The 43,659-nt window shown below is 64.1% G+C and carries 59 protein-coding genes; 40 read left to right on the plus strand and 19 right to left on the minus strand.

Going from position 1 to position 43,659, the window contains the following annotated elements; translation table 11 throughout:
- From KHO33_RS38230 to KHO33_RS38280, 11 genes are all read right to left on the minus strand, one after another.
- On the minus strand, positions 1–469 hold a 469-nt coding region (locus tag KHO33_RS38230), incomplete at its 3' end, for an Eco29kI family restriction endonuclease (RefSeq protein ID WP_200567922.1).
- Entirely contained in the window at positions 466–1,686 is a 1,221-nt protein-coding gene (locus KHO33_RS38235; RefSeq protein WP_200567921.1) for a DNA cytosine methyltransferase, read from the minus strand. The genes KHO33_RS38235 and KHO33_RS38230, both read right to left, overlap by 4 nt.
- Entirely contained in the window at positions 1,673–2,191 is a 519-nt protein-coding gene (locus KHO33_RS38240; RefSeq protein ID WP_236074812.1) for a very short patch repair endonuclease, read from the minus strand. The genes KHO33_RS38235 and KHO33_RS38240 overlap by 14 nt, the downstream gene beginning before the upstream one ends.
- A gap of 145 nt (positions 2,192–2,336) precedes the next feature.
- The gene (locus KHO33_RS38245) at positions 2,337–2,573 is read right to left on the minus strand and encodes a hypothetical protein (RefSeq protein ID WP_200567920.1); all 237 of its coding nucleotides are present in this window, start codon (positions 2,571–2,573) and stop codon (positions 2,337–2,339) included.
- Positions 2,574–2,808: 235 nt separating this feature from the next.
- Positions 2,809–3,456, minus strand: a complete 648-nt coding sequence (locus tag KHO33_RS38250; protein WP_200567919.1) for a hypothetical protein — start codon at positions 3,454–3,456, stop codon at positions 2,809–2,811.
- Between the two features lie 11 nt (positions 3,457–3,467).
- Positions 3,468–3,605, minus strand: a complete 138-nt coding sequence (locus tag KHO33_RS38255; protein WP_200567918.1) for a hypothetical protein — start codon at positions 3,603–3,605, stop codon at positions 3,468–3,470.
- 420 nt (positions 3,606–4,025) lie between these two features.
- Positions 4,026–5,144, minus strand: a complete 1,119-nt coding sequence (locus KHO33_RS38260) for a hypothetical protein (RefSeq protein ID WP_200567917.1) — start codon at positions 5,142–5,144, stop codon at positions 4,026–4,028.
- Complete coding sequence (locus tag KHO33_RS38265) at positions 5,134–6,030, minus strand: YqaJ viral recombinase family nuclease (protein ID WP_200567916.1); 897 nt, start codon at positions 6,028–6,030, stop codon at positions 5,134–5,136. The genes KHO33_RS38260 and KHO33_RS38265 overlap by 11 nt, the downstream gene beginning before the upstream one ends.
- 237 nt (positions 6,031–6,267) lie before the next feature.
- On the minus strand, positions 6,268–6,744 hold the full coding sequence (locus KHO33_RS38270) for a hypothetical protein (RefSeq protein WP_200567915.1): 477 nt from the start codon (positions 6,742–6,744) through the stop codon (positions 6,268–6,270).
- 2 nt (positions 6,745–6,746) lie between these two features.
- Positions 6,747–7,475, minus strand: coding sequence for a hypothetical protein (locus KHO33_RS38275; RefSeq protein ID WP_200567914.1), 729 nt, complete (start codon positions 7,473–7,475; stop codon positions 6,747–6,749).
- 95 nt (positions 7,476–7,570) lie between these two features.
- Positions 7,571–7,891 (minus strand): DNA-directed RNA polymerase subunit alpha C-terminal domain-containing protein, encoded by a 321-nt coding sequence (locus KHO33_RS38280; protein ID WP_200567913.1) that lies wholly within the window; start codon positions 7,889–7,891, stop codon positions 7,571–7,573.
- Positions 7,892–8,549: 658 nt separating this feature from the next.
- Here KHO33_RS38280 and KHO33_RS38285 point away from each other — a divergent pair.
- From KHO33_RS38285 to KHO33_RS38340, 12 genes are all read left to right on the plus strand, one after another.
- The gene (locus tag KHO33_RS38285) at positions 8,550–8,825 is read left to right on the plus strand and encodes a hypothetical protein (protein ID WP_200567912.1); all 276 of its coding nucleotides are present in this window, start codon (positions 8,550–8,552) and stop codon (positions 8,823–8,825) included.
- A 33-nt stretch (positions 8,826–8,858) separates the two neighbouring features.
- Positions 8,859–9,398, plus strand: a complete 540-nt coding sequence (locus KHO33_RS38290; protein WP_200567911.1) for a hypothetical protein — start codon at positions 8,859–8,861, stop codon at positions 9,396–9,398.
- Positions 9,399–9,489: 91 nt separating this feature from the next.
- Positions 9,490–9,744, plus strand: a complete 255-nt coding sequence (locus tag KHO33_RS38295) for a hypothetical protein (protein WP_200567910.1) — start codon at positions 9,490–9,492, stop codon at positions 9,742–9,744.
- Entirely contained in the window at positions 9,704–10,336 is a 633-nt protein-coding gene (locus tag KHO33_RS38300; RefSeq protein ID WP_200567909.1) for a hypothetical protein, read from the plus strand. The genes KHO33_RS38295 and KHO33_RS38300 overlap by 41 nt, the downstream gene beginning before the upstream one ends.
- Complete coding sequence (locus KHO33_RS38305) at positions 10,333–10,818, plus strand: RusA family crossover junction endodeoxyribonuclease (protein ID WP_200567908.1); 486 nt, start codon at positions 10,333–10,335, stop codon at positions 10,816–10,818. The genes KHO33_RS38300 and KHO33_RS38305 overlap by 4 nt, the downstream gene beginning before the upstream one ends.
- A gap of 5 nt (positions 10,819–10,823) precedes the next feature.
- On the plus strand, positions 10,824–11,057 hold the full coding sequence (locus KHO33_RS38310; RefSeq protein WP_200567907.1) for a hypothetical protein: 234 nt from the start codon (positions 10,824–10,826) through the stop codon (positions 11,055–11,057).
- 32 nt (positions 11,058–11,089) lie between these two features.
- Entirely contained in the window at positions 11,090–11,314 is a 225-nt protein-coding gene (locus tag KHO33_RS38315; RefSeq protein WP_200567906.1) for a hypothetical protein, read from the plus strand.
- Positions 11,315–11,661: 347 nt separating this feature from the next.
- Positions 11,662–11,964 carry a hypothetical protein gene (locus KHO33_RS38320; protein WP_200567905.1) on the plus strand — a complete coding sequence of 101 codons (303 nt, stop codon included), beginning with the start codon at positions 11,662–11,664 and terminating at the stop codon, positions 11,962–11,964.
- Between the two features lie 64 nt (positions 11,965–12,028).
- A complete protein-coding gene (locus KHO33_RS38325) occupies positions 12,029–12,328 on the plus strand; it encodes a hypothetical protein (RefSeq protein ID WP_200567904.1) in 300 nt (99 codons plus the stop codon).
- Positions 12,329–13,128: 800 nt separating this feature from the next.
- Positions 13,129–13,749: a hypothetical protein gene (locus KHO33_RS38330; protein WP_200567903.1), complete on the plus strand. Its 621-nt coding sequence runs from the start codon at positions 13,129–13,131 to the stop codon at positions 13,747–13,749.
- 21 nt (positions 13,750–13,770) lie between these two features.
- Positions 13,771–14,070, plus strand: a complete 300-nt coding sequence (locus tag KHO33_RS38335) for a hypothetical protein (RefSeq protein WP_200567902.1) — start codon at positions 13,771–13,773, stop codon at positions 14,068–14,070.
- A gap of 2 nt (positions 14,071–14,072) precedes the next feature.
- Complete coding sequence (locus KHO33_RS38340) at positions 14,073–15,344, plus strand: site-specific DNA-methyltransferase (RefSeq protein WP_200567901.1); 1,272 nt, start codon at positions 14,073–14,075, stop codon at positions 15,342–15,344.
- Here KHO33_RS38340 and KHO33_RS38345 read toward each other — a convergent pair.
- Positions 15,317–15,616, minus strand: coding sequence for a hypothetical protein (locus tag KHO33_RS38345; RefSeq protein ID WP_200567925.1), 300 nt, complete (start codon positions 15,614–15,616; stop codon positions 15,317–15,319). The genes KHO33_RS38340 and KHO33_RS38345 overlap by 28 nt on opposite strands.
- A 263-nt stretch (positions 15,617–15,879) precedes the next feature.
- On the opposite strand from KHO33_RS38345, the gene KHO33_RS38350 reads away from it, so the two are divergent.
- Entirely contained in the window at positions 15,880–16,278 is a 399-nt protein-coding gene (locus KHO33_RS38350; protein WP_200567900.1) for a hypothetical protein, read from the plus strand.
- Complete coding sequence (terL, locus tag KHO33_RS38355) at positions 16,214–17,743, plus strand: phage terminase large subunit (RefSeq protein WP_200567899.1); 1,530 nt, start codon at positions 16,214–16,216, stop codon at positions 17,741–17,743. Before KHO33_RS38350 ends, terL begins: the two co-directional genes overlap by 65 nt.
- 15 nt (positions 17,744–17,758) lie before the next feature.
- Here terL and KHO33_RS38360 read toward each other — a convergent pair whose 3' ends face one another.
- A complete protein-coding gene (locus tag KHO33_RS38360; RefSeq protein ID WP_200567898.1) occupies positions 17,759–17,971 on the minus strand; it encodes a hypothetical protein in 213 nt (70 codons plus the stop codon).
- Between the two features lie 169 nt (positions 17,972–18,140).
- Here KHO33_RS38360 and KHO33_RS38365 point away from each other — a divergent pair, with 169 nt between their 5' ends.
- Both KHO33_RS38365 and KHO33_RS38370 read left to right on the plus strand, forming a co-directional pair.
- A complete protein-coding gene (locus tag KHO33_RS38365) occupies positions 18,141–19,595 on the plus strand; it encodes a DUF1073 domain-containing protein (RefSeq protein WP_236074814.1) in 1,455 nt (484 codons plus the stop codon).
- A complete protein-coding gene (locus tag KHO33_RS38370) occupies positions 19,586–20,431 on the plus strand; it encodes a phage head morphogenesis protein (protein WP_200567897.1) in 846 nt (281 codons plus the stop codon). The genes KHO33_RS38365 and KHO33_RS38370 overlap by 10 nt, the downstream gene beginning before the upstream one ends.
- Here the strand turns inward: KHO33_RS38370 and KHO33_RS38375 are convergent.
- Positions 20,419–20,682, minus strand: coding sequence for a DUF3563 family protein (locus KHO33_RS38375; protein WP_200567896.1), 264 nt, complete (start codon positions 20,680–20,682; stop codon positions 20,419–20,421). The genes KHO33_RS38370 and KHO33_RS38375 overlap by 13 nt on opposite strands.
- A gap of 336 nt (positions 20,683–21,018) precedes the next feature.
- Here KHO33_RS38375 and KHO33_RS38380 point away from each other — a divergent pair, with 336 nt between their 5' ends.
- The 13 genes from KHO33_RS38380 (at position 21,019) to KHO33_RS38440 (ending at position 31,653) form a co-directional block, all read left to right on the plus strand.
- Positions 21,019–22,713 carry a DUF2213 domain-containing protein gene (locus KHO33_RS38380; RefSeq protein WP_200567895.1) on the plus strand — a complete coding sequence of 565 codons (1,695 nt, stop codon included), beginning with the start codon at positions 21,019–21,021 and terminating at the stop codon, positions 22,711–22,713.
- A 16-nt stretch (positions 22,714–22,729) separates the two neighbouring features.
- Entirely contained in the window at positions 22,730–23,260 is a 531-nt protein-coding gene (locus tag KHO33_RS38385; protein WP_200567894.1) for a structural cement protein Gp24, read from the plus strand.
- Positions 23,261–23,374: 114 nt separating this feature from the next.
- Positions 23,375–24,409: a type 2 periplasmic-binding domain-containing protein gene (locus KHO33_RS38390; protein ID WP_200567893.1), complete on the plus strand. Its 1,035-nt coding sequence runs from the start codon at positions 23,375–23,377 to the stop codon at positions 24,407–24,409.
- A 112-nt stretch (positions 24,410–24,521) separates the two neighbouring features.
- Positions 24,522–24,875, plus strand: a complete 354-nt coding sequence (locus KHO33_RS38395; RefSeq protein ID WP_200567892.1) for a hypothetical protein — start codon at positions 24,522–24,524, stop codon at positions 24,873–24,875.
- 4 nt (positions 24,876–24,879) lie between these two features.
- Positions 24,880–25,320: a DUF4054 domain-containing protein gene (locus KHO33_RS38400; RefSeq protein WP_200567891.1), complete on the plus strand. Its 441-nt coding sequence runs from the start codon at positions 24,880–24,882 to the stop codon at positions 25,318–25,320.
- A gap of 21 nt (positions 25,321–25,341) precedes the next feature.
- Entirely contained in the window at positions 25,342–25,926 is a 585-nt protein-coding gene (locus KHO33_RS38405; protein ID WP_200567890.1) for a hypothetical protein, read from the plus strand.
- 83 nt (positions 25,927–26,009) lie between these two features.
- A complete protein-coding gene (locus KHO33_RS38410) occupies positions 26,010–26,327 on the plus strand; it encodes a hypothetical protein (RefSeq protein ID WP_200567889.1) in 318 nt (105 codons plus the stop codon).
- Between the two features lie 15 nt (positions 26,328–26,342).
- On the plus strand, positions 26,343–26,873 hold the full coding sequence (locus KHO33_RS38415) for a phage neck terminator protein (protein ID WP_200567888.1): 531 nt from the start codon (positions 26,343–26,345) through the stop codon (positions 26,871–26,873).
- A 72-nt stretch (positions 26,874–26,945) separates the two neighbouring features.
- On the plus strand, positions 26,946–28,421 hold the full coding sequence (locus KHO33_RS38420; RefSeq protein WP_200567887.1) for a DUF3383 domain-containing protein: 1,476 nt from the start codon (positions 26,946–26,948) through the stop codon (positions 28,419–28,421).
- Between the two features lie 30 nt (positions 28,422–28,451).
- Positions 28,452–28,886 (plus strand): phage tail fiber protein, encoded by a 435-nt coding sequence (locus KHO33_RS38425; protein WP_200567886.1) that lies wholly within the window; start codon positions 28,452–28,454, stop codon positions 28,884–28,886.
- 22 nt (positions 28,887–28,908) lie between these two features.
- Positions 28,909–29,292 carry a hypothetical protein gene (locus tag KHO33_RS38430; RefSeq protein WP_200567885.1) on the plus strand — a complete coding sequence of 128 codons (384 nt, stop codon included), beginning with the start codon at positions 28,909–28,911 and terminating at the stop codon, positions 29,290–29,292.
- Positions 29,292–29,516 carry a hypothetical protein gene (locus KHO33_RS38435; protein WP_200567884.1) on the plus strand — a complete coding sequence of 75 codons (225 nt, stop codon included), beginning with the start codon at positions 29,292–29,294 and terminating at the stop codon, positions 29,514–29,516. Before KHO33_RS38430 ends, KHO33_RS38435 begins: the two co-directional genes overlap by 1 nt.
- A gap of 4 nt (positions 29,517–29,520) precedes the next feature.
- On the plus strand, positions 29,521–31,653 hold the full coding sequence (locus KHO33_RS38440; RefSeq protein ID WP_200567883.1) for a phage tail tip lysozyme: 2,133 nt from the start codon (positions 29,521–29,523) through the stop codon (positions 31,651–31,653).
- A gap of 12 nt (positions 31,654–31,665) precedes the next feature.
- On the opposite strand, the gene KHO33_RS38445 is transcribed toward KHO33_RS38440, so the two are convergent.
- Entirely contained in the window at positions 31,666–31,941 is a 276-nt protein-coding gene (locus tag KHO33_RS38445) for a putative hemolysin (protein WP_200567882.1), read from the minus strand.
- Positions 31,942–32,028: 87 nt separating this feature from the next.
- Here KHO33_RS38445 and KHO33_RS38450 point away from each other — a divergent pair, with 87 nt between their 5' ends.
- The 4 genes from KHO33_RS38450 to KHO33_RS38465 are packed head-to-tail and all read left to right on the plus strand — an operon-like array spanning position 32,029 to position 34,752.
- Positions 32,029–32,787, plus strand: coding sequence for a phage baseplate protein (locus tag KHO33_RS38450; RefSeq protein WP_200567881.1), 759 nt, complete (start codon positions 32,029–32,031; stop codon positions 32,785–32,787).
- Positions 32,788–32,817: 30 nt separating this feature from the next.
- The gene (locus tag KHO33_RS38455) at positions 32,818–33,117 is read left to right on the plus strand and encodes a phage baseplate plug family protein (protein ID WP_200567880.1); all 300 of its coding nucleotides are present in this window, start codon (positions 32,818–32,820) and stop codon (positions 33,115–33,117) included.
- A gap of 23 nt (positions 33,118–33,140) precedes the next feature.
- Positions 33,141–33,989 (plus strand): baseplate hub protein, encoded by an 849-nt coding sequence (locus KHO33_RS38460; RefSeq protein ID WP_211629283.1) that lies wholly within the window; start codon positions 33,141–33,143, stop codon positions 33,987–33,989.
- Complete coding sequence (locus KHO33_RS38465) at positions 33,973–34,752, plus strand: oxidoreductase (protein WP_234480867.1); 780 nt, start codon at positions 33,973–33,975, stop codon at positions 34,750–34,752. Before KHO33_RS38460 ends, KHO33_RS38465 begins: the two co-directional genes overlap by 17 nt.
- A 15-nt stretch (positions 34,753–34,767) precedes the next feature.
- On the opposite strand, the gene KHO33_RS38470 is transcribed toward KHO33_RS38465, so the two are convergent.
- A complete protein-coding gene (locus KHO33_RS38470) occupies positions 34,768–35,070 on the minus strand; it encodes a restriction endonuclease (RefSeq protein ID WP_200567878.1) in 303 nt (100 codons plus the stop codon).
- Positions 34,992–36,404 carry a restriction endonuclease gene (locus KHO33_RS38475; RefSeq protein ID WP_200567877.1) on the minus strand — a complete coding sequence of 471 codons (1,413 nt, stop codon included), beginning with the start codon at positions 36,402–36,404 and terminating at the stop codon, positions 34,992–34,994. The genes KHO33_RS38470 and KHO33_RS38475 overlap by 79 nt, the downstream gene beginning before the upstream one ends.
- Before the next feature lie 120 nt (positions 36,405–36,524).
- Between KHO33_RS38475 and KHO33_RS38480 the strand changes: the two genes are divergently transcribed.
- The 7 genes from KHO33_RS38480 to KHO33_RS38510 all read left to right on the plus strand — a co-directional run bounded on the left by KHO33_RS38480 (position 36,525) and on the right by KHO33_RS38510 (position 42,814).
- Positions 36,525–36,875, plus strand: a complete 351-nt coding sequence (locus KHO33_RS38480) for a hypothetical protein (protein ID WP_200567876.1) — start codon at positions 36,525–36,527, stop codon at positions 36,873–36,875.
- 33 nt (positions 36,876–36,908) lie between these two features.
- The gene (locus tag KHO33_RS38485; protein WP_200567875.1) at positions 36,909–38,105 is read left to right on the plus strand and encodes a baseplate J/gp47 family protein; all 1,197 of its coding nucleotides are present in this window, start codon (positions 36,909–36,911) and stop codon (positions 38,103–38,105) included.
- Positions 38,102–38,785, plus strand: a complete 684-nt coding sequence (locus KHO33_RS38490; RefSeq protein ID WP_200567874.1) for a DUF2612 domain-containing protein — start codon at positions 38,102–38,104, stop codon at positions 38,783–38,785. Before KHO33_RS38485 ends, KHO33_RS38490 begins: the two co-directional genes overlap by 4 nt.
- A gap of 208 nt (positions 38,786–38,993) precedes the next feature.
- Entirely contained in the window at positions 38,994–39,968 is a 975-nt protein-coding gene (locus KHO33_RS38495; protein WP_200567873.1) for a hypothetical protein, read from the plus strand.
- Positions 39,925–40,359, plus strand: coding sequence for a hypothetical protein (locus KHO33_RS38500; RefSeq protein WP_200567872.1), 435 nt, complete (start codon positions 39,925–39,927; stop codon positions 40,357–40,359). Before KHO33_RS38495 ends, KHO33_RS38500 begins: the two co-directional genes overlap by 44 nt.
- Before the next feature lie 8 nt (positions 40,360–40,367).
- Positions 40,368–42,275, plus strand: a complete 1,908-nt coding sequence (locus tag KHO33_RS38505) for a hypothetical protein (RefSeq protein WP_200567871.1) — start codon at positions 40,368–40,370, stop codon at positions 42,273–42,275.
- 5 nt (positions 42,276–42,280) lie between these two features.
- A complete protein-coding gene (locus tag KHO33_RS38510) occupies positions 42,281–42,814 on the plus strand; it encodes a DUF4376 domain-containing protein (protein ID WP_200567870.1) in 534 nt (177 codons plus the stop codon).
- Positions 42,815–42,905: 91 nt separating this feature from the next.
- Here KHO33_RS38510 and KHO33_RS38515 read toward each other — a convergent pair whose 3' ends face one another.
- Both KHO33_RS38515 and KHO33_RS38520 read right to left on the minus strand, forming a co-directional pair.
- On the minus strand, positions 42,906–43,064 hold the full coding sequence (locus tag KHO33_RS38515) for a hypothetical protein (RefSeq protein WP_200567869.1): 159 nt from the start codon (positions 43,062–43,064) through the stop codon (positions 42,906–42,908).
- Positions 43,065–43,084: 20 nt separating this feature from the next.
- Positions 43,085–43,324, minus strand: coding sequence for a hypothetical protein (locus KHO33_RS38520; RefSeq protein ID WP_200567868.1), 240 nt, complete (start codon positions 43,322–43,324; stop codon positions 43,085–43,087).
- Positions 43,325–43,659: the final 335 nt, after the last annotated feature.

The following is a 43,659-nucleotide window of genomic DNA, read 5'->3' on the forward strand; positions in this document are numbered from 1 at the left end:
TGCCATGCATAGCCCATCGCAGAAGGACAAACGAGTGTCCGTGGCGCGAAACTGCGCATAATCCCAAGATCGTCATAATCGTGCTCATGCAAATATTTGCATGATCGCAAAAGTCGTTGATGTCCAGGTTGGATGCCAGCTCGACGCTTTCGGCGTGCTCGCGCAACCGGTCGTAGAGGGCGCGACTGCGCACCTCGCCAACGCCCCCTCCCTTGCGCGCGCCTTTCGGAACGGCCTTGCCGACGTAGATCGGCGCCTGAAACAGTCCGTCGCGATTGCGCGCGGACAGCGGCCCATAAGGCGAGAAATCTCCGGTGTAGTAGATGGCGTAGATACCCACGCCAAAAAATTGCTTCAACTCGCTCAAGGGCTGCGGCTTTTGTTCGAGCATCGCCTCGGCAACGCTAGCACCGAGATTCTTCTTGTCGAGCGGGTTGAAGGGGATGATGTTTCCGTTCGATCCCGTCATGCAGCCCCTCGCTGGCTTTCCCGAGCACGCGCCAGTGCTTCGAGCTGTACAGTCGCCAAGCGCTCCGCGACACTGCGTGCCACTGCATGACCCAAGGCGACTGGTACGGCGTTGCCGAGCTGCCGCATCGTCTCCGTCCAGGACCCGTGGAAAACGAATCCGTCCGGGAAGGTCTGCACCCGCGCGGACTCGCGAATCGAGAAATACCTGACCGAGCCGTCAGTGTTGACCAGCATGTTCTCTCCGCCGGGCACACCATGATCACCAGCCTTCAACGTCTTCGCCGGCAAGTCCAGCGGGCTCCCTGTGTGGCCCGGATACACTCGCGCGCCTGGTTGAAAGCGGTGGTCCGAGTAGTGGCTCGCCGTGCGCGACAACGGGCTGGGGAGGCCGGCGATGGCGTCCCGGACAGTTCGCCAAGGCAGTTCGTCGGCAAGCGGCAACGACGAAGCCAAGCGCCTCACGCGGGATTCCAGGCTCGCCGGCATCGTCGGTCGGCTGCGGCGCGACACCGCATGGCGCTCCCAATACTCGCCCGTGACCCACTGATCATGAAGCAACCGGTCATAACTGTGCGTCGGACGTGGGAAGCTCCAATCAACGCCGAGGTCGGAGCGGAAGCCCACAATGAACACCCGCTCGCGTTTTTGGGGCACTCCGTAGTCGGCCGCATTCACAAGCGTCGGGACGACGTTGTAGGTCAGCTTCTTCCCTTTTTGCCGGCCGCTCGTGCGCTCGACCTGAAGGCGAAGCAAGTGATCAAACCATTCTTCATTCCGACGTCGAGGAACTTCCGGAAACTCCAATTGCAGAAGAATGTATTGGTAGTAGTTCGCAAACGTAGAGCGGGTGAGCCCCTTCACATTCTCGACAATGAACGCCTTCGGCCGCAGCTTGCGTACGATGTCAACGGTCGCCGGGAACATGTCGCGCGTGTCGTCGTGCGCCTGATGCTTGCCGCCCATGGAGAACGGCTGGCAGGGCGGGCCGCCCGCCAGGAGGTCAATGTCTTGCTCAATCGTCGACCAGTCGAACTTGCGAACATCACCCTCGTGCAGTGGCCAGTCCGCGACAAGCGGAAAGCCGCGCCGCTGATTCTCGCGAATCGTGTCACAGGCCCACCTATCCCACTCCACAACGGCCAGCGGCTTGAATCCAGCCAGGCCGACTCCCATCGCGAGCCCGCCCGCTCCCGCGTAAAGCTCAACAGCTTTCAATGTTGTTCTCCGTGTCGTCCAAGAAAGCCCTGATGCGCGGCATCAACGTCGCTTCGTCCTTCACTTCACATTCCCAAACGATCAAAATATTCCAACCGAGCTCAGTCAATTTCCGCTCGACGACCACGTCCCGTGCAGCATTGGCATCGAGCTTCGGCTGCCAAAAGTCCAACCGAGTCTTCGGCATCCGCGCGAGGCGACAGCCCGTGTGCCGATGCCAGAAGCATCCGTGAACGAATATGCACTTCTTCCTACGAGCGAATGCCAGGTCGGGGCATCCCGGCAAGTCCTTCACATGCAGACGGTATCGATATCCCATGCCATGGACTAGGCGCCGTACGGTCAGCTCGGGCTTGGTGTCCTTCGCCCTGATCCGCCCCATCCGTTCGCTTCTCTCTTGCGGATTCAGGGTGTCCATAATCCACCAAGCATGAGCACACGCAACAGCACGCCGTAATTGTAACTTGCCCGATAAGTGACAGGAGGAAATGTCGATATCGCTCACGGCCGCATCGGGGCGGCCGCGACCTGTAACTTCAGTTCTCCGCTCGCGCCGAGACGCACCGGCAGGCATCAGACGTTCCTATAGTTGCCCCCAACGAGAAAGCCCGGCGACCGGCACGGGGCCTTTTTGTCGCTGGCGCGGGCCGTCATTGCTGCGGACGGCGCGGGGCAAAGTGCCGGCGCTCCCATTCCCTGAGGGATGCCGGGAGAATCACGCTGCGGCGCGGGCTGACCGCTGTTTCCACCGGCGTCTCGCCGCGCTTGCGCATGCGATAGTAAATGTACTTGCTGATGCCATACCGCTCGCAGAACTGCTGGATCGTGAGCGGGACATTGAGCGCCGCCGTTCGCGGGCGTGTGGGTGTTGCCTGGGTCGTATTCATGATCGTCCCTCCCAACATGCCTTACCAGTTCGCGGGGTCGCGACACGCGGCCTCGCCCCAAGTGCAGACCCCGCACATCCCGGTGTCAACCACGACCCGGCCCTGATGCACGCCCGTAACACACGGCACGTTTCCGCACACATCGCACGCGCGGCCCCAATCCGGCACCCATGCATCGACCTGCTGATAATCATCGCCGTCCGGCCAGACGATGTCCGGCATGGCGGGCGGCGGATCAGGCGCAGGAAACTTCGCGCGCTTCCTCGCGTTCCTCGCAGCCATGATGTGCTCCGCTGAAGAAATGAATGTCCGCCATGTGCGCCGGGGGCGGCAGCGCGTCAGGCGCGGCCAGCACGGTCTGCATCAATGATTCGAAGGCCCAGGGCCGCACCATTGTGCTGACCGGCTCACGGGCGGGATGGGCAGGCCATGCAGGTGCAACGATGGCATCGTGCCGCGATGCGGAGTGGGGTGCCAGCCGCGTCACGACCTCATCGCACAGGCCGTACGCATCGGCGATGCCTGCGAGCGAGCGCGGCCATTCGTGAACGGGCTGCCCGTCGTGCATGTGCTGGAGCGCGCGCAGCATCCCATGGTTGCGCTGCAGCACCGCTGCCAGTACGCGCTGATCGGTCGATCCGTACCGGTAGATATCTTCGATCAGCGCATGCAGGTTTTTATGCTCCATCGTCGGGCAGTACAGCGCGTCCGGGATGATCGCGCCGACCGCGCAGGCACCGCCGTGACCGTCACGGTACAGGCACTGGTTTGGATCGGCCTCGGTGCATCGCCGAGCCTGGCTGAGCAGGTGACGCGCGATGTGATCGAACATCGCCTGGTCATCCATCGCTATCAATTCGTTAAGGGTGGGAAAATGACTCATGATCAATTCTCCTAAAAGAAATTGCGAATCTTGTACGCGACGACACCGAGGCACGCCAGAATCAGCGTGCTGATGAACGCATAGGCCAGCACGATCCGGGAAATGGGCGGCAGGCGTCGCAGGCCGGCCCGGCTGCCGGGTTTATCCATCGCAGCGTGTCTCATTGTATGGAGTACTGATCGTAATCGTCGCTTCCTCGCCTGCCATGCGCGCACCGTGGCGCGCGTTTATCCATGCCTGCCGTGTCGAGCCTCGTCTAGCCCCGCCTGACCGCGCCAGTCCGCTCACGGCCACGCCTGCCTTGAGTTGCCCCGCCGAGCCCCGTCCTGCCTCGCCCGGCCGTGCCGAGCCATCCCCGGCCCCGCCTAACCTTGCCCGGTCCAGCCTGCCGTGTGGCGCGTACGCAGGAGAGAGACCCCGCGCGATGCATACGCGCCCCTTCACCTTCGCGCGGAGGGCTACTGCTCTATGCCTGCCGTGCCGTGCCGTGCCGCACCGCGCCTTGCCATGCCATGCCGCGCCTCGCCGCGCCACACTTCGCCGCGCCAATCCGTGCCATGTCAAACGGGTCAATCGTTAAACCTTGCAGCACGCGTGTGTCCGGCTTCAGTCAGTTCCTTGCGGTGCTGACTGTCCGCTACATGACGGATCAAATCACATGCATCGTTCAATTCATCCAGCGTCGCCGCCTGCTCGATCTTCGTCATCACATCCGCGAAGCTAAATACGGGTGCCCCGGCATTATCGCCTTGCGTCGGAGCTTCAGCCGTAGTCGGCGCGGGCGCGGCAGCCTGCTGCCGGTCCACGTCCGTTACGTTTTCCGCTGCGCGGGCCTTGCGTGACTTCATGCGCGCCTTGATGGTGTCGGTGCGCGAACGCGAGGCCGCTGGCTGCGTAACCGATGCCGCTGGCGTGTCACCCATCTCAAACCATTCGGACGGTGCGCTCATGCCATCGCGTAGCGAGTTGTAGATCTTCTTCAGCGACAGCGCCATCGCCGGCGTGAGCGCGGACATGTGCCGCTGGATGCGCCGCTCGATCGCCTCCTTCGTGACGCCATACTCGCCGAAGCGCTCCAGCATCTGCGCGACCAGTTCGTCAGTAACCTCAATCTTCGCGGCGAGCGCTATCTCACACTGCCTCACTGCGGTTTCGATCACATCACCGTCGATCAGCGCAAGGATACAGGCCCGCTTGCGGCGCGCGCCGTTGTTTGCGATTGCTTCATAAATGTCACGTTCGTCCTTCAGCAGGTACCCGCCGGTCTTCGTGTCGCGCCAGTGACGAACCGCGAATGTGCGGACATCGCGATAGTTTGTCTCGTAGTCCCAGGCATAGGCCAGGCACTCGGATACGCCATCGCGGCGCGACAGTTCCTTGACACCGGCCTCCATGTTGCCCCAGCGCTTGGCGAGCGTTTCAGCCAGCCGGATCGACGGCCCGCTGATATCGGTGCCACCGCGCGAGTACTGATAGGTGGCTTCTTCGGCCAGCGTCGCGCGCATGCAGTCCTGCAGGATGCGATCCATCGCGCGACGCGGATCGCGAGGGTAGGCGCGGGCCATCACCAGCGCCGCCTGCACCTCGGCGACACCCTTCTGCATTTCCACCGCTACCACCGCGCCGCTCACCGGGTGGTCCTCGCCGGTATCGAACGGGTTAGCCGTTACAACGTCGTCATTCATCATCGTGCCCCTTCGGTTTGACGTATCTGAAATCGATGTAATCGATCGGCGCGACCTCGTACCCCTTGCGATGGACCAGCCTGCGCCGGTACTCGCCGCCGTTCGGCAAACAACCAATCGCCGCTGGACCCAGCCCGTACAGGATGTGCGCGCGGGCACCGTCGCCGACGGCCTGATAGGCTTTCACCTGTTCATCGGCTTCGACGCGCACGTTGTGCCAATCCATCATCGACGGATCGAGCGCGACCGTTTCGCCGTTCGTGCCGGGATAAAGATGACGCAATATCGCGATCGTGCCTGGCCGCGTATAATCAATCTCAGGCGGTTCACGCCTCTGCACGCGTTCCCAGAATTCACGCTCTGCATCGATCAGCATGGATTCGACTTCGGCGTCACGCCGGATGATATAGCGCATCAGCCGGTTGCCGCCGACCAGCGCCCCGATGTGCCACTCGGGATAGTCGAACACCACAGCGTAATGAAGCGCCTGAAGAAAATAAGGTTCAGGCACTTCGTCACTACCGGCTGGTCCCCAGGCGCCGAAGCGGAACACCAGCGAATCAACGTTCTTGATCTCAACACCAATTCGCGCGCCTTCGATGAGCCGGTCGGGGTTGGCGATCATCCATGAATACTTCGGATGCCGACGCATCGCACTATGCCGGCGCAGTTTCACCGAAAAGCGTTCGGCGTACACGTTCGCGATGGCATCTTCCAGCGCTCGCCCCATCTGCATGCGCTCGTTGTCCTCCCGCTCCAGCGGCGCTTCGCCTACCTTGTCCCAGTAGAGTTCGATGGGCGCGACGAACGGATGCAAGCCGCAGACAATTCCGGCATCACTACCGCCGATACCGGTACGCCGCGCCTGGAGCCATGCTTCCCGATCCATCCTGTTTTCTCCCTGACACCTGTCCTGCTACTACCCGTGCCTGCCGTGCCGTACCACTCCGCGCCATACCTAGCCTGTCATGGCCCAACCTGACCAGTCCAGTCCTAGCCTGCCGTGCCATGTCTGTCCCTGCCTTTTCGAACCACTCCCCACCGGGCCAAGCCTCACCAGCCCGCGCCTGCCGGGCCATGCCGCGCACCGCCATGACATTTCACACCGCGCCACGCCTCACCTGCCTCAAGCCGCCAGCGCCTGCGGCACGTGCGATTCGACCTCGACCACGCCGTGCAGAAGCGCCTCAACCTCGCTTTCCAGCCCCAGCACGCGCGCGATCCCACGCGCACGCTCCAATAAACCACGCACCAGAACAAATTCGGCCAGCAGCGCGGCGCGGGCTTCATCTTTCGAATCGCGCAGTTGCACCGTCGAGACATAGCCGTGACGCGTGCGCGGGTCGCTGACGTAGGCCGGCGCCCGGTACGTCGCCTGTTTCGTCTGGATCACGATGCGCACACTGCGGATCAGGTGGCGCGCCTGTTCGAGCCGGTACTGCTGGCCCGCAACCGCGTCATCCCATTCGAAACAGGCATGCAGCGGCGAGCGCACGCGCCTGGCGTCACGCACCACAATCCCGGCATCGAGTGTATTGTCGTGCTTGTCGTGCAGCCATTGCAGATGCGCGGCGATCCGCTCATGTTCCTCATGTGGGTTCATGATCAGGCCGCCTTGATGCCGCGCCGGCGCAGTTCGACGGTGAACCACGCAAGCAGTTCCTCGGTCTCGGTGTCATACGCCACCGGATTTTTCATCGCAGCAACCTGTGCCTTGCGGCCACCGGTTTTCATGATGCGGTTGAAGTCCGCATCCGGTTCGGCCAGCACCTCGAACTGACCATAGGACCCCGAACCTTTTTGCGGCCTCCAGTCGCCACAACCCATCATTAGGCCGGCCGCGTGCAGCAAGTTCACGACCGACTGCGCACGAAGCTGCGGACGCATGAAGGTGATCTCCGCAATCGTCGCCCATTCGGGTACGATGACACGCGTGCGGATGTCAGGCGTGCGGCCCGGGTCGGCCATCCGCACCACCGACAGGAAAATCATCGGCGTGCCATAGACCGGCAGCAGCGCGCCAGGAATGAACGTCAGCCGACCGATCTGGCTTCGTGACGTGCCTTTCGCTTCCAACGCCGCGTCGCGCATCGCGCCCTTGAGCGCGGTGGTCGGGATCGCGAGCAGCGTCGGCGCCCGGTCGTCCGGGATCATGTGCGCAGCCGCGAGGAATTCGTCCGCCGGATTATGTTTCAAACTTTGCTGACGGTCAGCCGCGGTCTTGCGCGGCGACGGCAGCAGCAGTTCATGTCTCGCCTTTTCGCTTAATTTGTTCAAAATCAGCGGGGTCCGCCCCTTGATATACACCGTCGCGACGCCGTACTCGACGTTCATGATTTCAATCTCGACCGGTACCTCGTCCTTCTTCGCTCGCGTTGCCATGATGGTCTCTCCTGGAGATTGACCTGCCGCCCGATGACGGCTGCGGGTCAGGGGTTAGCCACGCCCGATTCAGGGCGGTGGCTTGTCGATTCCGGCTGCATGCGCAGGCGCCGGGCATCGTCATCAGTCAGTTCATCTCGCGGCTCGCGCAGCGCGAGGCCGCAGACGGTCAGGACCTCGCGCACTTCGGCGAGCGTGCCGGGACCGACACCCTTCATGAGCAGCAGTTGCGCCGAAGTAATACGCACGAGGTCGGCCACCCGCATGAACCCTTCGGTCTTCAGCAAATTGCGCGTGCGCGGGGTCAGCGCGAGCGTGTCAAGACGGGTGTTCAATCCATACGCGTATTTCGTTCTGGCAATGCTCATCGCGCGCTCCAGTGTCACGGGCCAACGAACCTCATCACCCGCCACCGCTGGCGCGTTTTTTCAGGCACAACATGTCACCCACCGCGATATGGCATCGCAGTGCAGTTAATCCAGTTTTATTGCAGCGGGTAATCCGGAAATGAAGAATAAAAATGTCGAACGAGTTACGAGAATAGTCCGGGATGCATGCATTTCAAGTACGTCGTCAAGGTCGGCAAGACGCGTCCCTTATTCAATGCTGCACCGCGATTTGAATTATCCTGTCACCATCAGATAGTGACAGGATAATTTATTATTCAGACCAGAAAATCGCCTGCTTTCCCTTGTCAAAAGGACATTCTTGATTTTGATTGCCCATGCATCGATGTCCTATCAGATAGGACATTTGCACAATTTGCAATGTGCGAGTGCGGCATGAAAAACCCAGGGTTTCCACCTATAAAATAGGGCTCGACACGGGTCAAACCCCTTAAAAATAGTTATTCACAGCCCATCCGGCCCTTTGCAACGCTATACAACTCTATGCGCGCCTATGCAACTCCATGCAACTGAAATGATTAAAAAACAGGCGGTAAACCGGATAATCCAGCGGGTTGAATAAGGACGCATTAATCGACTATGGTTAATTTCCGGCTGCGTACGACAGGGAGAGAAAACCATGATCCGAACATCCACTCCCGAACCCGGCAACGCTGAAGCGCGATACAGCCGTAATGTCCATCCACGGCGAGTCCTGACGCTGGCGGATTACGAACGGGCCGCGCGCGTGGCATTGCGCGACGCCGACGCGATACACGCACGCCTGACCCGGCAGCTTCTCGAACTGCGCGCGCTGGAAGGTCGAGGACACGCCTTGCTGCGTGACGCGTCTGGCGCGTCACCGCACGACGTGCTGATGTCAATCAGCGCGGCGCTGCGGGCAGAACAGAAGTAGGAACGCACATTCACGACAGTGGCATTCCACGCCATGAGCCGCATCCGCACCGTCAAACCCGCACTGTTCAAGCATGAGGCGCTATTCGACGCCGAACGCGAAACCGGGTTGCCGCTGCGGGTCGCGTTCATTGGCCTGTTCTGTTGCTGCGACCGCGAGGGCCGGTTCAAGTGGCATCCGCGCACGCTGAAAAGCGACTTACTCCCCTTCGATGAGGTGGATTTTTCACGCGTCCTCGACGCGTTAATGACGCGTGGATTCATTTTTCGCTACACGTCAAAGGGTGATGAATTCGGCGTGATTCCGACGTTCAAGCATCATCAGGCGATCAACAACCGGGAGTCGCCTTCCGAACTCCCTGCACCGCCCGATAGCCTTGCGCCAGCGGGCGATGACGCGAGCGGCGCGCGTGAACGACGCGTGATCAAAGCGCCTTTGCAGCGCATAAGCGGAAGGGGAAAAGGAAAGGAAAGGAGTAAACCTAAAATCAAAAACATACGCGCTTCGCGCTTCGCGCTTCGACGCGCAGGCGCGCCTCGAATTTCTTGGCGTCGAACCGCAAATCGCGAGTGACTGGCTCACCCTGCGCAGCGGCAAGCGGCTCAAACCGACCGAAACGGCTTTTGATGGCGTGCAGGGTGAGGCGCAAAAGGCCGGCCTGACGATGAACGACGCCTTGCGCATCTGCTGCACGCGCGGCTGGGGTGGCTTCAAGGCGAACTGGCTGGACAACCACGCGCACAGCGCGCAGGGACCCCCGTTCGCGCTCACTCCGTTGCAGGAGCGCGAAGCGGAACACCGCCGCGTCGCGCAGGGGCTGACCCGCCTGAGCGGGCCAGCGCCAGAATTCATCGAAGGAGCGGTTACGGAGGTGCATCGTGTGGCCGGTCACGGCAGTCCCGGAGACGTGGATCGTTAGCCTGTTCGCGCGGATGCAGGCGACGTTCGGCGCGCGCTTCACCGCGCTGTGGGCCGACGCCGATCTTGACCTGGTGAAGCTCATGTGGGCCGAAGCGCTTGCCGGTGTGCCGCCCGACGAACTGAAGCGTGCTGTCGCGCTACTGCCGCGCGAGAAACGGCCGCCCGACCTGCCGCGCTTTCTCGAACTCTGCGAGCCGGTTCCTGCCGCGCAGCGTGTCGCTACCGGAGCCATGTGCCTGCCGCTCGAGCGCGCCGACCCCGCGATTGTCGATGCATCGCTGGCGGGCATGCGGGAACTGGTCGCGCCGCTCGCCTGTCGTGAGCCGTCGCCGCGCTGGGCGTTCGGCGTACTGCAACGTGGCACGGCGAAGAACGGCCGGCCGCTCACGCACGAGGCGCGGCGTGTGGGGACTGACGCGGTGGTGTCACCCGCAGGCCGCGCGTTTTACGCCAACACCACGCCCGCGCTGCGCGCCCGTTACCGCACCGTGTTCGAGACCGCGCTGCGTAAGCGCGGTGAGCCGCTGCCTTCACGCGAGCCGGGCGAGGACGACGAACAGCAGGACGAACGCCAGCAGGTGACGACATGACCGTGATCGCCTTCACGATCCTTGGCGAACCGGCGTCAAAAGCGAATAGCCGGGAGATCGGCACGCGCAGATATCGCGACGACGACGGCCGGGTGAAGACGCGCCCGACCGTACGCAAGAGCGACAAGGCGCTCAGGTTCGAGCGGTACGCGCTAAGACAGATCCCGGCGAACTGTCGCGCGCAGCTTACCGGCCCGGTGCGCGTTACGCTGCGGATCTTCTATGCGAGCGAACGCCCGGACCTCGACGAATCGGTCGTTCTCGATGTGCTGCAGAGCCACTATGCAACCGTGAAGGTGGGTGGCGTGAAGGTGCGTGAACTGGTGCAGCGCGGGGTCTACGCGAACGACCGGCAGGTGCGCGAAAAGCATGTCTATCACGGTATCGACCGCACCAACCCGCGCACCGAAATCATCGTTGAACCGCTAACCGCGCAGCAGGACACGCTGCCGCTCGAAGCGGCGACAACTGCAGGGAGGTAAGCGAAATGAACCTCAAACAACGGGAGTTAAGGGTAATGCGTTCTGACCAGATCCGCGAGCGTGCGCTGCACGACGCCACCCGATTGCGCGAAGCCCTCGCGCTGATTGCCCAGATGGCCGAAGGCACCACCAGCGCGCTGACGCTGCCTGACATCGGGCGGATCGCACGTGCCGCGCTGGCCGGGTGGACGCCGCCCGATCCGAAACTGGCGCTCAACCCGGACGCCGTAAAACACTGAGTCATCGATAGCGCAACGCACAGGAGGTCGCGATGAAAACAGGTCGAGCCAGGTTCATTGCGGGTGGCGCATTGCCGCCGCGGAGTGTCACGCTGGGTGACGAGGTACGCGCGGAGGCGAAGCGGCGCGGCGGCCGCTGGGCGCGTTGCGCGAATGACTGCGCCGTTCAAGCCGAAAAAATGTATGGCCGCCGCCCGCTGCACGGCGACGAGCTGAAGACCGTTTTCGATGAAGTGTTCCGATGCGACGCGAAATAATCATAGATACGACAGGGCACGCCTGTCCGTGGCCGGGATGCCCGCAATGCGCGCTGCCCGGGAGGTGGGCATGCAGCGAGCACTGGTACGCGTTGCCGAACAACCTGCGCGCGTGGATCGGTCGCGCGTACCGGCAGGGCATCGAGCGCGGCGTTCATCCATCACGTTCCTATATCGACGCTCACCGCGCGGCGCTCGAATGGATTCGCGAACACGCGCAGCCCGGGTGCGAACCGGAAACCACCCCTGCGCCGCTTTGTCGCAGCAGCGATGAAATAGGACCTGTCTGACATCTTCGTCATCTCGAAAATGCGATCGTTACACCCATCTGATCGCGGGAGAGAGAGATGAAAACGGTTCTGGTTCTGACGGCGCTTACCTTGTGCCTGGTGGGTCTTGCTGGCTGTGGCACCACCAAAAGCTACGACGCGATGTATGTGCAGGGCTGGACGCGTGACAGCATGGACAGTCGGTTCCCCGACGGGACGACCGAACGGCAGGTCGTTGACAGGCTTGGCTATCCGTACCGGGCCAGCAAGGCTGACGGCGTAGAACGCTGGGACTACGTTGGTGGCAAGACCAGCAAGCAGATGGTCTCATTCGTTTTCCGGGACGGCAAGGTCGTCCAGAAGATGTACGAAAATTTCTGATTCAGCGCGCACGCTCAGCGCGGTGACCTGAACATGAATCAAACGCCGCGCACACGGAGGCCAGATGAAAAAACTTGTGATAATGGCGCTGGCTGCAGCCAGCGCGGCCGGTCTCATCGGCTGCGTTCAACCGCAGACCTACGGCCGTGCGCCCGCCGTTGCGTGGACGCGCGACGCGATAGAGCAGGCGTTTCCGGAGGGTACGCCTCGAAAACAGGTGTTTGCCCGGCTTGGCAATCCTTCAGGCGAGCACTCGGCGAACGGTCTGATTGAATGGGACTATGGCAACGGACGGTCCAGTCTGCACAGCGTTACGTTCATCTTCAGTGACGAGACGCTCGTCGAAAAGCGCTTTTCCGACTGATTGATTCGCCGGCGCCCGGTACTGCGCGCGACTGTGCAACCGGCCCCCGCGGGGCTACCTGCCACAAAAAACGCGCGCGCGGGTGAGGCAAAGCCGGGGTGTCGCGACGATGCGACTGTGGACAACTGAGGGGATAACGCGGTCGGGGCGACGTGCGTGGAAACCGTGCAGACGGGCGAGGTGGCGGTGAGCCGCCACGGTGGCGGCTGTCGGACGAAGCGAAACGAAGTTGTCCACTCGCGAAAGGTTGACACCGTGTCTTATGTCTAGTCCGCGCGGGCCGGCATGCCGGAACCCCGCGCGAAAACGCCTGGGAATCCGGAAGTTTCTGCTTCAGCCCATGCAACACGTTGACTTCGCGCCGGACCTGCTGCACCGGTCGCGCCGTCACCGAAAATCTGGCCCGGCGGCGGATCACCGCAAACGGTCGCGCTTAGCGCTGGCGGCAGGGATGCCCCCAGCCAGAAATCCGTTTTCCAGTCCGCGAGAGACGCGTAGAAACCGCTGGCGCACCCGGGTCGATATCAACCTATGTCCCTGCCTCGTCAGCGGCTAATCTGCATGACTCGCCGGGTCGGGATGCCCGTCCCGGGCCGGGTCGCCCCGCGCGAATCGGGAAATCCCTGGGAATCCGGAATATTCTGGTGCGGGGGCGCGGCGATTCTTGACATTTGACATTTTCTGTCTAATATGGGCCTCAAATCCATATCCCAGAAATACGCCCAGAACCCGCCCGAGTGAAAACTCCGGCGGGTTCTGTCGTATCTGCGCGGCCTTTTTCCGCGCACCACCTCACCGCCATGAAAACCCGCTACCGGTGCCCCGACGATGCGCTGAAGGCGGCGCTCGCCCATGCGCCGCTCGCCGGGGGCGCGTCATCGCTGGGCGCGCTGCATGGCGACGCCTCGCCCGGTGACGCGCTCGCGCCCGATGAGGCGAGCGCGCAGGCGGGCTTCATCCGCCGCCGGCTCGAACAGTTACCGCCGGTGCAGCAGGCGCTGCTGGTGGTGACCTTCGCGCCGCGCAACCTCATCTGCGGATGTCATCGCCCCTGCTGCCGGGGCCATTATCCGAACCGCGAATGGCAGCGTGCGCTGGAGACGGTGGTGGCGCACACCGCGCCGCTGCTGAGCGGCCACCGGCCCCATATCCGGCTGCGCACGGCGATCGTGGGCAACCTGCTCACCCGCACCGCCGAGACCCAGCTGGACCTCGCGCAGCGCTGCGGCGTCAGCCGCCCGACCGTCGCCACGCATACGGCGATCCTCGCTGCGGCGCTGATGGGCACGCGCCAGAAAGGCGGCGCATTCGACCACGCGCTCGCGCGCATCGACACGCTGCTGCGCGAGGCCGGAATCGTTGGCGACCCGGTGGCCGATGCGGTAACCGATGCCGCCGTCCGCGAGACGCAGGCGGCCTGAAGCGACATGCTGGAGTACCTCATGAGACACAAGCTGACCGGCGACCGCAACCAGTGCCCGACCTGCAACCAGTATTTCAACTCGACGTACGCATTCGACGCGCACCGTACCGGCCCGTTCGGGCATGACGGACAGCCCGCGCAGCGGCGCTGCCTGGGGGGTGACGAGATGCGCGCGACAGGCATGTCGCTGAATGCGGCAGGTTTCTGGAGGACGGGCCTGATGCCCGCTCCCGGTATCGCGGCCCGCAGCGCACGGCGTGAAAATCCCGCCCCGCAGCCAGCGGACGCCGCCCAGGGCACGCCCGCGTCGCCTGGCTGATCATGACCATGCATATCGTGCAGCGCGCCACTGACGGCCTCGTGCCGTACGCGCGCAATGCCTGCACGCACTCGCCCGAACAGGTGGCGCTGCTCGCCGCCAGCATCCGCGAGTGGGGCTGGACCAACCCGATCCTGATCGACGGCGAGAACCGCATCCTCGCCGGTCACGGACGGCTCGCGGCAGCGAAGTCGCTCGGCATGACGGTGGTGCCGTGCGTGGTGCTGGGCGCGATGAGCGAGGCGCAGCGGCGCGCGTACATCCTCGCCGACAACCAGCTCGCCGCGCGGGCCGGCTGGGACACCGACCTGCTCGCGCTCGAACTCGGCGAACTGAAGGCGCTGGGCTTTGACCTGGACCTGACCGGCTTCGAACCGGATGACCTGCTGCGGCTGCTCGGCCCCGATGCCGGCGGCGGGCTGACCGATGACGACGAGGCCCCCGCCTGTCCCGACTCGCCTGTGTCGGCGCCCGGTGACCTGTGGCGATGCGGCGAACACCGGGTGCTGTGCGGCGATGCGCTCTCAATGGCGGACATGGCGCGGCTGATGGACGGTGCGCAGGCGGACCTGATCATCAGCGACCCGCCTTACAACGTCGCGTATGCAGGCAAGTCGAAGCGGCGGCTGACCATCACCAACGACGCGATGTCGGCGGTGGCGTTCTACCGCTTCCTGCTCGACGCGTTCACGATGATGTTCGCCGTCGCTGCGGATGGCGCGGGAGCGTATGTGTTTCATTCGGATGTCGAGGGTGCGAACTTCCGGCGGGCGTTCAGCGACGCCGGATTCCGTTTCGCGCAATGCTGCGTGTGGGTCAAGTCCACCTTTGTGCTGGGCCGCAAGGACTACCAGATCCAGCACGAACCGGTGCTGTATGGCTGGAAGCCGGGCGACGCGCACCGCTGGTATGGTGATCGCCGGCAGTCAAGTGTGTGGAACTTTGACCGTCCTGCAGCGAGTGATCTGCATCCGACCATGAAGCCGGTGGCGATGGTCGAATACGCCGTGCTAAACAGCAGCCGTAGCGGCGAGCTGGTGCTGGACCCGTTCGCGGGCTCGGGCACGGCGCTGGTGGCCTGCGAAAAGACCGGGCGGTGCGCGCGGGTGCTGGAGATCGATCCGCGCTACTGCGACGTGACCGTGCGGCGCTGGCAGGACTGGACAGGCAAAAAAGCCATCCGTGAAGATGGCCTGGCGTTTGATGAAGCTGGCGGTGAACGCCGGGCGCATGGCCCGGCCCACGGTTATTCAGCCTCATCGATCCCGGCCTGAACCACGAAGGCGGTCAGGTAGGCCACGTCGTGGGGGATGCCGTATTTGCGGCGGGTATGGCCGCCGATCCGGTAGTCCATCCAGTCGTCGGTGGCGCATTCGAGCGCATCTTCCAGCGGTTCGCCGCAGTGCATCCAGGTGAGCACGGTATCGGCAAAATGGCGGCCATGGCGGCTGTCGAGAAAGGCGCGCACGACTTCGGGTTCCTCGTCAGTGGCCTCGCTGATCGCGGCCATGGCGAGCGGCCAGGCTGCCTTCGCGTGCTCGCCCATGGTGCCCCAGAAGCCCCATGACTCGTTGCGGGTGGCGGGGATCTGGACCGGGGTGCTGGTGGCGCTGGCATAGATGTTTGCGTTCACTTTTCGTTTCCTGTTTTTCGGTTAGGCCGCGTCGTTGCGGTGAGGTGATTAACGCTCGTCACGGCAACGAAGCCAACCACTTTCTCGCCAGTTGCATAGTTATCCGAATGATTTGTTGGAAGCATGCCACTGCCTGCCATGTCGCAATTGCCCCATGACACTCCGGGGTGCCCCGCATGCGCTTTGAACCGACCGACGAGCAGCGGCAGATCGTCGAGCACCTGGCCGGACTAGGCATTCCGCAGCCCGACATGTGCGCGCTGGTACTCGATGCGCGCGGCAAGCCGGTGTGCGAGCGCACGCTGCGCAACCACTTCGCGCGCGAACTCGCGCAGGGCGAGGTGCGGGCCAACAGCCGGGTCGCGCAGTCGCTGCTCAAAAAGGCCACTGGCGGCGACACCATTGCCGCGATCTTCTGGCTCAAGTGCCGCGCGCGCTGGAAGGAAACCGCGCAGGCGGTGGAACTGACCGGCGCGGGTGGCGGGCCGCTGCGCTACCACGACATGACCGATGCCGAACTCGAAGCCATTGTCAGCAAGGGCCGCGCGCGAAGAACGGGACGCAGCCGCGGCTGAACTGCTGGTGCGCCGCAAGGCCCGTGCGGACATCCTTGACTACGCGCATGCGATCGAGGTGCCTGGTCGCCCGCAGGCTGATGGCCCCAATGCGGACCCCGATGCCGACACCGAGCGCTTCGAGCCGGTCGAGACGGCGCTCGCCGCGCACCACCGGCTGATCCTGCAGCGTGTCGACGAGACGAGCCGCACGCCGCACGGCCGGCTGATGGTGTTCACGCCGCCAGGCAGCGGCAAGAGCACCTATGCGTCGGTGGTGTTCCCGTCGTGGTATCTGGGTGCAGCGCCGGACCGGCGGCTGATCCTCGCGAGCTATGGCGATGCGCTGGCGAGCCGCATGGGCCGGCGCACGCGCTCGATCGTGCGGCAGCCGCGCTACCGGCGCATCTGGAACACGGAGCTGGCCGCCGATTCGCACGCGGCGCACGCGTTCGCGCTCACCAACGGCAGCGAGTACCTGGCGTGCGGGATGCTCTCGGGTGTCACCGGCAACCGGGCGGACGGCATCGTGCTCGATGACCCGGTGCGCGGGCGCGAACAGGCCAACTCGGAGGTGATCCGCGACAAGGTGTACGACGCGTATGAGGACGATCTCAAGACGCGGCTCATGCCGGGCGGCTGGATCGTGCTGATCCAGACCCGGTGGCACGAGGATGATCTCGCGGGCCGCATCCTGCCCACCGGCTGGAGCGGCGAAAGCGGACACCTGCTGTGCCGTGATGGCAACGTGTGGGAGGTGCTGTGCCTGCAGGCGCGCAGCGAGACGGCGAGCGACCCGCTCGGGCGCGTACCCGGTGAATATCTGTGTCCCGAATGGTTTACGCAGAAGCACTGGGCGCAGTTCGAAGGCAACCCGCGCACCTGGGCGTCGCTCTACCAGCAGTTGCCGGTGCCGCCCGAGGGCGACCTGTTCCGGCCCGAAGCGATCACGCCGGTCGATATTGTTCCCACTACCCACATCGACTGGGTGCGCGGCTGGGACCTCGCGAGCATCGAGGGCGACGGCGATTACACGGCGGGCGCCAGGCTCGGACGCATGGCCGACGGGCGCTACGTGATCGGCGATATGTGTCGCGGACGATGGGGACCGGACCGGCGCGACGCGATCATCGCCGGCACCGCGTCGCTCGATGGCGCGCGAATCCGGATCAGCCTGCCACAGGACCCCGGCCAGGCGGGCAAGACGCAGGTGCTGTACCTGACGCGCGAGCTGGCCGGCTACCGGGTCGTTTCATCGCCCGAGACCGGCGACAAGGTGACGCGCGCCGAGCCGTTCGCCGCGCAGGTCAACGCCGGCAACGTGCTGATGGTCCGGGCTGACTGGAACCCGGCGCTCGTGAGCGAGTTGCGCGCGTTCCCGTTCGGCGCGCACGACGACCAGGTGGATGCGCTGTCGCGCGCCTTTGCGCAACTGATCGTGCGCCGCCCGCTGCGGATTTCCGACGCGACGCTCGCGGCCGTGTAGCCGCACGTCGCGGGTTCAGTTGCCTTTGGGAGGCGCCGGGCGGATGAAATCGCGGTACCAGGTGACGTTGCGTGGCTCAATGAGAAACACCCGCTCGCGCAGGGAATTGCCGTCATGAAACGCGGTGGGATTCCCGGTGCGGAGCCGGAAGACCTGATGGTTGATCGCATGGATACCTTCTTGCGCAGCCTGTCGCAGGGCATCGCGTTCCTCGCTGGTCAGATACATGTCGTTATCCTGAAGTGTCACCACGTTGTACGTGTCGCCGATTCTGGACTGCGAAGCCCCTGTCGCCAAGGCGACAGAGGCCTGATTTCACATTTCTTCACGAATTTCATGCGACGTGCATGACTGTGTGGCGCTTCTGTGCATGCAGGCGAGCGTCTGACGAGGTGTTGTGCTGCATCTGAAATTCTGGCACCGCCGTGAAGAAGCCGCCGCGGCGCCGGCCCCACCGCCGGAGCACCAGGGACACGACGGGCGCGAGATACGCCACATCCAGGAATCGGCGCTCGGCGTGATCGCGCAGGACGCGAAGCTCGCCTGCGACGCGCAGGTCAGCGAACCCTACCTGTGGGCATTGCAGGGGGCGTTCGCCGAGGGCCTGGGCTTTCTCGGCTATCCGTACCTCGCCGAACTGACACAGCGCCCCGAGTACCGCCGCCCGGCCGAGATTCTCGCCAAGGAGATGACCCGCAAGTGGATCAGGCTGCAGGGCACCGGTGACACGGACAGGAGCGCGAAGCTCGCGGCGATCGAGGCGGAGATGAAGCGCCTGGGCGTACAGGCGGCGTTCCGCAAGGCGGCCGAGCAGGACGGATTTTTCGGTCGCTCGCAGATCTTTCTCGACACCGGCGATGCCGATAACCCGGCCGAACTGATCGCACCGCTCGCCGACTCGGCGGCGAAGATCGGTCAGGGCGCGCTGAAGGGACTGCGCGTGGTCGAGCCGATCTGGACCTACCCGGGCATGTACAACTCGACCGACCCGTTGAGCGAGGATTCCTACCGCCCGCAGAGCTGGTACGTGATGAACCGCGAGGTGCATGCGAGCCGCCTGCTCACGTTCGTGTCGCGCCCGCTGCCGGACATGCTCAAGCCCGCCTATGCGTTCGGCGGCCTCTCCCTGTCGCAGATCGCCAAGCCCTACGTCGACAACTGGCTGAGAACGCGCCAGAGCGTGTCGGACCTGCTGCACTCGTTCTCGACGATGGTGCTCAAGACCAACCTCGCGGCGGTGCTCGATGCGGGCGGCGCCGAACAGATGCTGCGGCGCGCGATGCTGTTCAACCAGACGCGCGACAACCGCGGCGTGATGATGGTCGATCACGACAGCGAGGACTTCGACAACGTGTCCGCGCCGCTCGGCAGCCTCGACAGCCTGCAGGCGCAGTCACAGGAACACATGTCGGCGGTGACCGGCATCCCGCTGATCGTGCTGCTCGGCATCACGCCATCGGGACTGAACGCCACCAGCGAGGGCGAGCTGCGCACCTTCTATGCGTGGATCGAGGCGCAGCAGGAGGCGCTCTTTACACCACCGCTCTCGCGTCTCATCAACGTGATCCAGCTATCGCTGTTTGGCGAAATCGATCCCGATATCGGTTTCCGTTACGTGCCGCTGTGGACGCTCGATGAACTGCAGCTGGCGAACGTGCGGAAGATCGAGGCCGAGACGGATTCGATCCTGATCAATGAAAACAACGCCATCGTCCCGGCGGAATCGCGCAAGCGGCTTGCCGGTCAGGAAGATGGCCCGTATGCCGCGCTCGATCTGAATGCGAAGCTGCCCGAACGACCGCTCGAGGAAGAGAAGGTTGACCCGGGCGGCGTTGAACTGAAATGGCATTAAGCGCACGACGGCGCATCGTTTCGCCGACGGGCAAGCCCGTGACGTTGACGCCCGTGCGCCCCAACGAAGGGGTCGAGGCGACATACCGGCAACGGCTTGAGCGCCTGACTGGCGAAATGCAGGCGAGCCTCGTGTACTGGATCAAAGCCTGTTACCGCGCGAACGAACCGGAGCTGGCGCAGGCGGGTGCACAGGATTCGAGTCCGGCAATGACGCTGCGCGACACGATGAACCGGCTCGCCCGTCGCTGGCAGCGCCGCTTCGATGACGCCGCGCCGGATCTCGCGCGGCAGTTCGCGACCGGCGCGATGGCGCGCGCCGACGGCGCATTCAGGGCGTCGCTGAAGAAGGCCGGCTTCGCGGTCGAGTTTCACCTGAGCCGCGAGGCCAACGATGCGCTGCAGGCGACCATCGGCGAGAACGTGGGCCTCATCAGATCGATTGCCTCGGAGCATCTGGCAGATGTCCAGGGGCTGGTGATGCGCAGCGTGCAGACCGGCCGCGACCTGGGCGGGCTGACGCAGGAACTGCAGGAACGCTATGGCATCACGCGCCGTCGCGCGGCGTTCATCGCGCAGGACCAGAACAGCAAGGCGACTGCGACCGTGACGCGCGTGCGGCAGGAAGGTCTCGGCATCACCGAGGCGATCTGGCTGCACAGCCACGGCGGCAGACACCCGCGCAAGTCGCATATCGAAGCCGACGGCAGTCGCTACACAATCAGCGAGGGGATGTATCTCGATGACGTGTGGACGTGGCCGGGGCGCGAGCCGAACTGCCGGTGCGTGAGCCGCTCGATTATTCCGGCGCTCGACGACGGGCGCTACGGCCGATGATCGCGGCTCACGCCTGCAAGCAGTCCCACGCATTCAGCGAGCCGTACCCGGCTCTCGAAGTCCAGGTCTGACCCAATGTGAGGACCGGTTTCAAGCGCCCGCATCCGCCGCTCAAGATCCAGCACGTTAGACGACGCGCCCAGATACGCGTCGCGGCGCTGATATTCAGCGGATTCCAGTCGTTTAGCAAGCTTCGAAAAAAGATACTTCCACACCACATACTCCAGGTTCGTTGTTCCCGTCGATGACATGCCTGGCCGACATGCCGTGATGCACCTGAATTTATTCCATGAGTCACCTGCCGGATATCAGACACATCCTGCTTTTCATGCAGACATGTCTGAATCGGCGATTCGCATTCCTGATAAGTGACTGTTTTTTCTAGTCCCCTTCCTGCGAAAGCCCTGCTCCGGATTTTGTCCGGGGTGGGAGGATTGCCCCACGCTATCCGGGAGCATGCTGCGTGATGAGGCAGCGGGACTGGAACCGTGGCCGGTCAGGCCATCGCGATTGGACCCTTTCGGCTTATCCCCAGGCTTACCCACACAGACTGGGGATAAGTGGTGGCAGAGATCCGGGATATCTCCATGCCGGTTCAATCCTGCACGCTTCCTGATGGGGGCGCGGGCTGGCGCTGGGGCGAACACGGCACCTGTTACGCCGATCGCACCGATGCCGAACGGCAGGCTGCCGCCGCGCATGCAAACGGCTATGCGGGCGACCACGCCGGTAACTCTGCCCGCGACCAGCGCCTCGCGTTCGACCGCGCTTCAGTACGCACCTATGACCAGGACGGACGCCTGCATGTGGCGGTGACGCCAATCAGCAAGGCCAACGTGTGTCCGTACCTCGGCCGCGAGATTCCGGACGGCGTGGCGCTCGGGCTCGATGCCGACCGTCTGTACCACCTGCTGCGCGACCCGGACGAACTCGCGAAGGCCGCGCCGAGCTTCAACAGCATTCCGCTGATCGACGCGTTTGACGAAACCGGTCACGAGCACATCCAGGTGTCGGCTGCGTCACCGAAGAAGGAAATCGTGGTCGGCAGCACCGGCACCGACGCGGCATTCGACGCACCGTACCTGCGCAACAGCCTGGTGGTGTGGGACGCGAAGGCAATCCGCGGCATCGAGGATGACACGCGCCGCGAGATCTCGTCGGCGTACTACTACCGCGCCGACATGACGCCGGGCTCGTATGACGGCATCCCCTACGACGGCGTGATGCGCGACATCCGCGGCAACCACGTGGCGCTCGTGCGTGCGGGCCGCGCCGGACCGGATGTCGCGGTCGGAGATTCACGACTGGAGAACAGGATCATGAGCAGCAGACATCCTTCACCGAAGTTGTCCCATAAGGCCGCCCTCGTGAAGGGGGCGCTGCTTGGACACCTGAAGCCGAAGCTCGCAGCCGATGCGAAGCTGGAACTGAACCCGATCCTCGCGGGTATCACCGCCGCGAACTGGACCACGCGCAAGCCATCAATCCTCGCGGCGCTCAGGCCGAAACTTGCGGCCGACGCCGACATCGAAAGCCTCGTGTCGCTGCTCGACAGCCTTGACGGCGAAGGCAGCGACGACGATGACGTGGCGCTGGACCAGCCTGTGACACAGCCGGCGAAGGTGGACGCAGGACCGGCCGCGAGCGCCACCGGCGGTCCGATCGATGCAATTCTTGCCGCGCTGCGCGGCAAGATCAGCGACGAGGACCTGGCCGGCATCGAGACGAAACTTCGCGGACTGAAGCTCGCCACCGGCGACCAGGACGACGACACGGCTACCGATACGCCGCCACCGACACCCGGCACGCCGGCACCGCCGGCCACTTCGGCGGTGGCCGTGAAGAAGGATGAGGCCACCGATAGCGCGACGCCGGGTGAAAGCGTGAGCCGCCCGGCGATGGACGCCGCGCTCGCGCGCGTGAAAGCGGATACGCGCGCGGCGATGGATGCGGCGCTGAAGGACGCTGTAAAGCAGGCGGCGAACGATGCCGAGACCGCCGCGATCCGCCGCATGCGTGCGGTGGCCGATGCCGAGACGTTCGTGCAGCCGTGGGTCGGACGCCTCGCGCTCGCGCAGGACAGCGCCGAGGACGTGTATCGCGCCGCGCTCGACATACTGGGCGTGAACGTCGCGGCCATTCACCCGAGCGCATACCGCGTGATTCTCGAAGCGCAGCCGCGGCCCGGCACGAACCGTCCGCGCGTGGCGATGGACTCGGCCTCGATGAAGACCTTCGCCGAACGCTATCCGCACGCGGTGGCCATCAAGCAACTGGGCTAACTGATGGGGTGATGCCATGGGCTTCCAGCAACAGGTCTATATCCAGCCGTCGCCCGCCGTCGAGGGCGATTTCGCGTCGGCCAATCCGCGCGCCACGGTACTGGCCGGCCCCGGCTCGCTGGTCGCCGGCCCCGACGGTGTGCTCGTCGGGCGCTTCGCGTGGGCGACCTCGACCGGCGAGGAAGACGTTAATTCCGGCGAGGTGGATTTCTACAGCCTCGTGGCCAGCAGCGGCGCCGGTGAGCCTTCGGGCTTTGTGCATCGCGAGCAGCAGGCGCTGATCACGGTGTGGCTCGCCGAGGCGACGATGACGATCCCGCCAGGCCTGCCTGTGACGCTGCACAGCGCGGGCGACTTCTGGGCACGCAATGCCGGTGCCGCACCGACTGCCGTCAACCAGAAGGTGTTCGCCGATCTGGCGAGTGGCGCGGCCTCGGCGGCCGCTGCGGGCGCCGCGGTCGCCGGAGCGATCGAGACGAAGTGGTTCGTGATGTCGGCCGCCGCGCCCGGCGAGTTGATGAAGATCTCGTCCTGGCCTCTCGGATAGCACGACACACCATTCCCTGTTTTCCATGAAGGCCCGTGACCCGCGCTGTGACCGATGCGCTGGCGCGGGCCTTCTGCATTCTCGCGACAGATAACGCGCGGCGTGGAGCAAGCGATGCGTAATTCCGATTTCGACCAGCTCGAACGCACCTTCGGCATCGTCATGCCCGAAGTGCTCGACTACACGACGAACCTGCTCGCGATGGATGCGCAGCCGCCGCTGGTGACCACCAGCAACGCCGGCATTCCCGCGTGGCTCGCGAACTATATCGACCCGGATTTCGTGCAGATCCTGGTGACGCCCAGCAAGGCCGCGCAGATCCTCGGCGAGGCGAAGAAAGGCGACTGGACCACGCTGACCGCGACCTTCCCGGTGATCGAAAGCACCGGCGAGGTGTCAAGTTACGGCGACTACAACGAGAACGGGTCGGTGAGCGCGAACGCCGACTTCCCGCAACGGCAGTCGTACCACTACCAGACAATGACGCAGTGGGGCGAGCGGCAACTCGAGATGAGCGCGCTCGCGAAGATCGACTACGTGGCGCGCGTGAACATCGCTTCGGCGATCGTGCTCGACAAATTCCAGAACAACACCTATTTCTTCGGCGTCGCGGGCCTGCAGAACTATGGCCTGCTCAATGATCCGCGCCTGTCGCCGTCGCTGGCTCCTGGCGTGAAGGCGTTCAACGCCGGTGCCTCGGGGCCATGGATCACCAACGGCGCGGTCACCGCCACCGCCAACGAGATCTATACCGACATCCAGACGCTCTTCAACGAGCTGGTGCTGCAGTCCGGCGGCCTCATCGAGATGGACACGAAGATGACGCTGGCGATGGCGCCGTCGTCGAGCGTCGCGCTCACGACCACCAACACCTACAACGTGAACGTCACCGACATGCTGAAGAAGAATTTCCCGGCGATGCGGGTCGACACGGCGGTGCAGTACCAGAACGCCGCGGGCGGCAACCTCGTGCAGCTGATCGCCGATGCGGTCGAGGGCCAGAAGACCGGTTACTGCGCGTTCACCGAGAAGCTGCGCGCGCACGGCATTGTGCGTGAAACCAGCAGCTTCAAGCAGAAGAAGTCGCAGGGCTCGTGGGGTTCGGTGATCTTCCAGCCGTTCGCGATCGCCTCGATGCTCGGGGTATGAAGGAACACGCGTGCACAAAGGCATCCATGTGCGTACCACGGGCACAGCCGCCCGCGCCACAGACACACCCGTGAGCGCCACGCAGGGTCCCGTTCATCCGGAGACAGAAAACATGGCAGCCACATCCACCACGACGGTCACAGTCGCCTGCCGGATTCCGCAGGGTCTGCACCTCGATATCGTGAAGCATGGCGAACTGCGCCAGCGCGTCACGCTCAACGGCTCGAACTCGGCGCATGCGGTCGCGGGCTTCGGCATCACGGAACACGTGCCGAAGGATTTCTTCGAGAAGTGGCTCGCTGACCACCAGGCACTGTCCGCAGTCAGGAACGGGCTGGTCTTCGCGCATGCGCAGAAGCGGTCAGCCGAGGCGCAGGCCACCGAGCGGGCCGGACTGAAAAGTGGCCTCGAACCGCTCGACCCGAATAAGCCGGGCAAGGATCTCACCCCGCTGACAAAGGACTGACGCAATGGATGGTGTCGTCACGTTCGACTACCCGGTGTGGGCGATCCGTTACCCCGAACTCATGGCCTCGGTGCCCGAACCACTCGCGCAGGCGTACTTCAACGAGGCGCAACTGTACTGCGACAACACGCCACTGAGTCCGGTGCACGTGCTCACGATCCGTGAGCAGTTCCTCGGCATGCTGACGGCCCACATCGCCGCGCTCAATGCGCCGCTGACTGGTCAGCCGTCCTCGCCGCTGGTCGGCCGCATCAGCAACGCGACCGAGGGCAGCGTGTCGGTACAGACCCAGTACGACGTGCCCGCCGGTTCCGCGCAGTGGTTCGCGCAGACGAAGTATGGCGCGGCATTCTGGGCCGCCACCGCAGCGTACCGCGCGATGCGCTATGTGCCGAGCCCCGCGCGCGACATGGACCCGTACGCACCATTGAGAAAGCCGTGGTGATGTACCTCGGGTGAATGTGTCGTGGCCAGGAACATCCTCTCTGGCGGCGAGCGGCTCGACGCATATCTGCGCGAGATGGCCGCAAACCTCGATGCCCCCGGCATGCTCGAAGTCGGCTTCATGGAAGACGCGACCGAACCGGACGGTACGTCGATCCCCATGATCGCCGCGCTCAATGAGTTCGGCGGCACGGTGACGATTCCCGCGCGCGAGACCACGATCCACCGCAGCCTGAACGAGGCGACCGGCGAGTTCCGCAAAGGCGGCCGGTTCGTGAAGGCGGGCCAGTCGGATTTCGCGACCACCCACACGGTGCCGGAATACACGGTGACCATTCCGCCGCGGCCGTTCTTCCGCTCGATGATCGCGAAAGAAAGCCCGCACTGGGGCGATGACCTTGGTCGCCTGCTGGTGGCGAATGGCTACGACACAGCGCGCGCGTTCGACCAGATGGGCGAGTCGATGCGCGGCGAACTGCAGCAGTCGATCCGCGATCTCAGGACGCCCGCGAATGCGCCTTCGACCATCGCGAGGAAGGGTTCTGATGATCCGCTCATCGACAGCAGCAACCTGCTCAGGAGTGTTGAGCACAGGGTGAAGCGGTAAAGCGCTGAACTCCGGAGTACATCATCAACCTGCATGGCATCGTCAGCCCGTGCGTCGCGGCGGTCAACCCGTGGGTGACGGTCATGATCCAGGCATCCGCCGGCTACACCACCGCTGCCGACGGCAAACGCACGCCCCTGTATGCGCCTGCGGTGCCGGTACTGGCACAGATGCAGTCGCTACAGTTCCGCGACCTGGTGCAGCTTGACGGCCTGAACCTGCAGGGCGAGCGGCGCGCGCTGTATCTGAACGGCAACTGGCAGGGCGTGCTGCGCCCCGAGGTGAAAGGCGGCGATCTCGTGACGCTGCCCGACGCTTCGCTCTGGCTGATCGCCCTCGTGCTCGAAAACTGGTGGCTCACCGACAGCTGGTGCAAGGTCGCGATCACGCGCCAGTCGTAGTGACGAATTGCCGTCATGAATACTCCCGGCCTCAGCCTCACCGAAAGCACGTCGCTCACCGCACTGCGCGCGTTCCTGCTGTCGGTGCTGCCTCCCTGCACGGAGGTCATTCAGGGACAGGAGAACCGCCTGCCCGAACCGCCCGACGCCGACTTCGTCGTGATGACACCGATCCTGCGCGAGCGTCTCGAAACGAACGTGACCACGTATTTCGACCGCTACCCGGATGCGCCTTCGCTGAAGGACGTGCGCCAGCCGACGAAACTCACCATCCAGATCGATGTACATGGTCCGGCCGGCGCTGACCACATGCAGGTCATCACGACACTGTGGCGCGATCCGTACGCATGTGATGCATTTGCCGCCGCGGATCTGGACATCGCGCCGCTGTATGCGAGCGAGCCGCGGCAGGCGCCGTTTCTCAACGAAGCGCAGCAGGTCGAGACGCGCTGGAGCGTCGATCTCGTGATGCAGGTCAATCCGCTGGTCACGGTACCGCAGGACCTCGCGCAATCGCTCGACATCGGCACCGCCGGTATCCCGTGACAGCGTGTGCCTGATTTCTGGTGCCTGAGCGCCTCCCGTAAAGCCTCAATCAGTCCGTCCGGAACTTCCATCATGCCCAACACCATTCCGATCGATCAGATCGTGAAGGTCAATCCGGGCGTACTCGCCGCTGCGGGCGACGCCGTTGACCTGAACGGTCTGATCCTCACCGCGTCCCCGTACGCCCCCACTGGTGAAGCGCTGCTGTTCGCCGACCCGAACGACGTGTCTGCGTATTTCGGGCCGCAGTCGATCGAGGCGCAGATGGCCGCGATCTGTTTCGCCGGCTACCAGAACTGCACGAAGACGCCTGGTGCGCTCTACTTCGCACAGTACAACGAAGTGGCCGTGCCGGCCTGGGTGCGCGGCGCGTCACTCGCCGCGATGACGCTGGAGGAACTGCAGGCCGTCAGCGGCGCTTTCAGCATCGTCGTTGATGGTGTGCCCCATGAGGCCGACCTCGACCTGTCGGCCGCGACGAGCTTCTCGGATGCGGCACAGATCCTCAGTACGGATCTCGCGCTCGATGTCACGTTCGACGCGCAGCACCAGGCATTCGCCGTGACGAATGCGCTCACTGGCGCGGCATCGACCATCTCGGCGGCGACGGGCGCTGCCGCCACGGCGCTCGCCATGGACGCGGCCTCGGGCGCGACCGTCTCGCCCGGGGCGGACCCCGCCACGCCTGGGGCCTTCATGGACAACCTGATCGCGAACGTCACGCAGAACTGGGCGCTCTTCACGACGACGTGGGAGCCGGACCTCGCCGGCAAGACCGCGTTCTCGCAGTGGGCGAGCAGCACCGGGTACCGCTTCGGTTATGCGGGCTACGACTCGGACCCGCAGGCGCGGGTGGCGGGCTCGGCTGCGTGCTGGGGCTACACGCTGAAGTCGCAGGATCTGGATGGCTCGGTGCCGCTCTACGGCGACTGCACGCATGCCGCGTTCGTGCTCGGCTTTGCCGCCTCGCTCGACTTCAGCCGCCTGAACGGCCGCACCACGCTCGCGTTCCGGACCCAGGCGGGCCTCGTGCCCTCTGTCACGAACGCCTCGGACGCGATCGCGCTGAAGGCGAACGGCTACAACTGGTTCGGCGCGTACGCGAACGCCACCGCGCAGTTCAACTTCGCCTACCCGGGCGCGGTGTCGGGCGAATGGGCGTGGCTCGATTCCTATCTGGACCAGATCTGGCTGAACGCGAACCTGCAGCTCGCGATGATCCAGCTGCTGATGGCGGTGGGGTCGCTACCCTACAACGCGCAGGGCGACGCGATGATCGAGGCCGCCTGCATGGACCCGATCAGCCGCGCGGTGAACTTCGGCGCGATCCGCACCGGCATCGCGCTGTCGGATGCGCAGGTCGCCGAAATCCAGAACGCGCTCGGCTTCGATGCGTCGCCCGCGATCGGGGCGAAGGGTTACTACCTCGATATCCAGCCGGCGACGGCCGACATCCGCGCCGCGCGCGCGAGCCCACCCATGACGCTGTATTACACCGACGGCGGCAGCGTCCAGCAGCTCACGCTTGCCAGCATCGCGATCGTCTGAATTTGCGGAGATCTCGCGGGGGATTCCATCATGGCCACCATCACTTCCGCCAATTCGGCCTTCAGCCTCGCGGTGACGAACCTGTATCCGGTGCCGCAGACAATCCAGGGCTATGCCGCCGACGACGCGTTCAGCGCCGAAGCCGTTGAAATGGCCGAGATCGTGATGGGCGTGGACGGCCACATGAGCGGCGGCTTCATCTTCAACCCGACCAATCTCAAGGTGGCGATCATGCCCGACTCGCCGTCGCTGCCTGTCTTCGAGAACTGGATGAGGTTCCAGCGCACCGCGCGCGAGGTGTTCTACGCGAACGGCTCGATCTCGGTTCCGTCGATCAGCCGCAAGTACACGCTGCTCAACGGAATCCTCAAGTCGGGCAACCCGATCGTCAACGCGAAGAAGGTCCTCGAATACGTGTCCTTCGTGATCGCGTTCGAGCGGGTGATCGGCGAAACGACATCATGAGAAAGCGACGGGAGGCAGCAGCATGCGAAAGCAGATCACGTACACGGTCAGCGCAGAGGGGCGCGACCACGGCAAGGTCTTCCAGCTCACCGAGATGCCGGCCGACCAGGCCGAGAAATGGGCGCTGCGCGCGCTGCTCGCGATCGGGCGCGCGGGCATTGACCTGCCGCCCGGCATCGAGCGCGAAGGCATGACGGCGATCGCCCGTGTCGGGCTGGAGGCGCTCATGCGCATCGATTTTAACGATGCCGCACCGCTGCTCGACGAGATGATGGGCTGTGTTTCCATCCAGCCAAACCCGGCCGACCCGAGGATCGTGCGCGCGCTCGTTGCCGACGATATCGAGGAAGTCGCCACCCGCGTGCTGCTGCGCCGTGAGGTGTTCCGCCTGCACACGGGTTTCTGATGGGCCGTCAGGCACTCGACTTCGGCATTCCTGACGGCCCGGACATGCCACGCATGGATTACGTGAATGTGCCGTATTCCATCGCCTTCGCGATCACCAGCGGTTTCGCTAGCCTGCACGACCTGCAGACGGTCTACGGCATCGAGGACCTGTGGGACCTCATCGAGATTCACGCGGTGAACTGCTTCAACGAGGCGCACGCTGCCCACACGGTGCGCGGGTGAAGCGATGCCGACCGTCATTGATACGCTGATCGTCCGGCTCGGACTGGACACGTTCGCGTACCGGAAGGGTGCGGCCGAAGTCGCCGCAACCGGCAGGGAACTCGCGGAGGATCAGGCGACCAGCGCGGACAAGGCGGCGCACGCGGTGGAGAAAGCCGCGAACGAGGCCGCGGCGCAGCAGGAAAAGGCCGCGAAGAAGGCGGCGGACGAACAGGCGAAGGCCGCCAGAAAGGCTGCTGCCGAACAGGCACGCGCCGCGAAAGCCGCCGAAGCCGAAGCGAAGAAGCTCGAACGCCAGTACGAGAAGGTACGCAACGAAATCCTCAGCGTCACCGCTGCGGCGTTCGGCGCGGCGGCGATCCGGGATTTCTTCAGCTCGGTGGTGAGCGGCCAGTCGCGCCTCGCGTCCACCTCGAAGGATTTCAGCCTGTCGGCGCGCGAACTCGACGCGTGGCACAAGACCGCGCAGACCGCGCTCGGTGGAACTGCCGAAGGGTTCGACAAGTCCGTGCAGTCGATCCTCAGCGGCATCGAGGCGTTCAAGGCGGGTGATGCCTCGAACATGGTTGTGGCTTCCCTCCAGCAGCTCGGCGTGAAGGCCACCGATGCGTCGGGCCGCATGCGGCCGATGAAGGACATCCTGCTCGATTTGTCGACCGCGTTCAGGAAGATGCCGAACCGCCAGGACCAGCTACTCTGGTCGCAGCGGCTGGGTCTCGATGAAGGGACGCTGAATTTATTGCGCCAGGGACGCGGCGCGGTACAGAACCTGTACGACACGCAGTACCGCAATTCGAAGGTCACCGAAGCGAGCGCGCAGCAGGCGGAGGATACGCGCAAGGCATGGGCGGAACTCGGCAACACGTGGGAGGACATCAGGAACACATTGTTTGTGGATCTGACGCCCGCGATGAAAGTGCTCAACAGCGTGCTGCGGGAACTTGGGAAACTCATGGAGGCGCATCCGGACCTGACAGCCGGCCTTTTCGGCACGCTGATGGCGGTCTCGACGATCGGCGGTGTCCTGAAGCTGACCGGTGCGCTCGGTGGCCTGCGCACGATCCTTGGCGCGGTCGGCCGGATGCTCGGGCTGGGTGGTGCAGCCGGTGCTGCGGGCGGTGCCGCCGAAGGGGCTGCGGCTGCCGCGGGCGGCGGTCTGCTGGGGACGCTGGGGACGGCAGGCGTGCTCGCGTGGCTCGGACTGCAAGGCGCGAAGGCGGCCGGGCTGCCGGACACGGATGTCGCGAAGGGGCGCGCCGATGTGAAGCGTGGCGAGTGGCTCAAGGCCTCGGCCGATCTGCCACTGGCCGATTTCGTAAAGGCGGTGTGGAACCACGTCACAGGCGGCGAGAAGCCGCTGGCCGATGCGTCGAAGGCCCAGCAGGATGCGGCCCACGCGCTCGTTGATGCGGCGAAGCAGCTCGCGAATGCCGTCTCCTCCCCGGCCCAGGCCGCCGACATGTCATCCGCTGCATCGAATGCGCCTGCGTCCGGGCGGTCCCGTGCCGCGGTCGCCACCTTCATGAAAATGGGCTGGTCGAAGGAGCAGGCGGCAGGCCTCGCCGCGAACCTGAACATCGAGAGCGGCCTGCGACCCAACATCGTGGGAGACAGCGGCGCGGCGTACGGTATCGGCCAGTGGCACGCGGACCGTCAGGCGGAATTCAAACGCGTTTTCGGTCACGACATCCGCAGCTCCACGCTCGATGAACAGCTGCAGTTCGTCCATTACGAACTGACGCGGGGCCGCGAACAGGCGGCTGGCCGCGCACTGAGGCAGGCCGCATCGGCCGGTGAAGCCGGCGCGATCGTCTCGGCTAAATACGAACGGCCGCTGAATGTCGAAAAGGAAATCGCCAAACGCTCCACGGCGGCGAGCGCGCTGTACGGTTCGCTCGGCGCATCAGGTGCGGGCAGCGCAGGCATGCCAACGATGGCGCCCATGCTGGCGGCAGGCAATCGCGCGGCTTATGCGGGTGGCGCGACGGTGAACAGCAACAACAAAACCGAGACGCACATCGGGCAGATCACCGTGATGGCGAGCGACCCAAAGGATGGCGCGAAGGTGGGTCACGACCTGCGCAGCGACCTGGCGCAGCATGCACTGATTGCGAACGCATCGTATGGCATGACGTAGAAACCCGACGCGCTACTTCTGGTCCGGCGAGCATTCGTCGCGCAGCAGCGCCCACTGCTCGCAGCGCCTGCCGTTCGGAAAACTGCACATGCCCACCGCGCCACTGGAAGCGTGAATCATGTGCAGCGTGCCACCCTGCCTGACGCAGTTGACGGATGCCGGATTGGACATGCTCGCCTGCCGGGCAGCCTGAACCGGCGTAGCCCCCGCAGCGCCGGGCGGCAGGGGCTGCGCGGAAGCGGCCATCACGAAAAGGCCCGTGACAGCGGACATGAGGAATTTTTTCATTGTGTGCTCGTCCTGTTGATGTGCCGATTTCCGGATCGACTATAGCAACAGTGAACCGGGCTGTGTGCAGAGTATGCCGGTGATCCCATGCCGTTAATTCCATTCCCCGATGTGCCGCCGGTAGCGGGCGTGCCTGACCTGAACCGCTTGCCGCTGGCGGTTGGTGTGCTCACCGGCGTCACGCAGGCGATCCAGGCGCTCGACTACTTTGGCCTGCTGTCTGCCGATGTGCCGCAGTGGATCATCGCCGACGATCAGGGTCATGCGCTGGTGACACCTGATTCGGTGGTTGATCTGGGTTTTCGGGGCGAGCAGCGCATTGCGTCGTACCCGGTCGAGGCCGGCTCGTTCGCGGCGTACAACAAGGTCGCCACGCCGCAGGAACTCACGCTGCGCCTGTCGTGCGGGGGCCGTAACATGAGCCGCGAGCTGTTCCTGCTCGAACTTGAGTTTTTGTGGGAATCGCTCACGCTTGTGAATGTGGTCACGCCTGATGCGACCTATCGCAGTTTCAACATCGACCGGCTCGACTACCAGCGCAAGAGTTCGTCGGGTTTGTCGCTGATTGTGGCCGAGATTCATTTTAGCGAGATCCGCGTGAGCGCGCAGGCGGCGTATTCGAACACCGCGACAGCGTCCGGGAATGACCCGCAGAGTCAGGGACCGATCAACACGAACAGCGATACGTCGCAGCTCCCGGCGACCGTCTCGCCGTCGACCCAGGCGCTGCTCGACTCCCCCACCATGACGCCGGAAACGAAGGCGCTCATCCTGCAGCAGGAATCCAACATGGCAAGCGCCGGAAAGATACTTGATTCCGGCGCGAACCATGTGGGTATCCAGTAGCCCCCCCGGCTGGCCTTACCGTCGTGTTTCATGGAACTGATTCCCCTGGCTGCCGTGCCTTCGCAGCAGTTGAGCGTCGTGCTCGCCCAGCAGAATTGCGGGATCAATGTCTACCAGAAGCGCACCGGCCTGTTTATCGATCTCTATGTGGCAGGCGCACCCATCATGACAGGCGTGCTGTGTCGTGACCGTTCGTATCTCGTGCGCCGGCCATACCTGGGCTTTAGCGGTGAGCTTGCGTTTGTTGACACGCAAGGCCTGCTCGACCCGCGATACACGGGTCTGGGCAGCCGCTGGCAAATGGTCTACATCGGCGAGGTGGCATCCTGAGCTTCGCCCAGCGGCAGATTGACGTGAGGTTCGATCTTGCCAGAACCGCCTTTCCCGGTGGCAGCCAGCGTCTCGACCTCGCCAGGCACCGGGTTCATGTCACGATTTCGAACAACGGCGGCGGCATGGCGATGCCGACGCTAAGCCTGCGCATCTTCGGCATGAAGCTCGCCGATATGGGCGCGCTCGCCACACGCGGGCTCACCGGCCTCGCGGTCAACGGCGACCAGGTGAGCGTGATGGCCGGGAATGTCGGTGGCCTGCTCAACGCGGTCTTCACGGGCACGATCTACTCGGCGGTGCCGGATTTCAGCGGCACGCCCGAGGTGTCGTTCGTCGTGAGCGCCACCAGCGGTTTCCTGCATCGCATCCAGGCGGCGCCGGCCAACAGCTTTCCCGGCACGCAGGACGTGGCGAGCATCATTGGCGGTCTCGCGCAGCAGGCCGGGTTCGCGTTCCGCAGCCACGGTGTTACCGCGAAGATCGCCGGCCAGTATCTGAGCGGCACGGTCATGGACCAGATCGAGCGCGTCGCGGCAGCCTCGCAGACGATCGTGCTGCTCGACCAGCAGGTCATGCACATCTGGCCCAACGGCGGCGCTCCCGACTTCCCGGCCATCACGCTGTCACCACAGACCGGCAGGTCGGGTTATCCGACCTTCACGGCGACCGGTATCGAGGTGAAGTGTGAATGGCATCCGGCGCTCCTGTTCGGCACGAAGGCGACCGTCCAGTCGATGGTGCCGATGGCATCCGGCGAGTGGCAGGTCATGCGCGCCGATCATGAACTCTCGACGCTCACGCCCGACGGCGCGTGGTTCAGCGTCCTTAACCTGTGCCCGCCGGGGTATCTCGGTGTCAACCCCAACTAGCCCTGCTGGTCCGGCGGCTTCGGCTGTTGCGAGCATCCGGCCGTGGTCACTCGCCAGCGAATATGACCGGCACCGCAGCATCGTCGAACAGCTGCTCGCGCGCGTGCGCACCGCGTATCTCGGCCAGGTGATCGCGGTGAACCAGAACGGCACGGTCGACGGGGTTGCCCATGCTGCGGGCACGCTTGACGTGCAGCCGCTGGTGGGCCAGCTCGACGGCGCGGGCGACGTGATCGCGCATGGCGTGATCCACGGCATTCCGTACCTGCGTCTCACCGGTGGCGTGAACGCGGTGATTCTCGATCCGCAGCCGGGCGATATCGGGCTTGTCGCCGTGTGTGACCGCGACAGCTCGTCGGTGCGCGCGAACCTCGCGCCCGCCGCGCCGGGCAGCCTGCGCAAGCACGACATGTCGGATTCGGTCTACGTGATGACCGTGCTCTCCGGGGTGCCGCAGCAGTACGTCGCGTTCTCACCTGCGGGCATCGACATCGTGTCGCCGTCGCGCATCCGGCTGGCGGCGCCATCCATCGTACTGCAGGCGGACAGCGAGATTGGCCTGACTGCCGGTACGCAGGTCGTGAACGCCGCGCCGGCGATTGAACTCGACGGTGCGATCACCCAGGGCGAAGGGCCGAACGGTGGCGAAGCGAAAATGGCCGGGCCGCTCACCGTGCAGCAGGACGTAATCGCAGCAGGCACCAGCGTGCATGGTCATACGCACCGCGATTCGGAGGGCGGCATGACAAGTGCGCCGTTGTGACCTCAAAGCTGTTGCTTATGCGTCTGGCCCAATATCCGTCCAGTCATCAGGCATCACGATCTTTGCTTCAATGCTTGCGTGTTCCTCCAGCAAGTAGAGCAGGTTGCTTCCGCCGAGCAGTTCGATGGGTTTGCCGTTGGCGAATTCGAATGCTGCTTTACCGTATCCACTGGTAGTCACAAGAATACCCTTGGACGCGCCCTCGTTCTGCATGGTACCGAACAGATCGCGGACCGCACTCACTCCGACCGTGTTCTTGTAACGCTTGGCTTGGATGATGACCTTACCACCGAAAATCGGTCTCGGATCGAACGCCACGCAATCGACCCCCCATCGCGCGAGGCCTGTGTTAAGCGCGTCTCGAGGCCCATGGCTTGAAACAGGTTTGTGATGAGCGACTCGAACTCGCCAGGTGAAAGATCCATGAGGTTTGAACGCTGGTCTAACTTGGACAGCACGTCATCCTCGATAATGAAGCGGGGATCGGACATGTTCAACTCGAGAATTGGGCGAACCGGTGCCAGCTCTGCGGCGCTCTTCGAGACAGAAGCATTTAACGTTTTCAGACATGCTGCTGGCTCTACATGTTCGAGATCGACATCGTGGAAGGTGTCGCGACTCGTACGTACCGTAACAATACATGGACGCACTTTCTTACCCGTACCACGGTCTATGGCATCAACGAAGCCGTTGAAAACTACAGTATCAACATGTTCAGCTATGTCGGCGGAATAGATTTCGTGAAGCGAGCGAAGAACAGTCTGCGCGACCACCGAAGCATAGGTCGCGCGGCGCTGACTTTCTGGCCGCAGGCTCTCAGTTACGGTGTCCGACGATTTGACATATTTGAAATTTTTTTGCACGGGAATGAGATTTTCATAGCCGGGCAGATCGTACGCAACGATCAATTGCTTTGATTCGGGCTGGTATTGGGCAACGGCGGCCTGCGGAAAACCGTCAGGGTATGGGCTACTTCCAATGACCAGCGCGAAATAAGATGCGACCGCCTCCGGTTCACGTTCGCTCAAGGCCTGTTCAAACTGGCGGATGGTCTCGTTGTGCTCCTCGGCCTTCTTTTTCGCCGCGTCCACGGCAAGCTTGTGTTTGTCACGTTGCTTCTGGATCGCGAACTGTCGCTGCGCCTCGGCATCCCTGAATTGTTGTTCGGCGATAGCGAACGCATTTTTTGCCGCCGAGAGGCGTTGTTCGTATGAACGACGAACCCAGGGGAGTATTCCAGCTATCGCGCTGGGTTTTTGTGGTTCGGACCACTGCGGGGAGGCTGCGGGGTGTGCGAGTGAGCCAAGATCGAGTTGCGGCGACTCTGGCTCGACGCGCAACTTCGTGAGATCAATGACTGCGCTCCTGTGCAGGCCATCAATCAGTATGCGATCCAGCGACTGCAGAACCTGTTCGAGTTGCTCGTTTTGACTCTCCACTTCAGCAAGGCGAGATTCAGCGTACAGGCGTTTCCGTTCCTTTTCATCCGCTAGCTGATCGCGTTCGTATGCACGTTGAGCTCTTTCAGCCTCGCGGACGGCGCGCATCTGTGCGCGTTGCTGACTTTCAATGTGCCGCTGATGCGCTCGCGCCGAACGTTCCATTTCCCGCGAAAGCCGGTTGATGCTGCTGACGAATCCTCGTCGGGCCATGCCGCCTCCTGATCATAGGTAGCGGAGTGTAGCAATACTTACCGACTCAACGCTAGTTTCAAGACGGTTCTTACTCGCGTCAGCTGTCAGATTTATGCTTCATGAATGATGGAGTGTGGTGTGAAAACGCTGCTGCTCGACCGCACGGCGTGGGACCTTGTGCTCGATGCAAACGACGACATCGCGTGCGCTTCGGATCCCTACCAGATCGCCCAGGACGTCGCGAGTGCGGTCCGCACGTTTCGCGGCGAGTGTTTTTACGACACCACGCTGGGCCTGCCGTACTGGCAGAACATACTGGGCCAGTTGCCACCGGCCTCGTTCATCCAGTCGGAAATAGTGCAGGCCGCGCTCACGGTGCCCAACGTCGTGTCGGCCACCGTGGTCAGTCTCGCGCTGAACGACCGGACCTTCAGCGGGGAGATCGACGTCACGGATACCCGCGGCAACACGCAAACCGTCACGTTCTGAAATCCTGCAATTCCTGATGCTGCAGGCCTCGCCATGCAGACCAACGTTCCGCCGATCCGGTTCACGGATCAGGGAGCGGTGCTGCCCGCCGAATCCGCGATCCTCGCTGGCGTGCAGGCCGATATCAACGCGGCGTTCGGCGGCGGCGTCAATCCGGGGCTAACCACGCCGCAGGGGCAGATCGCGCAGTCGCTCACCGCGATCATCGGCGATGCGAACGGCGACATTCTCGAAGTCGCGAACCAGGTCGATCCCGATGTCGCCTCCGGTCGCTGGCAGGACGCGATCGGCCGCATCTACTTCCTGAACCGCATCGCGGCGTCAGGGACCGTCGTCACCGCGACCTGCACCGGGCTCGTCGGCGCGGTGATTCCCGCCGGTTCGGTCGCGCAGGACGTGAACGGCTACCTGTATGCATCGACCACCGCAGCGGTCATTCCCGCCTCGGGCCAGGTGGAGGTGCCGTTCCAGTGCCAGACGAAGGGACCCGTCGCCTGTCCGATCGGCGCGCTCGCGACGATCTACACCGCCGTGCAGGGCTGGGACCGCGTGCCGAATGCGACGGCCGGCACGCCCGGGCAGAACGTTGAGACGCGCGCGCAGTTCGAGGCAAGGCGCAGGCTGTCGGTTGCCATCAATGCCGTCAACAGCGTGCAGGCCGTCTATGCGGCGGTGCTGTCGGTGGCCAACGTGCTCGACGCGTTCGTGATCGACAACCCGACCGGTGCAACCGTGAACTACGGTGCGACGGACTATCCGCTGCTGCCGCATTCGGTGTTCTTGTCGGCCATCGGCGGCGATGCTTCGCCCATCGCGCAGGCGATCTGGAGCAAAAAGGCGCCCGGCTGCGACTACAACGGCGACACGTCGTGGATCGTCGATGACACCAGCTACAACGCCCCGCAGCCGCAGTACACGGTGACATGGGTCACGCCCGCGCCAGTGCAGTGCTGCTTCACCGTGACGATCCAGGCCAATGACCAGTCGCCGGCCAGCATCACCTCGCTGATCCAGCGGGCGATTCTCGCGGCGTTTAACGGCGAGGACGGCGGCGTGAAGGCGCGCATCGGCTCGACTACCTATCCGGGGCGCTACTACGCGGGCGTGGCCGCAACGCACCCGAATGTGAACATCTACTCGATCGCGCTCGCGTTTGGCATCGACCAGTATCCGACGCTCGATCCGTCCAACGTTTCCGTGCTGCAGCTCAGTCAGGACATGCGGTCATGAAGAACTGGACCGACACGCTGCTCGCGCAGTCCGCGAATTCGCCGACGATCACGGCGATGCTCGACTGTCTGAACCAGGATATCGGGCCGCATGCCGGGCTCGAGTCGTTTTACGACGCGATCTGGAATGTGACGACCGCGCTCGGCTATGGGCTCGACGTGTGGGGCAGGATCGTCAACGTGAAACGTTGCGTGATGGCGGCGATTCCGCCGGCGCAGTTCGGCTTTGCCGAGGAGTTCAGTGAAACGGACGCGGCAAGTGGCGTACAGCCGTTCAGTTACGGGGTGTTCAACGACGGCGCGCCGCCGGTGGTGCGCAACGTGCAGCTCGACAACGACACGTACCGCACGCTCATCATGACGAAGGGGATGGCGAACATCACGGACTGCACGGCCCGCTCGCTCAATGCGCTACTTGCGTACCTGTTCGCCGGGCGCGGGCGCTGCTATGCGCTCGATACCGGCGCCATGACGATGCAGTACACCTTCGAATTTGCGCTGTCGATCCTCGAGGTGGCGATCCTCACGCAGTCGGGCATCCTGCCGCGTCCGACCGGTGTGCTCGCCAATCTCGTGCAGGCGCAGCCGGGGACGCTGTTCGGCTTCTCGGAGGCGGGCGCGGACGTGTACCTGCCGTTCGATCAGGGCGTGTTCTTCACGGGGGCGCTTCAGGCGAACTGAGAGGCAAACTGACTTTGCAAACCCATCATGCAGGCTGACCAGACACCGACCCTCACGCCGCTCGCCTTCGCACAGAACGGGCTGCGTAACGCTATTCCTGAAGACTCCCAGGTGGGCCTCGTGCCCGGCGCGGCGTCGCTCAACGACGGCTTTCCGCCCGCGATCATGCTGCCGCCCACCCAGGGCGGCGTGCCGCCGTCGGGGCGCGATGTCAACAGGCATCCTGTTCCTGCTCGCGCTGACGATCCGCTGGGTGCAGGCGGGCGGCTCGTTCTGTTACGACGCCACCTTCGCGAACGATCCGGCCGTCGGCGGCTATCCGAAGGGGGCCGTGCTGCTGCGCGCCGACCTCGCGGGCTTCTGGTTCAACCTCGCCGACAACAACACCACCGACCCCGATGCCACCGATGCGAATGATCCCAATGCGGCCCGCAACTGGGTACCGGTGAACGCCGACTGGAATGCGGTCTCGGGTCCGGGCGTGATCCTGAACCGCCCGGACCTCGCCGAGGTCGCGACCAGCGGCAGCTACAGCGACCTCACCGGCAGGCCGGCCATTCCCGCCGCACAGGTGAATTCAGACTGGAACGCGGGCTCGGGGGTCGCGGCGATTCTCAACAGACCGGCGCTCGCCGCAGTCGCGACCTCGGGCAGCTACGACGACCTGTCGAACAGGCCGCCCCCAGCCACCAACAACCCGTCGGTCGGCACCGGCAACGCAGTCGTGTTCGACTGGGTGTTGCCCGCGCTGAATCTCCATGTGGACGGCCAGATAGAAGGACAGCTCTATTCGAGCGCGTGGTGGGCTCCGATGACGGTCGGCGTGGTTGGCCTATCACGAACTGGTCGAGCAGGGCAGCACGGGCAGTCCCGGCGACATCCACAACGGTATCACGGGTACCGGGGGTGCCACGCGGCCGGGCTCCTGGATGAACTGCGGCGGCCAGACGTCGAACAACAACTGGGATCTGTGGCTCAGGATTGCTTAACGAGGATTGCGCAACGGGGATCGCGCAATCAGGATTCCAATGATGGACTACACGGACGTGACGCACCCCGTCTACGCGGGCGCGGACCGCTCGGCGATTGCGTGTCAGGTGAGCTTCACCCGGTTCGCCCGGCCCGTGCCGTTCCTCGCAATGGCGTCGGACCCCGAGGCGCACGGGCAGCAGATCTTCGCTGAACTGACCGCTGGAAAATACGGTCCCATCGGCCCCTATGTAGTGTCCGGGCTGCCACCAGACGGGCAGTTCGCCGCCGTGATTTCGGCAGGACTCGCGATCACGTGCACTTCAGCGCCCGCCGTGACGGGGACCTACGGCGTGTCCAACCGCGACCTGTCAGCCATCATGGCCGAAGCGCAGTTCATCGGGCTGTTTGGCGAATTCACCTGCGGCGGTCCGGTGTCGCCGTGGCCAGACATCGACGGCCAGCTTCACGTGTTCCCGGATACGGCGACCTTCCTGCGCTTCGCGAAGGCCGTTGCGCAATATGTTTCGGCCTGCAGACAGACGAGGGATGCGTTGCGCGCGGGTCGACCCGCAACGTTTCCGGCGGACACGGCCAGCCTCTGAGATTTGTGATGGACTCGAACCAGCAGCCACCGCCGATGCCGGTGCCGTTCGCGCTGAACGGCGCAAAAAATGCGATCCCGCAGGCCTCGCAGATCAGCGTCACGCCGGGCGCGGCCTCGTTCAATGACGGCTTCCCGCCGCTGACGATGACCGATCCACTCGCGGGCGGCATTCCGCCGTTCGGCCGCGACATGAACGGCATCCTGTATCTGATCTCGCAGACCACCTGGTGGAAACAGGCCGGGGGCTCGTTCGTCTACAACGCGCAGTTCGCGAACGATCCCAATGTCGGTGGCTATCCGGCTGGCGCGATGCTGCTGCGCGCCGATCTCGCGAGTTTCTGGTTCAACCTCGCCGAGCACAATACAACCAGTCCCGATGTGACCGACGGTTCTTCGCAGGGTTGGGTGGCACTCAATGCCGACTGGAATGCGAGCGCCGGGCCGGGCCTGATTCTCAACAAACCGGAGCTGGCGAAAGTCGCGACCAGCGGCAGCTACGTCGACCTGTCGGACACGCCGGCCGTGCCCGCCCCTCAGGTCAACGCGGACTGGGACGCGAACTCGGGCGTCGCGCAGATCCTGAACCGGCCCAACGTCAACCCGGGCGACAACAGCCTCGCGGCGGACGCCAGCGGTCTGCGCGTGCAGGGCGAAATCGTCCCCATCACCGCGACCAACGCAGTCATCCCCGACGACTGCAACGGGAAAGTCTTCAAGGTCATCGATCCGGCCGTCAACGCGCTGCCGCTACCCTGGAACGCGAACGTTGGTGCGGGCCGGCAGTTCAGGATCATCAACATGGCCGCGCCGCAACTGGTGCTTCGGGCCACCGCGCCGGACATGCTCGACGACGTGACGTTCACGAACCGCGCGATCGGCTCGGTCATGATCCCCCAGGGGTCGGTCGCGACCGTCTCCTATGGTGATACGAACATCACGGTGCAGTCGCAACTGGGCGTCGGTGTGCAGCCCTGGGACCTGGTGCAGCTTGATGCCAATGGCCGACTACCCAGGGTTGACGGAAGCCAGCTCACCGGGATTGATGGCACGCTGATCGCCGTGACGGTCTATTCGGTCGTAGCGCAGACGGTGAGCTTCGCTACCGTCCCGCAAAGCATCAGCTGCACCGTGGGTCTGCCGCTGGCAGGCTCGCCCGTCGCGTTCACGACGACAGGGGCGCTCCCGCCGGAACTGGTTGCAGGCACAACGTATTACGTTGTCAGCCCTTCTCAGGTTAACAGCCAGTTCCGGGTATCGGCCACGAGGAATGGGGCGCCGATCGCGGTCAGTTCAGTGGGCACCGGTACCCATTCCATCGCCAACCCGCCCTGGCTGAAGGCGACCAGCAATCCCGCGCTGGTGGATTTCGAGCTGCAGGGCGGCGGGGGCGCCGGCGGACTGGGTGGCCCCAGCAACGGCAGCGGCACGGCGACAGGCGGAGGAGCAGGAGGCTATGCGCGCCTGCGCCGGCCTGCCAGCGCGTTGCCCGACAGCCTGGGCATCACGATCGGCGCAGGTGGTCTGCCGCCATCGGCAACGGGCTACAGCAATCCGGGTGGCACCACGTCACTGGGCACGCTCGCGTCTGCGACCGGCGGAGGCGGTGGATACGGGTATTCGAATAACCAGCTCATTCTCGGCACGCCCGGAGGAACGGCGGTCGGTGGCGACCTGATCATCGATGGCCAGGGTTCGGCACCAGTGATCGTTACCAGCCCGCAAACTGCCACCAGTGGCGGAAGCTCCATGTTCGGATTTGGCGGCATGGGCTGGGCCTATCTGGGAGGCTCAACTCCCAAAACAGATGCCACGGGACGCGGCGCGGGTGGGGCAGGTGGCAATGCCACTAGCAGTGGCGGATTCGGTGTGGGTCGGGGCACGGACGGCCTGATCATTGCCCGGGAGTATGCGTGATGGTAATGAGAGCAAGAATCGACAACGGCCGCGTGGCGGAAGTGCTCAGCGCAGCTCCCTTTCCGGAGTTTCATCCGGCACTGGTCTGGGTAGATGCGCCACCAGACGTGCGGCCTGGCTGGTGGTATACGGACGGGCAGTTCACTGATCACGATCCCGAGATCGACAACGTGCGCGCCAGCAAGCTTGCGGAACTCTCTGCGGCGTGCGAGGCGCTCATTCTCTCCGGCTTCCACTCGGACACGCTCGGTGCGCCGCGTCTCTATCCTTACACTGATCGAGACCAGATGAATCTGCACGTTGCGGTGCTTGACGCCGCGATCAATGCTGATACGGTTGACTGGGCGACACCGCTGATGTGCGCGGATGCCGCTGGCGCATGGTCGTATGTGATGCACAGCCCGGCGCAAACGATCGCGGTGGGCGATGCGGCCAATGCGTTCAGGATTGCCGCGCTGATGAAAAATGCGCGGCTCGCGCAATGCGTCGCCGAGGCGGCGACGATCGATGAAATCAACGCGATCGGCTGGGACAAATGAAATCTGTGTTCCCTGGAACAGTCTGCTGCCGGACCCTGCTGGCCGGGCTGGCCGCGTGCCTCATCGTGATCATCACTGGCTGTACGCTCATCTACATCGAAGGCGATTCGAACACTGTGCGCGACATAGAAGGCCATAGCGGCACGGTTGCCGTACCCGAGTCCGCGTTCGACAGGTCACTGACCCGATAGCGCGCGGTCGCGGCTGTTTGCGGCAAGCCGTAGCCGTCAACCGCGATGCCTGTGGTCATGGGAGCAACCATCACGAGGGTTACCGCAGAAGTTCCTCGATGTCCGGCTCAGGTGCGTCGGGATCGCCTCCCAACGCGCGCAGCACGTCCCGCAGGAATGCTTCCTCTGCTGCGGCAAACTCCGGCGTACCGGTTATGAACTCGTCGGGATTGGACAACCCCTTTGCCTTCCGGATCGCTGCCACGCTCAGGCCCAGGGCCTGGGACTCCGCGTATCGGGGATGGCCGGGGCCGAAACGCTGATCTTTTTCATTTTCCATGCCGCCTATATCGGCAGGAGCCGGCGAACCTATAGGGGGAACGTGGTCAGCGTACCGCAGGCGGCATCCCGTCTCCGGCTACATCGGGCGTCCCGGCACCCGCGCCTCCAGCGAGCATTGTCGATGGTCCGGCCATATTGCCCGAACGGACATCACTGCGCCGCGTGGCCATGCACAGGTCGCGGAAACGCGACATGCCCGAGTCGTAGCCCTGCAGCGTCTGCGCAAGCCGCGACCTGTGATCCTGCTCCCGCTCCGAACCTTCCGACTCCGGGTCGGTCCGCTTCCAGAAAACAACTATCCGGTCGTCCTACGTCGAGCGTCTCACGACGCCG

It is taken from the genome of Paraburkholderia nemoris (assembly GCF_905221015.1).
Classification (GTDB): Bacteria; Pseudomonadota; Gammaproteobacteria; order Burkholderiales; family Burkholderiaceae; genus Paraburkholderia; species Paraburkholderia nemoris.

Bases quoted from the DNA above. Each gene is read 5' to 3' on its own strand.
- KHO33_RS38245 (WP_200567920.1), bottom strand. From the start codon at position 2,573: ATGAATACGACCCAGGCAACACCCACACGCCCGCGAACGGCGGCGCTC.
- KHO33_RS38250 (WP_200567919.1), bottom strand. From the start codon at position 3,456: ATGAGTCATTTTCCCACCCTTAACGAATTGATAGCGATGGATGACCAG.
- KHO33_RS38255 (WP_200567918.1), bottom strand. From the start codon at position 3,605: ATGGATAAACCCGGCAGCCGGGCCGGCCTGCGACGCCTGCCGCCCATT.
- KHO33_RS38260 (WP_200567917.1), bottom strand. From the start codon at position 5,144: ATGATGAATGACGACGTTGTAACGGCTAACCCGTTCGATACCGGCGAG.
- KHO33_RS38265 (WP_200567916.1), bottom strand. From the start codon at position 6,030: ATGGATCGGGAAGCATGGCTCCAGGCGCGGCGTACCGGTATCGGCGGT.
- KHO33_RS38270 (WP_200567915.1), bottom strand. From the start codon at position 6,744: ATGAACCCACATGAGGAACATGAGCGGATCGCCGCGCATCTGCAATGG.
- KHO33_RS38275 (WP_200567914.1), bottom strand. From the start codon at position 7,475: ATGAACGTCGAGTACGGCGTCGCGACGGTGTATATCAAGGGGCGGACC.
- KHO33_RS38280 (WP_200567913.1), bottom strand. From the start codon at position 7,891: ATGAGCATTGCCAGAACGAAATACGCGTATGGATTGAACACCCGTCTT.
- KHO33_RS38285 (WP_200567912.1), top strand. From the start codon at position 8,550: ATGATCCGAACATCCACTCCCGAACCCGGCAACGCTGAAGCGCGATAC.
- KHO33_RS38290 (WP_200567911.1), top strand. From the start codon at position 8,859: ATGAGCCGCATCCGCACCGTCAAACCCGCACTGTTCAAGCATGAGGCG.
- KHO33_RS38295 (WP_200567910.1), top strand. From the start codon at position 9,490: ATGAACGACGCCTTGCGCATCTGCTGCACGCGCGGCTGGGGTGGCTTC.
- KHO33_RS38305 (WP_200567908.1), top strand. From the start codon at position 10,333: ATGACCGTGATCGCCTTCACGATCCTTGGCGAACCGGCGTCAAAAGCG.
- KHO33_RS38310 (WP_200567907.1), top strand. From the start codon at position 10,824: ATGAACCTCAAACAACGGGAGTTAAGGGTAATGCGTTCTGACCAGATC.
- KHO33_RS38315 (WP_200567906.1), top strand. From the start codon at position 11,090: ATGAAAACAGGTCGAGCCAGGTTCATTGCGGGTGGCGCATTGCCGCCG.
- KHO33_RS38320 (WP_200567905.1), top strand. From the start codon at position 11,662: ATGAAAACGGTTCTGGTTCTGACGGCGCTTACCTTGTGCCTGGTGGGT.
- KHO33_RS38325 (WP_200567904.1), top strand. From the start codon at position 12,029: ATGAAAAAACTTGTGATAATGGCGCTGGCTGCAGCCAGCGCGGCCGGT.
- KHO33_RS38330 (WP_200567903.1), top strand. From the start codon at position 13,129: ATGAAAACCCGCTACCGGTGCCCCGACGATGCGCTGAAGGCGGCGCTC.
- KHO33_RS38335 (WP_200567902.1), top strand. From the start codon at position 13,771: ATGAGACACAAGCTGACCGGCGACCGCAACCAGTGCCCGACCTGCAAC.
- KHO33_RS38340 (WP_200567901.1), top strand. From the start codon at position 14,073: ATGACCATGCATATCGTGCAGCGCGCCACTGACGGCCTCGTGCCGTAC.
- KHO33_RS38345 (WP_200567925.1), bottom strand. From the start codon at position 15,616: ATGGGCGAGCACGCGAAGGCAGCCTGGCCGCTCGCCATGGCCGCGATC.
- KHO33_RS38350 (WP_200567900.1), top strand. From the start codon at position 15,880: ATGCGCTTTGAACCGACCGACGAGCAGCGGCAGATCGTCGAGCACCTG.
- terL (WP_200567899.1), top strand. From the start codon at position 16,214: ATGCCGAACTCGAAGCCATTGTCAGCAAGGGCCGCGCGCGAAGAACGG.
- KHO33_RS38360 (WP_200567898.1), bottom strand. From the start codon at position 17,971: ATGTATCTGACCAGCGAGGAACGCGATGCCCTGCGACAGGCTGCGCAA.
- KHO33_RS38370 (WP_200567897.1), top strand. From the start codon at position 19,586: ATGGCATTAAGCGCACGACGGCGCATCGTTTCGCCGACGGGCAAGCCC.
- KHO33_RS38375 (WP_200567896.1), bottom strand. From the start codon at position 20,682: ATGTCATCGACGGGAACAACGAACCTGGAGTATGTGGTGTGGAAGTAT.
- KHO33_RS38380 (WP_200567895.1), top strand. From the start codon at position 21,019: ATGCCGGTTCAATCCTGCACGCTTCCTGATGGGGGCGCGGGCTGGCGC.
- KHO33_RS38385 (WP_200567894.1), top strand. From the start codon at position 22,730: ATGGGCTTCCAGCAACAGGTCTATATCCAGCCGTCGCCCGCCGTCGAG.
- KHO33_RS38390 (WP_200567893.1), top strand. From the start codon at position 23,375: ATGCGTAATTCCGATTTCGACCAGCTCGAACGCACCTTCGGCATCGTC.
- KHO33_RS38395 (WP_200567892.1), top strand. From the start codon at position 24,522: ATGGCAGCCACATCCACCACGACGGTCACAGTCGCCTGCCGGATTCCG.
- KHO33_RS38400 (WP_200567891.1), top strand. From the start codon at position 24,880: ATGGATGGTGTCGTCACGTTCGACTACCCGGTGTGGGCGATCCGTTAC.
- KHO33_RS38410 (WP_200567889.1), top strand. From the start codon at position 26,010: ATGATCCAGGCATCCGCCGGCTACACCACCGCTGCCGACGGCAAACGC.
- KHO33_RS38415 (WP_200567888.1), top strand. From the start codon at position 26,343: ATGAATACTCCCGGCCTCAGCCTCACCGAAAGCACGTCGCTCACCGCA.
- KHO33_RS38420 (WP_200567887.1), top strand. From the start codon at position 26,946: ATGCCCAACACCATTCCGATCGATCAGATCGTGAAGGTCAATCCGGGC.
- KHO33_RS38425 (WP_200567886.1), top strand. From the start codon at position 28,452: ATGGCCACCATCACTTCCGCCAATTCGGCCTTCAGCCTCGCGGTGACG.
- KHO33_RS38430 (WP_200567885.1), top strand. From the start codon at position 28,909: ATGCGAAAGCAGATCACGTACACGGTCAGCGCAGAGGGGCGCGACCAC.
- KHO33_RS38435 (WP_200567884.1), top strand. From the start codon at position 29,292: ATGGGCCGTCAGGCACTCGACTTCGGCATTCCTGACGGCCCGGACATG.
- KHO33_RS38440 (WP_200567883.1), top strand. From the start codon at position 29,521: ATGCCGACCGTCATTGATACGCTGATCGTCCGGCTCGGACTGGACACG.
- KHO33_RS38445 (WP_200567882.1), bottom strand. From the start codon at position 31,941: ATGAAAAAATTCCTCATGTCCGCTGTCACGGGCCTTTTCGTGATGGCC.
- KHO33_RS38450 (WP_200567881.1), top strand. From the start codon at position 32,029: ATGCCGTTAATTCCATTCCCCGATGTGCCGCCGGTAGCGGGCGTGCCT.
- KHO33_RS38455 (WP_200567880.1), top strand. From the start codon at position 32,818: ATGGAACTGATTCCCCTGGCTGCCGTGCCTTCGCAGCAGTTGAGCGTC.
- KHO33_RS38475 (WP_200567877.1), bottom strand. From the start codon at position 36,404: ATGGCCCGACGAGGATTCGTCAGCAGCATCAACCGGCTTTCGCGGGAA.
- KHO33_RS38485 (WP_200567875.1), top strand. From the start codon at position 36,909: ATGCAGACCAACGTTCCGCCGATCCGGTTCACGGATCAGGGAGCGGTG.
- KHO33_RS38490 (WP_200567874.1), top strand. From the start codon at position 38,102: ATGAAGAACTGGACCGACACGCTGCTCGCGCAGTCCGCGAATTCGCCG.
- KHO33_RS38495 (WP_200567873.1), top strand. From the start codon at position 38,994: ATGTCAACAGGCATCCTGTTCCTGCTCGCGCTGACGATCCGCTGGGTG.
- KHO33_RS38500 (WP_200567872.1), top strand. From the start codon at position 39,925: ATGGCGTCGGACCCCGAGGCGCACGGGCAGCAGATCTTCGCTGAACTG.
- KHO33_RS38505 (WP_200567871.1), top strand. From the start codon at position 40,368: ATGGACTCGAACCAGCAGCCACCGCCGATGCCGGTGCCGTTCGCGCTG.
- KHO33_RS38510 (WP_200567870.1), top strand. From the start codon at position 42,281: ATGAGAGCAAGAATCGACAACGGCCGCGTGGCGGAAGTGCTCAGCGCA.
- KHO33_RS38515 (WP_200567869.1), bottom strand. From the start codon at position 43,064: ATGACCACAGGCATCGCGGTTGACGGCTACGGCTTGCCGCAAACAGCC.
- KHO33_RS38520 (WP_200567868.1), bottom strand. From the start codon at position 43,324: ATGGAAAATGAAAAAGATCAGCGTTTCGGCCCCGGCCATCCCCGATAC.